This is a genomic window from Roseovarius sp. YIN77 (assembly GCF_057219155.1).
Genome location: NZ_JBXVVI010000008.1, coordinates 55772 through 110576 on the forward strand (window position 1 = coordinate 55772; position 54805 = coordinate 110576).

The 54805-nt window shown below is 56.6% G+C and carries 60 protein-coding genes (2 of these 60 cut by a window edge); 27 read left to right on the forward strand and 33 right to left on the reverse strand.

Features of this window, described 5'->3' with window-relative positions:
• Positions 1–221: the 5' portion of a c-type cytochrome gene (locus AC2D8P_RS09155; protein ID WP_484702155.1), read on the reverse strand. 244 nt of this gene lie to the left of the window's left edge; only the first 221 of its 465 coding nucleotides appear in the window; it begins with the start codon at positions 219–221; its stop codon lies beyond the left edge, outside the window.
• A gap of 139 nt (positions 222–360) precedes the next feature.
• Here AC2D8P_RS09155 and ispH point away from each other — a divergent pair, with 139 nt between their 5' ends.
• From ispH to rnhA, 3 genes are read left to right on the forward strand one after another with little or no spacing between them, the layout of a single operon-like run.
• Positions 361–1311: a 4-hydroxy-3-methylbut-2-enyl diphosphate reductase gene (gene ispH, locus AC2D8P_RS09160; RefSeq protein ID WP_484702156.1), complete on the forward strand. Its 951-nt coding sequence runs from the start codon at positions 361–363 to the stop codon at positions 1309–1311.
• On the forward strand, positions 1308–1901 hold the full coding sequence (locus AC2D8P_RS09165) for a class I SAM-dependent methyltransferase (protein ID WP_484702158.1): 594 nt from the start codon (positions 1308–1310) through the stop codon (positions 1899–1901). The genes ispH and AC2D8P_RS09165 overlap by 4 nt, the downstream gene beginning before the upstream one ends.
• Complete coding sequence (gene rnhA / locus AC2D8P_RS09170) at positions 1894–2361, forward strand: ribonuclease HI (RefSeq protein ID WP_484702159.1); 468 nt, start codon at positions 1894–1896, stop codon at positions 2359–2361. Before AC2D8P_RS09165 ends, rnhA begins: the two co-directional genes overlap by 8 nt.
• Before the next feature lie 112 nt (positions 2362–2473).
• Here the strand turns inward: rnhA and AC2D8P_RS09175 are convergent, their stop codons facing one another.
• From AC2D8P_RS09175 to def (AC2D8P_RS09200), 6 genes are all read right to left on the reverse strand, one after another.
• Complete coding sequence (locus AC2D8P_RS09175; RefSeq protein ID WP_484702160.1) at positions 2474–2713, reverse strand: GlsB/YeaQ/YmgE family stress response membrane protein; 240 nt, start codon at positions 2711–2713, stop codon at positions 2474–2476.
• Positions 2714–2720: 7 nt separating this feature from the next.
• Entirely contained in the window at positions 2721–2957 is a 237-nt protein-coding gene (locus AC2D8P_RS09180) for a hypothetical protein (RefSeq protein ID WP_484702161.1), read from the reverse strand.
• Positions 2958–3037: 80 nt separating this feature from the next.
• Positions 3038–3481, reverse strand: a complete 444-nt coding sequence (locus AC2D8P_RS09185; RefSeq protein WP_484702163.1) for a YybH family protein — start codon at positions 3479–3481, stop codon at positions 3038–3040.
• Positions 3482–3588: 107 nt separating this feature from the next.
• Positions 3589–4491: a methionyl-tRNA formyltransferase gene (gene fmt, locus AC2D8P_RS09190; protein WP_484702164.1), complete on the reverse strand. Its 903-nt coding sequence runs from the start codon at positions 4489–4491 to the stop codon at positions 3589–3591.
• On the reverse strand, positions 4488–4991 hold the full coding sequence (def, locus tag AC2D8P_RS09195) for a peptide deformylase (protein WP_484702165.1): 504 nt from the start codon (positions 4989–4991) through the stop codon (positions 4488–4490). The genes fmt and def (AC2D8P_RS09195) overlap by 4 nt, the downstream gene beginning before the upstream one ends.
• Positions 4988–5509 carry a peptide deformylase gene (gene def, locus AC2D8P_RS09200; RefSeq protein WP_484702167.1) on the reverse strand — a complete coding sequence of 174 codons (522 nt, stop codon included), beginning with the start codon at positions 5507–5509 and terminating at the stop codon, positions 4988–4990. The genes def (AC2D8P_RS09195) and def (AC2D8P_RS09200) overlap by 4 nt, the downstream gene beginning before the upstream one ends.
• Positions 5510–5605: 96 nt before the next feature.
• Between def (AC2D8P_RS09200) and AC2D8P_RS09205 the strand changes: the two genes are divergently transcribed.
• Positions 5606–6778, forward strand: a complete 1173-nt coding sequence (locus AC2D8P_RS09205) for a MalY/PatB family protein (RefSeq protein WP_484702168.1) — start codon at positions 5606–5608, stop codon at positions 6776–6778.
• 11 nt (positions 6779–6789) lie between these two features.
• Here the strand turns inward: AC2D8P_RS09205 and AC2D8P_RS09210 are convergent, their stop codons facing one another.
• A complete protein-coding gene (locus tag AC2D8P_RS09210) occupies positions 6790–7659 on the reverse strand; it encodes a LysR family transcriptional regulator (protein WP_484702170.1) in 870 nt (289 codons plus the stop codon).
• A 133-nt stretch (positions 7660–7792) separates the two neighbouring features.
• On the opposite strand from AC2D8P_RS09210, the gene AC2D8P_RS09215 reads away from it, so the two are divergent.
• Together AC2D8P_RS09215 and AC2D8P_RS09220 are read left to right on the forward strand one after the other, a co-directional pair.
• Positions 7793–8647 (forward strand): HalD/BesD family halogenase, encoded by an 855-nt coding sequence (locus AC2D8P_RS09215; RefSeq protein WP_484702171.1) that lies wholly within the window; start codon positions 7793–7795, stop codon positions 8645–8647.
• 11 nt (positions 8648–8658) lie between these two features.
• On the forward strand, positions 8659–9207 hold the full coding sequence (locus AC2D8P_RS09220; RefSeq protein ID WP_484702173.1) for an isochorismatase family protein: 549 nt from the start codon (positions 8659–8661) through the stop codon (positions 9205–9207).
• A 48-nt stretch (positions 9208–9255) separates the two neighbouring features.
• Here the strand turns inward: AC2D8P_RS09220 and AC2D8P_RS09225 are convergent, their stop codons facing one another.
• Positions 9256–10095 carry a universal stress protein gene (locus AC2D8P_RS09225; RefSeq protein ID WP_484702174.1) on the reverse strand — a complete coding sequence of 280 codons (840 nt, stop codon included), beginning with the start codon at positions 10093–10095 and terminating at the stop codon, positions 9256–9258.
• 202 nt (positions 10096–10297) lie between these two features.
• Here AC2D8P_RS09225 and ccoN point away from each other — a divergent pair, with 202 nt between their 5' ends.
• The 8 genes from ccoN to ccoS all read left to right on the forward strand — a co-directional run bounded on the left by ccoN (position 10298) and on the right by ccoS (position 18184).
• Positions 10298–11896: a cytochrome-c oxidase, cbb3-type subunit I gene (gene ccoN / locus AC2D8P_RS09230; protein ID WP_484702175.1), complete on the forward strand. Its 1599-nt coding sequence runs from the start codon at positions 10298–10300 to the stop codon at positions 11894–11896.
• A 14-nt stretch (positions 11897–11910) separates the two neighbouring features.
• Positions 11911–12636 (forward strand): cytochrome-c oxidase, cbb3-type subunit II, encoded by a 726-nt coding sequence (gene ccoO / locus AC2D8P_RS09235; RefSeq protein ID WP_484702177.1) that lies wholly within the window; start codon positions 11911–11913, stop codon positions 12634–12636.
• A gap of 11 nt (positions 12637–12647) precedes the next feature.
• Complete coding sequence (locus tag AC2D8P_RS09240) at positions 12648–12860, forward strand: cbb3-type cytochrome oxidase subunit 3 (RefSeq protein ID WP_484702179.1); 213 nt, start codon at positions 12648–12650, stop codon at positions 12858–12860.
• A complete protein-coding gene (gene ccoP, locus AC2D8P_RS09245; RefSeq protein WP_484702181.1) occupies positions 12857–13738 on the forward strand; it encodes a cytochrome-c oxidase, cbb3-type subunit III in 882 nt (293 codons plus the stop codon). The genes AC2D8P_RS09240 and ccoP overlap by 4 nt, the downstream gene beginning before the upstream one ends.
• Positions 13739–13958: 220 nt before the next feature.
• The gene (ccoG, locus tag AC2D8P_RS09250) at positions 13959–15386 is read left to right on the forward strand and encodes a cytochrome c oxidase accessory protein CcoG (protein WP_484702183.1); all 1428 of its coding nucleotides are present in this window, start codon (positions 13959–13961) and stop codon (positions 15384–15386) included.
• A complete protein-coding gene (locus tag AC2D8P_RS09255; RefSeq protein WP_484702184.1) occupies positions 15383–15844 on the forward strand; it encodes a FixH family protein in 462 nt (153 codons plus the stop codon). The genes ccoG and AC2D8P_RS09255 overlap by 4 nt, the downstream gene beginning before the upstream one ends.
• Positions 15844–18021 (forward strand): heavy metal translocating P-type ATPase, encoded by a 2178-nt coding sequence (locus tag AC2D8P_RS09260; protein ID WP_484702186.1) that lies wholly within the window; start codon positions 15844–15846, stop codon positions 18019–18021. Before AC2D8P_RS09255 ends, AC2D8P_RS09260 begins: the two co-directional genes overlap by 1 nt.
• A 4-nt stretch (positions 18022–18025) precedes the next feature.
• Positions 18026–18184: a cbb3-type cytochrome oxidase assembly protein CcoS gene (gene ccoS, locus AC2D8P_RS09265; RefSeq protein ID WP_484702187.1), complete on the forward strand. Its 159-nt coding sequence runs from the start codon at positions 18026–18028 to the stop codon at positions 18182–18184.
• Between the two features lie 54 nt (positions 18185–18238).
• Here the strand turns inward: ccoS and AC2D8P_RS09270 are convergent, their stop codons facing one another.
• A complete protein-coding gene (locus AC2D8P_RS09270; RefSeq protein ID WP_484702189.1) occupies positions 18239–18928 on the reverse strand; it encodes a fumarylacetoacetate hydrolase family protein in 690 nt (229 codons plus the stop codon).
• Between the two features lie 57 nt (positions 18929–18985).
• A complete protein-coding gene (locus AC2D8P_RS09275) occupies positions 18986–20407 on the reverse strand; it encodes a D-alanyl-D-alanine carboxypeptidase family protein (RefSeq protein WP_484702190.1) in 1422 nt (473 codons plus the stop codon).
• 427 nt (positions 20408–20834) lie between these two features.
• Between AC2D8P_RS09275 and clpS the strand changes: the two genes are divergently transcribed.
• From clpS to AC2D8P_RS09295, 4 genes are all read left to right on the forward strand, one after another.
• Positions 20835–21155 (forward strand): ATP-dependent Clp protease adapter ClpS, encoded by a 321-nt coding sequence (clpS, locus tag AC2D8P_RS09280; protein ID WP_484702251.1) that lies wholly within the window; start codon positions 20835–20837, stop codon positions 21153–21155.
• A gap of 13 nt (positions 21156–21168) precedes the next feature.
• Entirely contained in the window at positions 21169–22164 is a 996-nt protein-coding gene (locus AC2D8P_RS09285; protein WP_484702191.1) for a class I SAM-dependent methyltransferase, read from the forward strand.
• Positions 22165–22208: 44 nt separating this feature from the next.
• Complete coding sequence (locus AC2D8P_RS09290) at positions 22209–23012, forward strand: SDR family NAD(P)-dependent oxidoreductase (RefSeq protein WP_484702192.1); 804 nt, start codon at positions 22209–22211, stop codon at positions 23010–23012.
• Between the two features lie 83 nt (positions 23013–23095).
• Positions 23096–23458 (forward strand): hypothetical protein, encoded by a 363-nt coding sequence (locus AC2D8P_RS09295; protein WP_484702193.1) that lies wholly within the window; start codon positions 23096–23098, stop codon positions 23456–23458.
• A 7-nt stretch (positions 23459–23465) separates the two neighbouring features.
• Here AC2D8P_RS09295 and AC2D8P_RS09300 read toward each other — a convergent pair whose 3' ends face one another.
• From AC2D8P_RS09300 to AC2D8P_RS09315, 4 genes are read right to left on the reverse strand one after another with little or no spacing between them, the layout of a single operon-like run.
• The gene (locus AC2D8P_RS09300) at positions 23466–24644 is read right to left on the reverse strand and encodes a lytic murein transglycosylase (RefSeq protein WP_484702194.1); all 1179 of its coding nucleotides are present in this window, start codon (positions 24642–24644) and stop codon (positions 23466–23468) included.
• A gap of 57 nt (positions 24645–24701) precedes the next feature.
• Positions 24702–25604 carry an adenosylcobinamide-phosphate synthase CbiB gene (gene cbiB, locus AC2D8P_RS09305; protein WP_484702195.1) on the reverse strand — a complete coding sequence of 301 codons (903 nt, stop codon included), beginning with the start codon at positions 25602–25604 and terminating at the stop codon, positions 24702–24704.
• Positions 25601–26536: a threonine-phosphate decarboxylase gene (locus tag AC2D8P_RS09310; protein ID WP_484702196.1), complete on the reverse strand. Its 936-nt coding sequence runs from the start codon at positions 26534–26536 to the stop codon at positions 25601–25603. Before AC2D8P_RS09310 ends, cbiB begins: the two co-directional genes overlap by 4 nt.
• Entirely contained in the window at positions 26533–26901 is a 369-nt protein-coding gene (locus AC2D8P_RS09315) for a DUF1636 family protein (RefSeq protein WP_484702198.1), read from the reverse strand. Before AC2D8P_RS09315 ends, AC2D8P_RS09310 begins: the two co-directional genes overlap by 4 nt.
• A 236-nt stretch (positions 26902–27137) precedes the next feature.
• Between AC2D8P_RS09315 and AC2D8P_RS09320 the strand changes: the two genes are divergently transcribed.
• Complete coding sequence (locus AC2D8P_RS09320; protein WP_484702199.1) at positions 27138–27485, forward strand: hypothetical protein; 348 nt, start codon at positions 27138–27140, stop codon at positions 27483–27485.
• Positions 27486–27487: 2 nt separating this feature from the next.
• Here the strand turns inward: AC2D8P_RS09320 and hemE are convergent, their stop codons facing one another.
• Positions 27488–28516 (reverse strand): uroporphyrinogen decarboxylase, encoded by a 1029-nt coding sequence (gene hemE / locus AC2D8P_RS09325; RefSeq protein ID WP_484702200.1) that lies wholly within the window; start codon positions 28514–28516, stop codon positions 27488–27490.
• A 99-nt stretch (positions 28517–28615) separates the two neighbouring features.
• Here hemE and hemC point away from each other — a divergent pair, with 99 nt between their 5' ends.
• Positions 28616–29575, forward strand: coding sequence for a hydroxymethylbilane synthase (gene hemC / locus AC2D8P_RS09330; RefSeq protein ID WP_484702201.1), 960 nt, complete (start codon positions 28616–28618; stop codon positions 29573–29575).
• A gap of 17 nt (positions 29576–29592) precedes the next feature.
• Here the strand turns inward: hemC and AC2D8P_RS09335 are convergent, their stop codons facing one another.
• Positions 29593–30549, reverse strand: a complete 957-nt coding sequence (locus AC2D8P_RS09335; protein WP_484702202.1) for a zinc ABC transporter substrate-binding protein — start codon at positions 30547–30549, stop codon at positions 29593–29595.
• A 66-nt stretch (positions 30550–30615) separates the two neighbouring features.
• Here AC2D8P_RS09335 and AC2D8P_RS09340 point away from each other — a divergent pair, with 66 nt between their 5' ends.
• Genes AC2D8P_RS09340 through AC2D8P_RS09350 form a run of 3 tightly spaced genes read left to right on the forward strand, consistent with a single transcriptional unit; the run spans position 30616 to position 32682 of the window.
• Positions 30616–31107 (forward strand): Fur family transcriptional regulator, encoded by a 492-nt coding sequence (locus AC2D8P_RS09340; RefSeq protein WP_484702204.1) that lies wholly within the window; start codon positions 30616–30618, stop codon positions 31105–31107.
• On the forward strand, positions 31104–31889 hold the full coding sequence (locus AC2D8P_RS09345) for an ATP-binding cassette domain-containing protein (protein ID WP_484702205.1): 786 nt from the start codon (positions 31104–31106) through the stop codon (positions 31887–31889). Before AC2D8P_RS09340 ends, AC2D8P_RS09345 begins: the two co-directional genes overlap by 4 nt.
• Positions 31879–32682 (forward strand): metal ABC transporter permease, encoded by an 804-nt coding sequence (locus tag AC2D8P_RS09350; RefSeq protein ID WP_484702206.1) that lies wholly within the window; start codon positions 31879–31881, stop codon positions 32680–32682. The genes AC2D8P_RS09345 and AC2D8P_RS09350 overlap by 11 nt, the downstream gene beginning before the upstream one ends.
• A 4-nt stretch (positions 32683–32686) precedes the next feature.
• Here AC2D8P_RS09350 and AC2D8P_RS09355 read toward each other — a convergent pair whose 3' ends face one another.
• The 6 genes from AC2D8P_RS09355 to pdxR form a co-directional block, all read right to left on the reverse strand.
• Positions 32687–33562 carry a dimethyl sulfoxide reductase anchor subunit family protein gene (locus AC2D8P_RS09355; protein ID WP_484702207.1) on the reverse strand — a complete coding sequence of 292 codons (876 nt, stop codon included), beginning with the start codon at positions 33560–33562 and terminating at the stop codon, positions 32687–32689.
• Positions 33562–34323, reverse strand: a complete 762-nt coding sequence (locus AC2D8P_RS09360; protein WP_484702208.1) for a 4Fe-4S dicluster domain-containing protein — start codon at positions 34321–34323, stop codon at positions 33562–33564. The genes AC2D8P_RS09355 and AC2D8P_RS09360 overlap by 1 nt, the downstream gene beginning before the upstream one ends.
• A gap of 139 nt (positions 34324–34462) precedes the next feature.
• Positions 34463–37258 (reverse strand): molybdopterin oxidoreductase family protein, encoded by a 2796-nt coding sequence (locus AC2D8P_RS09365; protein ID WP_484702209.1) that lies wholly within the window; start codon positions 37256–37258, stop codon positions 34463–34465.
• 102 nt (positions 37259–37360) lie between these two features.
• Complete coding sequence (gene pta / locus AC2D8P_RS09370) at positions 37361–38368, reverse strand: phosphate acetyltransferase (RefSeq protein ID WP_484702210.1); 1008 nt, start codon at positions 38366–38368, stop codon at positions 37361–37363.
• Between the two features lie 21 nt (positions 38369–38389).
• Positions 38390–40168 carry a sulfoacetaldehyde acetyltransferase gene (xsc, locus tag AC2D8P_RS09375; RefSeq protein WP_484702212.1) on the reverse strand — a complete coding sequence of 593 codons (1779 nt, stop codon included), beginning with the start codon at positions 40166–40168 and terminating at the stop codon, positions 38390–38392.
• A gap of 142 nt (positions 40169–40310) precedes the next feature.
• Positions 40311–41768, reverse strand: coding sequence for a MocR-like pyridoxine biosynthesis transcription factor PdxR (gene pdxR / locus AC2D8P_RS09380; RefSeq protein ID WP_484702213.1), 1458 nt, complete (start codon positions 41766–41768; stop codon positions 40311–40313).
• A gap of 176 nt (positions 41769–41944) precedes the next feature.
• Between pdxR and AC2D8P_RS09385 the strand changes: the two genes are divergently transcribed.
• On the forward strand, positions 41945–43246 hold the full coding sequence (locus AC2D8P_RS09385) for an ATP-grasp domain-containing protein (RefSeq protein ID WP_484702214.1): 1302 nt from the start codon (positions 41945–41947) through the stop codon (positions 43244–43246).
• A 49-nt stretch (positions 43247–43295) separates the two neighbouring features.
• On the opposite strand, the gene AC2D8P_RS09390 is transcribed toward AC2D8P_RS09385, so the two are convergent.
• Both AC2D8P_RS09390 and AC2D8P_RS09395 read right to left on the reverse strand, forming a co-directional pair.
• Positions 43296–43490, reverse strand: coding sequence for a DUF1059 domain-containing protein (locus tag AC2D8P_RS09390; protein ID WP_484702216.1), 195 nt, complete (start codon positions 43488–43490; stop codon positions 43296–43298).
• Between the two features lie 2 nt (positions 43491–43492).
• The gene (locus AC2D8P_RS09395; protein WP_484702217.1) at positions 43493–43903 is read right to left on the reverse strand and encodes a GFA family protein; all 411 of its coding nucleotides are present in this window, start codon (positions 43901–43903) and stop codon (positions 43493–43495) included.
• An 86-nt stretch (positions 43904–43989) separates the two neighbouring features.
• Here AC2D8P_RS09395 and AC2D8P_RS09400 point away from each other — a divergent pair, with 86 nt between their 5' ends.
• Entirely contained in the window at positions 43990–44856 is an 867-nt protein-coding gene (locus AC2D8P_RS09400) for a LysR substrate-binding domain-containing protein (RefSeq protein WP_484702218.1), read from the forward strand.
• Positions 44857–44899: 43 nt separating this feature from the next.
• Here the strand turns inward: AC2D8P_RS09400 and AC2D8P_RS09405 are convergent, their stop codons facing one another.
• Positions 44900–45172, reverse strand: a complete 273-nt coding sequence (locus AC2D8P_RS09405) for a DUF4242 domain-containing protein (protein WP_484702220.1) — start codon at positions 45170–45172, stop codon at positions 44900–44902.
• 169 nt (positions 45173–45341) lie between these two features.
• Here AC2D8P_RS09405 and AC2D8P_RS09410 point away from each other — a divergent pair, with 169 nt between their 5' ends.
• Complete coding sequence (locus tag AC2D8P_RS09410) at positions 45342–46055, forward strand: winged helix-turn-helix transcriptional regulator (RefSeq protein WP_484702222.1); 714 nt, start codon at positions 45342–45344, stop codon at positions 46053–46055.
• Between the two features lie 54 nt (positions 46056–46109).
• Here the strand turns inward: AC2D8P_RS09410 and AC2D8P_RS09415 are convergent, their stop codons facing one another.
• Positions 46110–47507, reverse strand: coding sequence for an aminotransferase family protein (locus AC2D8P_RS09415; protein ID WP_484702223.1), 1398 nt, complete (start codon positions 47505–47507; stop codon positions 46110–46112).
• A 259-nt stretch (positions 47508–47766) separates the two neighbouring features.
• Here AC2D8P_RS09415 and AC2D8P_RS09420 point away from each other — a divergent pair, with 259 nt between their 5' ends.
• Positions 47767–48813: a Hint domain-containing protein gene (locus AC2D8P_RS09420; RefSeq protein WP_484702224.1), complete on the forward strand. Its 1047-nt coding sequence runs from the start codon at positions 47767–47769 to the stop codon at positions 48811–48813.
• On the opposite strand, the gene AC2D8P_RS09425 is transcribed toward AC2D8P_RS09420, so the two are convergent.
• From AC2D8P_RS09425 to AC2D8P_RS09450, 6 genes are all read right to left on the reverse strand, one after another.
• On the reverse strand, positions 48810–50048 hold the full coding sequence (locus AC2D8P_RS09425) for a mandelate racemase/muconate lactonizing enzyme family protein (protein ID WP_484702226.1): 1239 nt from the start codon (positions 50046–50048) through the stop codon (positions 48810–48812). The genes AC2D8P_RS09420 and AC2D8P_RS09425 overlap by 4 nt on opposite strands.
• A 132-nt stretch (positions 50049–50180) precedes the next feature.
• Positions 50181–51395, reverse strand: a complete 1215-nt coding sequence (locus tag AC2D8P_RS09430; protein WP_484702228.1) for a TCR/Tet family MFS transporter — start codon at positions 51393–51395, stop codon at positions 50181–50183.
• Positions 51396–51551: 156 nt separating this feature from the next.
• Complete coding sequence (locus tag AC2D8P_RS09435; RefSeq protein WP_484702230.1) at positions 51552–52751, reverse strand: endonuclease/exonuclease/phosphatase family protein; 1200 nt, start codon at positions 52749–52751, stop codon at positions 51552–51554.
• On the reverse strand, positions 52748–53728 hold the full coding sequence (locus tag AC2D8P_RS09440) for a threonine ammonia-lyase (RefSeq protein WP_484702233.1): 981 nt from the start codon (positions 53726–53728) through the stop codon (positions 52748–52750). The genes AC2D8P_RS09435 and AC2D8P_RS09440 overlap by 4 nt, the downstream gene beginning before the upstream one ends.
• Positions 53725–54546 (reverse strand): alpha/beta fold hydrolase, encoded by an 822-nt coding sequence (locus AC2D8P_RS09445; RefSeq protein ID WP_484702235.1) that lies wholly within the window; start codon positions 54544–54546, stop codon positions 53725–53727. Before AC2D8P_RS09445 ends, AC2D8P_RS09440 begins: the two co-directional genes overlap by 4 nt.
• Before the next feature lie 4 nt (positions 54547–54550).
• Positions 54551–54805, reverse strand: partial view of a haloacid dehalogenase type II gene (locus AC2D8P_RS09450; RefSeq protein ID WP_484702236.1) — the 3' portion only. 432 nt of this gene lie beyond the right edge of the window; the window shows 255 of its 687 coding nt (coding positions 433–687); its start codon lies beyond the right edge, outside the window; its stop codon occupies positions 54551–54553.

Consider the following 54805-nt stretch of genomic DNA (forward strand, 5'->3'; position numbering starts at 1 on the left):
CGGCCCTCATCCGTGGGGGTGCGCCAGTTTTCCTGACCTTCCAAATCGCCCCCATGACACGCGGCGCAGTTTTCGGCATACAACTCTTTGCCCTGGGCAACCGCTTGGGAGTTGTCATAGGGCACCAACCCCTGGGTCTCTGGGCTTGACTGGTTCATCGCGATCACTGCGCCTGCGATCAGGACAGATAAGGCGCCGATGACAAGATAGATGCGTTTCATTGCTTTCCCCGTGTTTCGGGCTGTATCAGAGATTCCAGTGCTGGAAGGTCAAGAACCAAATTAAGTTTTGATGATCAAGCAGGATGGACCTGACGAAGTGTGCAGGCTACATCATCTGCAATTGAAATGAGGTGAACCCGTGACCAAACCCCCGCTTACCCTTTACCTGGCCGCCCCGCGCGGGTTTTGTGCAGGCGTCGTGCGGGCGATCAAGATCGTTGAAATGGCGCTGGAAAAATGGGGGGCACCGGTTTTCGTGCGCCACGAGATCGTGCATAACAAGTTCGTTGTCGACGGGTTGCGGGATAAGGGCGCGGTCTTTGTCGAGGAACTGGATGACTGCCCGGACGACCGGCCGGTGATCTTTTCCGCCCATGGCGTTCCCAAGGCCGTTCCGGCAGAGGCCGCCCGGCGTGAGATGGTCTATGTCGATGCGACTTGCCCGCTGGTCAGTAAGGTTCATATCGAGGCCGAGCGTCATTCGCAAAACGGATTGCAGATGGTGATGATCGGTCATGCTGGTCACCCGGAAACAGTGGGCACGATGGGGCAATTGCCAGAGGGCGAGGTGCTGCTGGTTGAAACAGTGGATGATGTTGCCACATTGGATGTGCGCGATCCAGACCAGCTGGCCTACATCACCCAGACGACCCTTTCGATTGATGATACGGCGGATATCGTCGCGGCGCTGAAGGCGCGGTTTTCGGCCATCGTCGGGCCGCATAAGGAAGATATCTGTTACGCCACCACAAATCGCCAACATGCGGTCAAGGCGATGGCGCCGAAGGCCGATGCCATTCTGGTGATCGGGGCGCCAAACTCTTCAAATTCCAAACGATTGGTAGAGGTCGGGTCTGCTGCCGGATGCAGCTATTCCCAATTGGTGCAGCGCGCCCGTGATATTGATTGGCGCGCGTTGGAAGGTATCCGTTCCGTGGGGGTCACGGCGGGGGCTTCGGCGCCAGAGGTTTTGATTGAAGAGGTGATCGACGCCTTTCGCGCCCGGTTTGATGTAACCGTTGAACAAGTGGAAACCGCCCAGGAAAACGTCGAGTTTAAAGTGCCTCGTGTGTTGAGAGACCCGGTATGACCGACGCCCGAACTATCGCGGTCTACAACCGCCAAAGCGATGATTATGCGGCGATGATGGATCGCGAGGCTCAGCAGGACCCGATGATTGGTCGGTTCATCGCGGCCTGTCCCGAAGGCGGGCACGTGCTGGATCTGGGATGTGGTAGTGGCCATTACACGCGCCGAATGGCAGAAGCTGGGTTGCAGGTATCAGCGTTGGATGCGTCAGAGGCCATGGTCGAAATGACATCGCAAATCCCGGGAGTGACGGTGCGACTGGGCCAGTTTGATGATCTGATCGACGAAAATGCCTTTGATGGGATCTGGGCCTATTTCAGTCTGTTGCACGCGCCTCGCGCAGATCTTCCCGGTCATCTGGCCCGGATTGCAAAGGCGCTGCGCCCCGGTGGCGTCTTTTTCATGGGGATGAAACGCGGCAGCGGATATGAACGCGACACGCTGGACAGATTTTACGAATATTATGAACGAGAAGAGTTGGAAAAGTTGTTGTCTGCTGCGGACCTAACCCCGGTTGAACATTGGTATGGCAAGGGCGCGGGCCTGTCGGGCCATGTCGCGGGCTGGGTGGTGATCCAGGCCCATGGCTGATTTGTTTGCCTATACTGACGGCGCCTGTTCCGGCAATCCCGGCCCGGGAGGTTGGGGCGTGCTGCTGCGTGCGATGGATGGTGACGTGGTTGCAAAAGAACGCGAATTGTCAGGTGGGGAGCCCGAGACCACCAATAATCGCATGGAACTGATGGCTGCGATCTCTGCGCTGGAAGTTCTGGATCGACCCAGCAAAATCACTGTGGTGACGGACAGTTCCTATGTCAAAGATGGGATCACCAAATGGATCCATAACTGGAAGCGTAACGGGTGGAAGAAAAAGGGCGGCCTGAAAAATGCTGAGCTTTGGCAGCGACTGGATGCGGCGCAAGCCCGCCATGACGTGACTTGGGAATGGGTCAAGGGTCACGCGGGGCATCCGGAAAACGAACGCGCTGATGAATTGGCCCGCGCTGGGATGGCCCCGTTTAAGCCTAAGTCAGAAACCGACGCCGGATAGGTAAGTTCAAGCGGGTGCTGGATATTCCTGCCCCTGATAAGCCTTCCTTTCGCCAAAAATACCTCGGGGTGAATGCGGCCCAGGCCGCAGAGGGGCAGTGCCCCTAAACAGATCAGCGCCCGGAAAAATAGCGCTGATAAATCCAGATCAGCGCCATTGCCCCCAGCACCGCGCCGACAAAGCCCGACATCCAGCCCATCATGGACAGTAGCGCACGCAGGACAAGCCCGCCCACCAGCGCGCCCATTACACCGATGGCGACGGTAAGGATCAGATTGGTTTCGACCTTCATCAGGCGCGTGGCAATCAGGCCTGCTGCGGCGCCGATTATAATGAGCAAAATTGGAGTCATGGATATCCTATTTTTTCCAATGAGTTGGAACGATGATCAGCGCCCCGATTGACGAGACTATGGCATTCATTCCGGGGCTGCCAAATCCGATCCCGAACATGATGCGGATAAAATAGGCCAGAAATGCCCCGCCGACGCAAATGATGATCGACGGGATCACGCCGTTATGGGTAAATCCTGATTTTTCGCAGGCATAGCCCACGATGCCGGCAATGACCACCGTGCCAAAGAGAGTCAGAAACACCGCAAGCTCCGTCCAATATGCGTGCGGTTACCCTGCGCCCAATTTGGGCGTGGGATCAAGTGTTGTGTTCGCAGATCGCGTTATTGACCCATATTCCAGATATCCCAGTTCAAGAGCAGGCTACCGTCCTCGGCGCGTTGATAAACCACGAGATACTTTCCACCGACTGTTACCGTGCCGCCAGAGCCGTCTGGTGCCTCAAGGGTGAAAGTCCCCATTTCATTGACGGTGTCGCCAAAATCCATGATGCCGGTTGTGGTCAGATCGGCATTTTTGATGCCGGCATCCATGAGCGATTGCCATAAAGCCTGCGCCGCTTCGCGTCCTTGAACGACCCCTGCGTCGGGTGGTAGCAGAATGGCATTTTCGGTATAAAGCATGGCATGCGTAGCGGAATCGCCTGCGTTAAACGCCTCTTCCCATGCGATTTGTGCAGCAAGCACTTCATCAGCTATGTCGGCCATCGCAATGGTGGTCGAACTCATTAGCAATGCAGCGGCAACAGTATACAAATTACGTGTCATCTTGGTCCCTCCGGTTACAATGATTTGTACGGCCAGAAGGTTCCTTGCCTTAAACGTAAGCTATCATGAAATGTCTAAATCGCAATGCGTTAACGCAGATATGGCGATCATTGCAGCCGTTTGGGAAGCTCAAACCCACGGATGAGGTCCGAGGCATTCATCGGCCCTTTGCCGGCGCGCTGGGCGCGGGTGATCTCGACCGCGCCGGTCCCGCAGGCAACGAACAAAGGGGGTTCGATGATCGTGCCCGGTTCCCCAGACCCATCCATCATGCGGGAATGCAGAAGTTTCAGGCGTTCACCACCGGCATCGCACCATGCACCGGGGAAGGGGGAGAGGCCGCGGATTTTTCGATCAACCTCGGCGGCAGACAGAGCCCAATCAATCCGCGCCTCTGCCTTGTCGATTTTTTCGGCATAGGTCACGCCGTCGACAGGTTGGGGCGCTGGGGTAAGCGTGTCGAGTTTCGACAGCGTATCGGTGATGGCCTGACCGCCCAGAACGGCCAGACGATCATGTAATTGGGCAGTGGTTTCTTCGGCTTTGATGTCTGTTTCGCGGGTTAACAAAACCGGGCCAGTGTCCAGTCCGGCCTCCATTTGCATGATGCTGATACCGGTTTTGGCATCGCCTGCCATGATCGCCCGGTGGATCGGGGCTGCGCCGCGCCAACGCGGCAACAAAGAGGCGTGGATGTTCAGACATCCCTTGGCCGGGGCATCAAGAATGGGCTGTGGCAAAATCAGCCCATAGGCGACCACAACGGCCAGATCAGCGTCGAGTGCGGCGAATTCGGCCAATGCCTCCGGCGTTTTCAGGCTGGTCGGGTGGCGTACAGACAATTCCAGATCAGCGGCGCGCTGGTGGACCGGGGTGGGGCGGTCCTTCTTGCCACGGCCTGCCGGGCGGGGAGGTTGCGTATAGACACAGGCAATCTCATGCCCGGCATCGATCAGCGCATCCAGTGCGGTGACCGAAAACTCCGGCGTGCCCATGAAGATCAATCTCATCCCTGTCTCCGCAGTTTTTCAGCCTTTTTCAACAGCATCTGGCGTTTCACGGGCTTCAGATGACCAAAATACATCTTGCCGTTCAGGTGATCGATCTGGTGCTGGACGGATGTGGCCCAAAGGCTGACAAAATCGCGTTCCTCGACCTCTCCGGCCTCGTTCAGAAATCGCACGGTCACGGCACGGGGGCGTTCGATCTTGGCCCAGACGCCGGGTAGATTTGGACTGGCCTCATCATGAGAGCGCAGCTTGACAGAGCTATGAAGGATTTCGGGATTGGCGAGCTTGACGACCTGACCGCGTTCTTCCGAACAATCGACCACGGCTAGACGTAACATCACCCCGATTTGCGGGGCGCCAAGGCCCAGCCCCGGCATCGCCTCCATCGTGTCGACCATATCTGTCCAAATCTGGCGAATGTCATCGGTGATGGCTTCCACCGGTTCGGCAACGCTGCGCAGCCGTTTGTCAGGCCATGGGACAAAGGGGCGAACCGTCATCCGCGTGCCATTTCGCGTTTCAGTTTCTGCATCTTGCGGGTGATCATCTGACGGCGCAGGGGTTTGAGATAGTCGATAAACAGCTTGCCGTTCAGGTGATCTATTTCGTGCTGAATGCAGGTCGCCCACAGCCCGTCGAAATCTTGTTGGAGTTCCTCGCCATCCAGACCCAGCCAACGCACCGTCACCTCTGCCGGGCGTTCGACATCGGCGAATTGTTCAGGGATGGACAGGCAACCTTCCTCATAGACATTCAGATCGCTGGACGATGCGATGACTTCTGGGTTGACCAGCACCATGGGTTGGGGCGCGGCCTCTTCCTCTTTGATGCAATCCATCACGATGATCCGGTCCAGAATGCCGATCTGGGGCGCAGCAAGGCCAATGCCTGGTGCGTCATACATGGTTTCCAGCATGTCGTTGGCCAGCGCCCGCACCTCGTCTGAAATATCGGGCAGAGGTTGGCAGACCTTCTTCAGGCGCGGGTCGGGATGGATCAGGATCGTACGCTTTGTCATGGGGCTGATTTAGGCGATGAAAGCGGCGGGTGCAACGGCCCTTGCACCTGCGATGAAAGCGGTTAGCTTGTCGCGGAACTGTTGCAGGGGATGACCATGAGTTTTGATGAGGTGATGGATCGGTTCGGCAAAGGAACCGCCAAATGGGACGGAATGAAGATGGTCACCGGGGTGGATGCGCCGGGTGGTCTGCCCATGTGGATCGCCGATATGGATTTCGCCCCGGCTGATATTTTGCAGCGCACGGTTCAGAATCTGCACGACGCCGCGGCCTATGGGTATTTCGTGGGGCAGGGTGACTACCACAAATCCGTCGCCTGGTGGATGAAAGAACGCCATGGATGGGAGGTCGCTATGCCGTCGATCCTGTCGACCTATGGTTTGGGCAATGCAATCGCGCTGTGTCTTCATGCCTATACCGAACCCGGTGATGAGGTGATCATTTTCACCCCGGTCTATCACGAGTTTGCGCAGAATATCATGCGGGGCGGGCGCGTGGTGCGTGAAAGCCCCTTGGTGGTTCAGGATGGTGTATATCGGATGGATCTGGAGGCGTTGGAGGCCAGTTTGTCGGGACGTGAAAAGGCCGTTTTGTTCTGTTCGCCGCATAACCCGGCAGGCCGGGTCTGGAGCGTTGAAGAGCAAAAAGAACTGGCAGCCTTCTGCGCGCGTCATGATCTGTTGCTGATCGTTGATGAGATTCATCATGATCTGGTCTATTCGGGACATAAACACGTGCCTCTTGCCGTGGCCGCCCCGGAGGCCGAGGATCGGCTTGTCGCCCTGACTGCGGCGTCCAAGACATTCAACATCGCGGGCACGCGGATCGGCAATGTGATCATTCCCAATGGTGATTTGCGCGCGCCCTTTGAAAACTTGTTGAAGGCGTTGGACCTCAAGCCCAATCTGTTCGGCCTGAAAATGGCACAAGCGGTGTATTCCCCTGAAGGGGCAGCGTGGGCTGATGAGCTGATTGCGTATGTCGAAGAAAACTATCGGGTTTTGCGGGACGGCTTGTCACAAATCCCCGGTGTGCAGGTGATGCCGATGCAGGCGACCTATCTGTCTTGGGTCGATTTCACCAATACCGGGATGGAGATGTCGGAGGTAATTCGTCGCGTGAAGGGCGATGCCAAGATCGCACCGAGTGTTGGCGCGGATTTCGGCACCGGCGGCGCGCCCTATCTGCGGTTTAATATCGGGACACAGCGGGCACGGGTAGAAGATGCGGTCACCCGTTTGCAGACGGCGTTTTCTGATCTGCAGTAACGACCCAGGCCTTAGAACTGTAGCCGGAGCCATGCCTCAAACGCATCCACGTCAGGATGCCGGTTGGCCTGAGTTTCTGTTCGCGCGATATAGTGAGATTGCCCCAGTGCAACCGGTTTGCCTGCGATATGAAGGGGGCGACCCGCCTCGATCGCTTGATGTGCAAAGCGTTCAATGACGATGGCGCATCCCAGATTGGCGGCGACCATTTCCATTGCTGCTACTGACGTATCAGACATTAGGCGCATTGTCGGCATCTGTGGGACCAAGCCAAAGGCGGTCAGGTAACGGGCCCAATGATCGTCAAACCCCAAAATATGGATCGGTCGTTGTGACAGCAGATCCTCTGGTCGTTTGATATCGCGATGGTTGGTTTCGCTGATGACCGGAACAATGAATTCGTCTGACAGCTTGATCAGATGGGGTTTGGCAAATTCTTGCGAAGACAAAACGATATCGATGTCAACAGGTTGTTGATCGGCCTGGCTTTTCCACAGTGACGTTACCAGTTTGATCGCCACATCTGGATGATTTTTCTGAAAACTTCCTAGTTTGGGTGACAGCCAAACAATAAACGCCATGGACGCGCGGATAACGATGGTATTGGTTTGCCTTGGTCCAAACAGGCCCGTGGTCGACATTTCAATCGTTTCTAGGGCGGCTCGAATTGAAACAAGATAAGCCTTGCCCATTTCTGTTAACTGCAGGCTTTTGGCGCGGCGGATGAACAGCTTGTCACCCAGTTGGGATTCTAAGGCTTTGATATGTTGGCTGACCGCGGTTTGTGTGATGCCGGTTTCAATACCCGCAGCTGTAAAGCTTAGCAGCCTTGCTGCGGCCTCAAAGCTGCGTAGCCAGTTCAGGTTAAGATTGCGCGACATTTGTCATAAGTAATTTATGTTCATGGATACGTTTTATTTCGTTTTATCTGGTTATGGCAATTGCGCATAGTGGCAAAGAACAAAAGAACGCTCGGTATCTACGTTGCCGGGCTGGATTGAAAGGAGGTTCATGATGAATAGCAATCCCGTGATCGATATTGCCTTGGAACTTGTTGATCTTGATCGGTATCCGATTGCGGATTTGGATCATGGGCCCGGGGCGGATTTTCTGGCGGAATGTCAGCGCAATATGGAGGTGCAGGGTTGGTGTAATCTCGATGGCTTTATTCGCCCAGAGGCGTTGGCGCGGCTGAAGCAAGAGGCCAATGATCTGCTGCCAACAGCCGAAGTTTTGCACGTGAAACGTAACATTTATCAGGGCGCGATTGACCCGTCTTTGCCCGCAGATGATCCGCGACGGATGGAGTTTACGCATATCGCATCTCAGCTTGCTGACGACCAAATCCCGGTTAGCAGTCAGATCAAGCAGCTTTATAAATCAGATATCCTGACGGAGTTTGTGCGTCGCGCGCAGGGCAAGGATCAGCTGTATCGTTGTGCGGATGAGTTTCAGGCACTTAACGTTGTGGCCCTGCACCCGGGCAGTTGGCACGCCTGGCATTATGATACGACGGAGTGCACGGTCACATTGTTGTTGCAGGCCGCGGATGAGGGGGGTGAATTTACCTTCCTGCCCAATTCGCGCACGGATGAGAGCGAAGATCGCGAGGCGGTAGACCGTCTGTTGGCCGGGGACATGTCGCAAGCACAGACATTTTCGCGTGGGGCCGGGGCATTTACACTGTTTCGGGGCGGCTATTCCCTGCATGGAGTTACAGAAGTCAAAGGTGAGCAGCCGCGCATTTCGGCCATCTTGACCTATGACGAGCAACCCGGCCGGGTGATTGATGACGACATCAATGTGCGTATATACGGCAAGCGCGTGGAAAATATTTTGGCGCAACGCCGCGAAGGGGCTTCGGTTTAATGGGTGAAAAGATGAAAACGGCGTTGCTGGTGATCGACGTGCAAATGGCGCTGGCCCACGAAGACAGCACAGGGGCTGAACGATCCTGTCCAGAGGCGGAAGGAAATATCGCCGCCTTGCTGAAGGCCTTTCGGTCGTCCGGTGATTGCGTGGTTCACATCCATCATCATGGAACCGATCCCGATGATCCGTTTCACCCTGATGCGCCCGGTTCTGCGGTTCAACCCGTTGCGGCACCGGTCGATGCTGAGCCCGTGATCGCCAAGACAGGCAGTAGCGGGTTTATGGGAACCGATCTGGATAAGACGCTGCAAGGGGCCGGAATCGAGCGTGTCATCTTATGCGGCGCGACGGCCAATCATTGTGTGGAATCGACCACGCGCAGCGCGGCGGATCTTGGGTATCGTCCCATCTATGCGGCGGATGCGGTTTGGACTTATCCAATTGTCGGGCCGGATGGGTCAACACATAGCGCGGACACCATCCATTCGGTCAGCATGGCCACATTGGAAGGCGAGATCGCCACCGTGATGAAGACCAGCGACATATTGTCGATGTGAGATAGACAGGAATTGCGGCGCGCCCACCAGCGGGCCGCAATCCTTGTGTTAATGGGCCATCAAGACCGGAACTTCTGCCTGTTTCAGCATGTCGTGGGTGGCACCGCCAAGAATGGCCTCCCGGAACCGGGAATGACCGTAGGCCCCCATCACCAGCAATTGCGCGTCAATATCGCGGATATGGCGGGTCAGGACATCTGCGACACTCGGCAGGGTTTTCGCAAGGATAGAGATATCTGCCCGCACGCCGTGGCGGGCCAGCATCTGTGACAGCGCCCCACCCGGGTCAGAGCGGTGCAGACCATGTTCGGGTGGATCGATGATCGCGATGTTCACGGACTCTGCTGCCTTCAGAATCGGCAATGCCGCTCTGATCGCGCTCAGCGCTTCTGAGCTTTGGTTCCAGGCCACAACAACGCGTTGCGGTGACTCTCTGGGCGAAGATCCTTCCGGGATCACAAGAACCGGCGCCTTTCCTTCGAACAGCGAAGCCTCAAGGATGGATTCGTCTTCGGCACCGCGCCCGTCGGTATATGGTTTTGGCAGCACCACCAGATCCGCAAAACGCGCATGGCGCGAGACGGCAGAGGTGACGCCGGCGATCTGAGCCACCAGAGGAAAGCAGCTCCAGCTGATTTGTTGACCATCCAAGGCGGATTTGATCGCTTGTTCAGCGGCATCCGCACGCTCTGCGGCCCGGTTCAGGCTGTCTTGCTGTAACAAGACATTGGCGCCGCCGTAGTAATATCCGGCCTGAACCGCATCGACGCCCAGACACATTACTTCGAGATGTCCGTCATTGTGCCGGGTGATTGAGGTTGCATGTTCCAGGGTCGATGCAAAGTTTTCCGCTTCGCATGCGATGGTTAGAATGGATTTATACCCCATCGTGTTATCCGTTTTCTAGATCGGCGGCGTTCGGTGCCCGCCGATACAGTGGTGGCGCGTATCCCCCTACGAAACAGCAGTTCATCAGAAAAAACTTTGACATGGATCAATGTGATCCGTCCCGCGCCCCGGCAAAAAGAGGTGTGTCGAAGTCACCCGCGTCATCGGGTGAGTCGGTGTTGATGACGAAGGGACGTTTCTTATGTGGGATTACATCAAGCTTATCCTGTTGGGCGTAATCACGTTATTGGCGGCAATTGCGGCCAACTATGCGCGTGATCTGGCCTATCAGGTTCATGCGGTGATCGTGATGTTGGTATCGGGTGGCGTGTTTCTGTGGGTTTTGCGCCGCACAGATGAGCCTAAACCAGCCACGCCAGCGGGATATATGGATAATGTGGTTCGGGCAGGGGCTATCGCCACGGCCTTTTGGGGGGTGATCGGTTTTGCTGCCGGGACATTTATCGCCTTTCAGCTGGCTTTCCCCGTTTTGAATTTTGAATGGGCCGAAGGGTTTGCGAATTTTGGTCGGTTGCGCCCCTTGCATACTTCGGCTGTGATTTTTGCCTTTGGCGGAAACGCCTTGATTTGTACGTCCTTCTATATCGTGCAGCGGACCTCTGCTGCGCGGCTTTGGGGTGGAAACCTCGCCTGGTTCGTCTTTTGGGGTTATCAGTTGTTCATCATTCTGGCGGCGACCGGTTACTTGCTGGGCGGTACGCAATCCAAGGAATATGCCGAACCTGAATGGTATGTTGATCTGTGGTTGACCATCGTCTGGGTTGCCTATCTGGCCGTCTTTCTGGGCACGATCATTCGCCGCAAAGAGCCCCATATCTATGTCGCCAACTGGTTCTTCCTGAGCTTTATCGTCACCGTGGCCATGCTGCACGTGGTCAATAACCTGTCGATCCCTGTGTCAATTTTTGGGTCGAAATCCGTGCAGGTCTTTGCCGGTGTACAGGATGCGATGACACAGTGGTGGTATGGCCACAATGCTGTGGGTTTCTTCCTGACAGCAGGTTTTCTGGGCATGATGTATTACTTCGTGCCGAAACAGGCCGAACGTCCGGTATTCAGCTACAAGCTGTCGATCATTCACTTTTGGGCGCTGATCTTTCTTTATATCTGGGCCGGCCCACACCACTTGCATTACACCGCGCTGCCAGATTGGGCCTCGACGCTGGGCATGGTGTTTTCTGTCATCCTGTGGATGCCAAGCTGGGGCGGTATGATCAACGGGTTGATGACCCTGTCTGGTGCCTGGGACAAGCTGCGCACCGATCCGATCATCCGGATGATGGTGGTGTCTATCGGGTTTTACGGCATGTCGACATTTGAGGGTCCGATGATGTCGATCCGGGCGGTGAACTCTCTGTCCCACTACACAGATTGGACCATTGGGCACGTGCATTCCGGTGCGCTGGGCTGGAACGGCATGATTACCTTTGGCGCGCTTTACTTCCTGTTCCCGCGCCTGTGGGGGAAATCGGGGCTGTACAGCCTGCGCCTGGTCAACTGGCACTTCTGGCTCGCGACGATCGGCATCGTTCTATACGCCGCGTCGATGTGGGTGACCGGTATCATGGAAGGCCTGATGTGGCGCGAAGTGGATGCCAACGGGTTCCTGGTGAATGCATTTGCTGACACCGTTGTCGCCAAATATCCGATGTATGTGGTCCGTGGGCTGGGTGGGGTTCTGTTCCTGCTGGGGTCTCTGATCATGGCCTATAACCTGTGGATGACCGTCGTGCGGGGCGAGGACAAAGCGCCTGACGCCGCCGCGGTTCCGGCTGAATAAGGAGGGTCGGACAGATGGCTATTCTTGATAAACATAAAATCCTGGAAAAGAACGCGACGCTATTGCTGGTCTTTTCCTTCCTCGTGGTGACCATCGGGGGCATCGTGGAAATCGCGCCGCTCTTCTATCTAGAAAACACGATCGAAGAGGTCGAAGGGGTCAGACCCTATTCACCGCTCGAACTGGAAGGGCGCAATGTCTACATCCGCGAGGGCTGTTATGTCTGCCACAGTCAGATGATCCGCCCAATGCGCGATGAGGTAGAACGTTACGGACACTACTCGCTGGCCGCGGAATCCATGTATGACCGCCCGTTCCAGTGGGGGTCGAAACGCACCGGGCCTGATCTGGCACGGGTTGGTGGGCGCTATTCCGACGAATGGCATATCGACCACCTGCGTGACCCGCAGGCGGTGGTGCCGGAATCGGTGATGCCGAAATATGGCTTCCTCGAAGATCGCATGGTCGATGGCACATATATCGGTGAGGAAATGGCCGTCCATAAGTTCTTGGGTGTGCCTTACTCTGACGAGATGATCGCCAGCGCACAGGCGGATTTCCAGGCCCAGGCTGATCCTGACAGTGATTGGGATGACATGCTGGCACGCTATCCGAATGCGCAGATCCGTAACTTTGATGGGCAACCCGGAATTTCCGAGGCTGACGCGCTGGTCGCTTATCTGCAGATGTTGGGCACATTGGTCGATTTCTCGACCTTTGAACCTGACGCGAACCGCTGAGGGAGGTGGATATGGAAACTTATTCCTTGCTCCGCGAATTTGCAGACAGCTGGATGCTACTCTTCTTGTTCGTCTTCTTTGTCGGTTGCGCCCTGTGGGTGTTTCGCCCAGGTGCAGGCAAGACCTATCGCGACACGGCAGACATACCGTTTCGTCATGAAGACCGCCCCTTGGCAGAAGAGCCGTCTGATCCCAACGCGCAAACCAAGGAGGCGCGGACATGAGCACCGATAACAATCAAGAAAAGCGGAACGAACATGGGTTCGGCACAACCGGGCATTCCTGGGATGGTATCGAGGAGTGGAACAACCCGATGCCACGCTGGTGGGTCTGGACCTTCTACGCCACGATCATCTGGGGGATCGGATATTGTATCGCCTATCCGGCCTGGCCTTTGATTTCAGAGGCAACACCGGGCCTGTTGAAATATTCGACACGCGGCGAAGTCGCGGCAGAGATTGACCGCTTTGAACAAGCAAACGCGCCGATCAATGCAAAATTGGCAGCGACCGAACTGGATGAAATCCGGAATGATGTCGAATTGCAAACCTATGCGGTTCAGGCGGGCGGCGCGGTCTTTCGCACCTGGTGTGCGCAATGTCATGGCGCGGGTGCCGCTGGGGCCAAAGGTTATCCCAACCTGTTGGATGATGACTGGCTGTGGGGCGGATCCATTGAGGATATCCACCTGACCATCAAGCACGGCATTCGTACCGAAGAAGATGACGATACGCGGTTTTCGCAGATGCCAGCCTTTGGCGATTTCCTGAGCGAAGCGGAAATCAGCCAGGTCGTTCACCATGTCATGGCGATCTCTGGTCAGGAACATGATGGCAGTCTGGCAGCCTCGGGTGCGGCCGTCTTTGCCGATAACTGTGCCTCTTGCCACATGGATGATGGGACAGGAGATCGGACGCAAGGCGCGCCTGACCTGACCGATGCGATTTGGCTTTATGGTGGTGATGCGAACGCGTTGACCCAAACAGTCAGCAACGCGCGCTACGGTGTCATGCCTGCATGGGCGAACCGTTTGAGCGATGCCGAAGTGCGTGCTGTCACAGCCTATGTGCACCAGCTTGGAGGTGGCGAAGCCTCTGAATAGCTGAACGAAATACCCCGACACCGAGGTCGTGTTGGGGGATAGGCGCCGGTCCCCGTCCTGTTCGCGCGTTTCCTGGGGGCCGGCGCCGCATAACTTACTCTTTGTATTTTGACAGAGTTCTGATGCACAGGTCACCAAAATATTGATTCAGGTCAAAGCGCAGTGGCCAAAATACGATAGTTAATAAACCCCGCGCACAGGATAATAACGGAGCCGTTCCGTGACTGAACAGACCCCCCCGCAGCTTTATGCCGCCCGCGAACCGATCTTTCCGCGTCGTGTTTCCGGCAAATTTCGGAACCTGAAATGGGTGATTATGATTGTCACCCTTGGGATTTACTATCTAACGCCCTGGATCAGATGGGACCGTGGGCCCAGCCTGCCGGATCAGGCGGTGCTGGTGGATATGGCAAATCGCCGGTTTTTCTTTTTCTGGATCGAGATCTGGCCGCATGAGTTTTACTTCATTGCTGGACTGCTGATCATGGCGGGTTTGGGCCTGTTTCTGTTCACATCGGCATTGGGGCGGGTGTGGTGCGGCTACACCTGCCCACAAACGGTCTGGACGGATCTGTTTATCCTAGTGGAGCGCTGGATCGAAGGGGACCGCAATGCGCGCTTGCGCCTGCATCGTCAGAAAAAGTGGGATCTGCGCAAATGGCGGCTCAGGATCACCAAATGGATCAGCTGGATCCTGATCGCGATGGCAACAGGCGGGGCCTGGGTGTTTTACTTTGCCGATGCACCGATGCTGTTGGTTGATCTGTTTACACTGAACGCGTACCCGATTGCCTATACGACGGTTGCGATTTTGACGGCGACGACATTCCTGTTTGGCGGGCTCGCGCGTGAACAGGTCTGTATCTACATGTGCCCCTGGCCACGCATTCAGGCCGCGATGATGGATGAGGATACCCTGACCGTCGGTTATCGCGATTGGCGGGGGGAGCCGCGGGGCAAACACCGTAAAGCCGAAGGCGCCGACCAGCTGGGTGACTGTATCGATTGCATGGCCTGTGTGAATGTCTGCCCGATGGGGATCGATATTCGTGATGGCCAACAAATGGAATGCATAACCTGCGCCCTGTGCATCGATGCCTGTGATGACATCATGACCAAGATTGGCAAGCCAAGAGGCCTGATCGACTATCTGGCCCTGTCTGATGAGGCCGGAGAAAGGGCGGGAAAACCGCCAAAACCGATCTGGAAGCATGTGCTGCGCCCGCGCACCATTCTATACACGAGCTTATGGTCTGCAGTCGGGATTGGGTTGTTGATTGCACTCTTTATCCGCTCGGAAATCGAAATCAGTGCGCAGCCAATACGCAACCCACAATTTGTCACACTTTCAGATGGATCAATCCGTAATACATATGACGTAAGACTGCGCAACAAACATGGGGAAGAACGTGAGTTTCACATCTCCCTGACGTCAGAGGAACCGTTGCACATTGGATTGGAAGGAACTGAAGCGTTGGCAGTGATCGTGCCTGCAGATAGCCAAAAGTTGCAACGGGTGTATATTACCGCGGAGCCCGGTACGGCTGCATCCGCCCAAAAAACAACCGATGTACGTTTGTGGGTGGAGGATGCAGCGGATGAGGCACGTGCCTATGTCGACACGATTTTCAATGGGAGAGGGCAATGACTGCGAAACCTCTGACCGGCCGTAAAGTTTTTGCCATAACCGCCAGCGCCTTTGCGGTGATCATTGGCGTCAACGTGTTTATGGCTTGGAGTGCCATTCGGACCTTCCCCGGGCTGGAAGTGAAAAACTCTTATGTAGCAAGCCAGTCTTTCGATACGCAACGGGCGGCACAGCAAGCCTTGGGCTGGTCGGCAGAGGCGACGCTTGATGGTAATGAACTTGTGTTGTCCTTGCTCACGGATGATGGTCTGCCTGCACCGACCTTATCGGTGCAGGCGGTGTTGGGGCGCCCGACACATGTCCGCGATGATATGACGCCAGAATTTGTGCGGATGGCAGGGTCCTACCGAACCGAGGTCGATCTGGCACCGGGTAGCTGGGATTTGCATGTTGTCGCACTGGCTGCAGACGGAACAGAGTTTCGCCAACGCTTGCCGTTATATGTAAAGGCTGATTGATGTCAGAGGCCGCAACCATTTCGGCCTGTCCGGCCTGTTCAGGGGCGAGGCCCGATGTTTCTTTGGCCCTGTCAGAGGGCGAAGGGCGTATCTTGCTGTCGCTGCCGGGCATTCACTGTGCCGGGTGTATCTCGGGTGTGGAAAAACAGCTGTTGGCGCGGCCCGAGGTGCGGACTGCTCGCGTGAATTTGACGTTGAAACGGGTGAGCGTCGAGGTCGGAGCAGCAACCGAACCCGCCGATTTGATCGCGGTATTGGCAGATGCCGGCTACGAGGCACATGAACTGGATTCAGGCGCGTTGAGCGCAACCGCCACAGACAAAGCCGGGCGTGATCTGTTGATGCGGCTGGGTGTGTCCGGATTTGCCATGATGAATGTCATGCTGTTATCCGTTTCGGTCTGGTCGGGGGCAGAGGCGGCCACACGGGACCTGTTTCACTGGATTTCAGCAGGGATCGCGCTGCCGACCATTGTGTTTTCGGCGCAGCCCTTCTTTCGCAATGCGTGGGGCGCGTTGTCCGGGCGCCGCCTGAATATGGATGTTCCGATCTCGTTGGCAATTTTGCTTGCCGCTGGAATGTCGCTTTATGAAACGGCCCATTCGGGTGCGCATGCCTATTTTGATGCGGCATTGTCCTTGACGTTCTTCCTGCTCGCGGGGCGGTATCTGGATCACCGAACCCGTGCCGTCGCACGCTCTGCTGCAGAAGAGCTTGCCGCGTTGGAGGTTCCGCGCGCCACGCGTCTTTTGGACGGCGTCGAAGAAACGGTACCGATTTCGACCCTTGCTGTCGGCGATCATGTTTTGGTGCGTCCGGGCGGCCGGATGCCTGTGGACGGGCAGATTATCAGCGGGCAAAGCGAAGTTGACCGATCCTTGCTGACCGGAGAGTCAGTTCCGGTTTTCGCCGGTCGTGGTGATCAGGTTAGCGCCGGAGAGGTCAATTTGACCGGTCCGCTGACCGTGCGGGTCAGTTCTGCCGGCGAAGACACATCCTTGCACCGCATGGCGGATTTGGTCGCAATGGCCGAAGCCGGGCGCAATAAATACACGTCTTTGGCGGATCGTGCCGCAGCCATCTACGCGCCGGGCGTACATTTGTTGGCGTTGTTTGCGTTTATTGGCTGGCTTTGGGGGACGGGTGGTGATGTCCGTCTGTCCCTGAATATCGCGGTTGCGGTTCTGATTATCACCTGTCCCTGTGCGTTGGGGCTGGCGGTGCCTGCGGTGACGACTGCGGCCTCTGGCCGATTGTTTCGCGATGGAATGCTGATCAAGCACACCACGGCAATGGAACGATTGGCAGAAGTGGATACCGTCGTCTTTGACAAAACCGGAACGTTGACCGAAGGCCGCCCCGAACCCGTGAATTTGGCGGAGCTGTCAGAAGAGCAGTTGGGCGTTGCCTTGGCCCTGGGGGGGGCGTCCTCCCATCCTTTGGCGCAGGCGTTGGTGCGCGGTACTGCGGGCCGCGATGTTCGGCCAGAGACGGTTTTAGATATCCAGGAAAACCCAGGCTTCGGCATAGAGGGCAAATGGAATGGGCAAGTGGTTCGTCTGGGTCGTGCAGAATGGCTCAATGCGGATCCAGTGCCGTCCATGGCAACCTATTTGCGTATAGGGGACGCTACCCCGGTCGCGATCCGGTTTGCCGATGGGTTGCGCGCCGGGGCTGCAGAGTTGGTTTCCGCGCTTCAGGCGCGCAATATTCAGGTTTCGCTGATTTCAGGTGATGAAGACTATCCGGTCAAGGAACTGGCCGATCGATTGGGAATATCCCAGTGGCAATCGAGGGTGCGCCCCGAAGGCAAAGCGGCAGAGATTACGCGCCTGTCTGAGGCGGGAGCCAAAGTTCTGATGATCGGTGATGGATTGAATGATACGGCAGCTTTGACAGCGGCGCATGTTTCAATTTCACCAGCTTCTGCGTTGGATGCGGCGCGTGTGGCCTCTGACATTGTACTGTTGGGATCTGATTTGTCACCGATTTCGGGTGCATTGATCACTGCACAGAAAGCCACCCGTCGGATCATCGAAAACTTTGCCATTGCGGCGGGGTACAACATGATCGCAATTCCGATTGCATTGGCAGGGTTCGCGACCCCGCTGGCGGCGGCACTGGCAATGTCACTGTCATCAATCACCGTTTCGGTGAATGCATTGCGGCTGAGGTAAAGTCATGGAGATGCTTGTATACCTGATCCCCATTTCCCTGTTTCTGGGGATATTGGGCTTGGTCGCGTTTTGGTGGAGCCTGCGCAGCAATCAATACGACGACCCGGAAGGCGACAGTCGCAGAATCCTGTCAGATGATTGGGATGACAAACCCAAATCGTGACTTGGATTGTTCTTTTTTTATAGTGCCCGTCGGGCAAACCAAAGGTTTGGAACGTCAGGCAATGTCGATGCGAACAGAACCCAGCCCATTGATTTCAACACGGCAATGATCACCGGGGGATAGCGGTCCAACCCCGGCAGGTGTACCGGTGAAAATCAAATCCCCCGGGGCAAGCGCAACCAATTGCGATAAATGGCAGATGATATCAGGAACCGGCCAGATCATCTGGGCGATATCGCTGTCTTGCCGGGTCTCGCCATTTACAACGCAAGTGATGCGGGCGATGTCCGGGTGCCCGATCTGGTCAACCGGGGAGAGCGCACCACAAACCGCTGAGTTGTCAAATCCTTTGGCCATGTCCCAGGGTCTGCCCTTGGCTTTGGCGGCGGCCTGTACATCACGCCGGGTCAGGTCGTTTCCGGGACCATATCCCCAGATATGTGACTGTGCATCAGTCAACGAGATATCCTGCCCGCCCACCCCGATGGCCACGACAAGTTCGGCCTCGTGGTGCAGGTTCTCAGTGCCAGGAGGGTAGGGAACTGCCGCCCCATCAGGGACAAGTGCGCTGGCAGGTTTTGAAAAGAAAAACGGCGCCTCGCGCCCGGGGTCATGGCCCATTTCCCGCGCATGTTCAGCGTAGTTTTGGCCGACACAGTAAATCCGTCGAACAGGGAACCGCATATCGCTGTTGGCGATCGCGACAGAGGCTTGTTCAGGTGGGGTAATGGCAAATTCGGGCATAGGACTCTCCGGCTGATGCGGACAGGCTTGCTCATTTTTTTGGGCTTTACAAGTCGCTCAGGACGGGCCGATTGTTCTGCATTCGATTTGTTGTGCCTGCAGTCGGCGACAGGCGAGTTCAGCACTGTCTTGCGACAGACCCATGAAATTAGCCTCAAACGCACCAGCGCGCGGAACGACCCGGCGCAGGGTTCCATCCAGTGTTGCCATTTCCTGAAGCGCGGTGCGCAGCAACACCCGTTCTGCCTGATAACGCGTATTGTAGCGTCCGACATTCACGCCCCAGTGACGCTCTCCAGAGGTTGAAACCCGCGTGACGACAATGGGCTCAGAGGGTTGGGCGATCTCTTCGGGGATGATTTCGGTGACGATTGTCGGGGCTTGTGGTTCGGTGGCGGGGTCTGATACCTCGGAAATTGCCTGTGACACTGCGATATCGACATTCGCATCATCACCGGTTTCGGCTTTCTGGGCTTCTTGAAGCGCATCCAAAATGCCGCCTTCCATCGCGATCAAGATGTCCTCTGGTGGTGCGGCTGTTGTGGCAACGCGAATGGGTCGTGGAACCGGGCGCAGGCTGCGGGTAACTGCCTGTGCAACGCGTGTTGAACCATATCCGGCGTAGGATGGGCGTGTCGGCGCCCGCACCGAAGCGTGACGCGGCGCACGTTGAAAGCCCATATCCAAAAGCTCTGCTACACGGGCGTTGCGCGTGGCAGAGGAGCGCCCACCAAAGACGGTTGCGATGATCCGGGTGTTGCCACGTTCGGCGGAGGCGACAAGGTTGAAGCCCGCAGCGCGTGTGTAGCCGGTTTTGATCCCGTCAGCCCCGCGATAGGACGACAGCAGGCGTCGGTTGGTATTGCGGACTTGTGCAATGCCAGCATCTGCACGCTGACGCGAGAACAGGTTGTAGTAATCGGGGTAATGGTAAAACAAGCGGCGTCCCAAGTTTGTCATGTCACGGGCGGTGGACATATGACCGGATTCTGTCAGGCCATGGGCGTTTTTGAATGTAGTCCGGCTCATCCCCAAGGCGCGTGCCGTGCGGTTCATCCGGCGGGCAAAGGCGGCCTCTGACCCTGAAATGGCCTCTCCCAACGCGGTGGCGGCATCATTGGCAGATTTGACCGCTGCAGCACGGATCAGATAGCGAAGGCGAATTTTCTGTCCTGAACGCAGGCCGATTTTCGAGGGCGGTTCAGATGCAGCATTTCGAGAGATCGTCACCTGAGTATCCAGCGAGATTTCACCGTTTTCGACGGCCTCGAACACCACGTAAAGGGTCATCATTTTGGTCAGGGAAGCCGGATGCAATCGGGTGTCGGCATTGCGGGAATGCAGCACCTCGCCGGTGCGGGCGTCCATTACCATTGCTGCATAGGGCGCAGCCGCAACACGGGATGCGATCAGTGCTACCGCACAGACCAACACAGATACACATAGCCCAAGACGGACGAACTGCCCAAGACGTGCCATCACGTCGCCTACCTTCTCTGCCTCTCGCCGCCGGTTTTCCGGTCAGCATTATTAATTGCCAGAATGGTATCATAAGCTGGATTCGCGGAAAATACCCAAATTTCAATTAGTTTTGCGATTTTGTGTGACTGCCAGATGGCCGAATTCGGTATGCCCATATTGTGCGTAACTCAATTGATGGCACTATATGTTGAAGGCCCCGGGCTGAACCACGTTGTGCGAAGGCGACACTTGTGTACCTCATCACATCGATTTGAATTTGAATGATTTGTGAAAATCAGCGGGCCTTGTCGGCCTGATTGAAATATCGGGGCTTTTCATGAGGGATTAGGAGATTATATAGTCCTTGCCTGTTCAATTGGGCAATCTTCGAATCCGCCGGGTCAGGAAAATGGTGCCATATACGCCAGAAACGATGACGATTGTCATGTCAGACAGCGACAATCCCGGTGACTCTGATACCGGGACGATGACCAAAACGCGCACCCGAACTGCGCGCCCGCCCCTGTACAAAGTGCTGTTGTTGAATGATGATTTCACCCCGATGGAATTCGTCGTGCATGTGCTGGAACGGTTCTTTGGCTTGAACCACGCACAAGCGTTTGAAATTATGCTGACGGTGCACAAGAAAGGGTTGGCCGTGGTGGGGGTGTTCAGCCACGAGATTGCCGAAACCAAAGTCACCCAAGTGATGGATTTTGCCCGCCAACATCAGCACCCTTTGCAGTGCACTATGGAACGGGAATAGTCAGATTTTAGCGATGCGTACATCCAGGCTGTCCATTGCGTTGGATAGCGGGGCATTGGAACTGCCACCGGCTGGTGACATTCTGGTCTGGCGACCAAATGCTGAGCAAAATTTGACTGATCTGCCCAAGGATCGGGTCCGTATCATTCAGGGGTTCAAACCGGACCACGACGTCTGGGAAGAACGCGGATACCGGGTCGAACCCGCAATCGATAATGCGACCGCCGCAATGTCAGTTGTATGTTTGCCGCGCGCCAAGGCCCATACTTTATCTCTGATCGCGTCCGCCGCTGCGTGTTCCAGCGGGCCAATTCTGGTGGATGGCCAAAAGACCGACGGAATCGACAGCGTTTTGAAGCTGTGCCGGAAACGGGCAACCGTAGGCGAGGTGATTTCCAAAGCGCATGGCAAGGCCTTTGTAATTGAGGCGCATGACGGGTTTGAGGATTGGGCAGACAAACCGAAGTCTGGGCCCGATGGTTTTATAACATCTGCTGGGGTGTTTTCGGCGGACAGGGTTGATCATGGATCACGGTTGCTGGGTCAAGCTTTGCCGGAAAAAATGGGCCCGAGCGTTGCTGATCTTGGGGGCGGGTGGGGATATCTGTCGGCAGCGATCCTGCGCCGATCCACTGTTGATGCGCTGTATCTGGTTGAGGCCGAAACTGATGCGTTGAACTGCGCCCGCTTGAACATCAAAGACGCGCGCGCGCAGTTTCATTGGGCGGATGCGACCAAGTTTGATTTGGGATACAAGGTCGATACCGTTGTGATGAATCCCCCGTTTCACACCGGGCGGGCCGCGGAACCAGATCTTGGGCGTGCTTTTGTCACGACGGCGGCGCGTGTTTTAAAGCCACGAGGTACGTTATGGATGGTCGCAAATCGCCATTTGCCTTACGAATCTACACTCTCTGTCCTGTTTGCAGAAGTTCAGGAAATCGGTGGTGATGGCGGCTTTAAACTGCTCAAAGCATCGGCGCCCCGGCTGCATGCTCGTACCGGTTGATGAAATCACATAACCTATCAGGGAATCAGAGGGGCCGATCCATCATGACATTTTCAATTGCAGGCAAGACGGCGATTGTTACAGGTGCCGCGAACGGAGTTGGTTTGGCAATCGGTCAGCATTTTCTGGACTGCGGGGCGAATGTTGTATTCGCTGATATGGATGACGAAGGACTGTCTGAACAGTTTGGTGAAACGTCGGAAGGCAGCAACTATCGCTACTTTGCCGGTGATCTGCGCGAAAAATTGACAATTGCCAATTTGCTGTCGACAACCATAGATGCGTTTGAACGGATTGATATCCTAGTCAACGCAAGCCGACAGATTCTGACCACCGATCCGACATCTGCGGAGGATCAATCGGTGCGCACGATGCTGGATCAAAACCTGATGACCGGGTTACGCCTGTCGCAAGCAGTTGCGCGGAGGATGATTCAGCAGGCAGAGGAAGACGGTTTGGAAGGAGAGGCAGGCTCTATCGTCAACCTGTCAAACATCGCTGCTAAGCGATGCCATGGTGATTTACTGGGCTACTCCATAAGCATTGCGGCGCTAAATCAAATGACCCGCTCTTTGGCAGTATCGCTTGCCCAATCGCGGGTCCGGGTAAACGCAGTTGCCTTTGGAAGTGTGCTGAGCGCGAGTTTGCAGGCACAATTGAAAGAAAACCCCGACGCACGGGAAGAAATTGTTTCAAAAACCCCGATCGGGCGCATCGCAAACCCGGATGAACTGGTGGAAACCGTGCAGTTTCTGGCCTCTGAAGCGTCGGGTTTCATGACCGGGCAAATTTTGACTGTTGATGGGGGGCGCAGCCTGATGGATCCGGTGCACGCCCCGATCCACTGACCTCCGGATCTGGTCATGAAATTGTGAACGCGTTCCAGGCAGGTATCGTGCAAGACTGCGGCAGTTTCATTGAGAGGTTCGATGTGAAGTTTTTGATCGCTATCGCTATGCTATTTATGATCGCACCGCCCGTGTTGGCACAGGATTGGGCCTTGCGTGGTGGTGATGAGTTGTTTTCAGCCGAAGCTCTGCACACTCGGTTAGCCGGTCAAACATTGATTTTTTACGATGATGGTCAGTCACAATTTGGCCCAAACGGTGGATATTCTTATACCTATGATTTTGGCGGAACGGCCTATGGGATTTATGAGATACAAGAGGGCAGCACTGTCTGTATTCAGTTTCAAAACGGGGCGTCTCGTTGTGACATGTATGTGGTGAATGCCGCGCGCCTGGTCGTATTGACAGAAGATGGTCAGCGTTTTCCGGTGCGCCCAGCCTCCTGAATTTTTATCAAAGACGATTGAGCAGATCCAATGTCGGCCAGGCATCCGCAGGCAGGCCCAGGCGCTGTTGTTCACGCTGTATCGCTGCTCGGGTTTTTGCACCCAGAATACCGTCAATTCCACCCACGTCGTGGCCGCGTTGTTCCAGTTTGCGCTGCAGGCGCTGCATGTTTTCGCCGCTCAGCGCGGGGGATGGGTTTCGCGCATCATAGATTGGCCCGCCTTCCAGTCGCGTTGCAAAATATGCGGCGGTGGCGACATAGACAAAGCTTTGATTCCATTCAAAATAGACGCGGAAATTGGGATAGGTGATAAAGGCGGGCCCGTTGCGGCCCATCGGCAGCAGAATGGAAGATTGAAGGTTTCCAGAGACCAAAGATCCGTTGCGGGCACGAATGCCCAACCGCTGCCACTCGCTAACCTTCATGACCGTATCCAGCCCGGTTTTGGACCAGTCGAAGTCACGGGGCAGGGTGATTTCCTGCAGCCAAGGCTCATTCGGCCGCCAACCCAGATCGCGCAGCATATTGGCCCCTGACATCAGTGCATCAGGTGGGGATCGTTTCAGATCGACACGGCCGTCGCCATCGCCGTCCACGCCGTTATGCAAAATATCCTCTGGCAGCATTTGGACCATGCCGATTTCACCGGCCCATGCGCCAGTTGTATTGACGGGGTCAAATCCACCCTTTTTATAAAGTTCAAACGCCGCAAAAACCTGAGGCCGGAACAGTTCTGGCCGACGACAATCATGGGCCAGCGTTACCAGCGAATTCAGCGTGTTGAAATCGCCCTGAAAGGCCCCGTAATCCGTTTCTAACGCCCAAAAGGCCAGCAAAACCCCGCGTGATACGCCATATTGCCGTTCGATCTGATCAAATACAGTACGATACCGTTCCGCATTGCGGCGGCCATGATCGATCCGGTTTTTGCTGATCAATGCGCGGGAAAATTCGATGAAATCTTTTTGGAATATTCCTTGCGCCCGGTCAGCGCGTAGTGTGCGATTGTCTTGTTGGACACCGGCAAAAAACTGATCGACAGAAGCACGGCTGTGGCCGCGCTGGAGGACCTCTGCTTTCAGGTCATTGACGAAACTTTGAAAGCTGCCTCCGCATGGAGTGGCGAGGGCGGGGGTCACACTGCAAGCAATCGCAAAGAACCAAGAGACCAGAAAACGTTGCATCATTTACCTCACACCAGTTGGGCAGAGCCTAGCGGCAGTGAGAATGGGTTGCAATGTTCAGGCTAATGGCGACAACAGCGCGATGACCAGCAGCACCATCCAACCGCGCCAAAGCAGTTTGATGGCCGCGTCAATTTCTGCAGGACCCGGGTCCTGCTTTCCGGCGGGGTGCACAAAGGGGAACTCTTGCATTTCACCGGTATAGCTTCGTGGCCCGGCAAGGGCGACATTCAGGGAAACCGCCATCGCTGCCTCCGGCCAACCGGCATTTGGTGATCGGTGCAGTTTGGCGTCGCGCCAAATCACTTGCGCCGAAGACCATGCTCCACCGCAGGCCATCAGGATCAGGGCGGTCAGTCGGGCAGGTACCCAGTTCAGGATATCGTCCAATCTGGCCGAGGCCCAGCCAAACTCCTGATGGCGCGGGGTGCGATATCCGATCATGGAATCAGCTGTGTTGATGGCCTTGTAGATCAGAATGCCGGGCAGGCCCAAAAGCAGATACCAAAAGACTGGCGCAACGATCCCGTCAGAGAAATTTTCAGCGGCACTCTCAATCGCCGCACGTGCAACGGCGGGGCCATCCATGTCGGTTGTGTCGCGTCCGACTATGCGCGCAACCGTCAGCCGACCATCACCCACCGACAAGCGTAGGGCGTCAGCAACCGCTTGAACGTGATCGATCAGGCTGCGTTGGGCAAGCAAAATGGCAACGATAAGCAGTTCAAGAACCCAGCCAATGGGGAGTTCAGAGATGATGATGCCTACAACGGCGCCCCCTGCGACCAGAGACGCACATAGCAACACGCCATTTGGTCGTTGCGCGCCCTCATAATTGAACCTCTCATCCGCCCAGCCGATCAGGTGGCCGATGGCAACGGCGGGGTGCCAGATGCGCGACCAAAGCCAGCGCGGCTCACCCAATGCAGCGTCCAGTAGGAGTGCCAAAAACAAAATCATAACGATGCCTCCAGTCGTGACCATTGATCAGGGCCAGGCAGGCCAAAACGAATCCATGTTCGACTATAAGGGAAAATCCGGGTCAAAATATGGTGTGAGGCCAATTTCTGCTGCCAACGGACCGCATCGTCAACCTCGTACAGGCGAAACAACGTCGTGCCACCGACCAGCCGGGCGTCGTATCCAGCAAGAAGAGCATCCAGACGATCGGTATCTTGTTGGAGCCGCTCACGGCTTTCTTCAGCCCAACGGTGATCCGAAAGGGCCCGGGCGGCAATTTCCAGAGCAGGCCCAGAAACCGCCCATGGGCCCAGCATGGCGCGCAGCTGGGCGATTAAGTCGGGCGCACCTATGACAAACCCCAAACGCAATCCCGCGAGCCCCCAGAACTTGCCGAAACTTTTTAACACCAGTGTGCCCGGTTTTGCAGTGCGTGCGATATACGATTGATCGGGCGTGACGTCACAAAAGCTCTCATCAATGATGGTCAGTTTATCGGCGCTTTCGCTGCCATCCCACAACGCACCGGTCGGGTTGTTTGGATGCACGATCACACGCGCCTTTGCCAGTTTTGCATCAACGGCCCATCCGGCGGCGTCGAATGCGGCAGCGTGTTCGTTATAGGTTGGGCCATCAATGCGGACCCGCCCGGGTGAGAGTAGATGCGGGATCCGGGCGATAGCGGCAGATGCCCCATGTACGGGCAGAACTGCGGCATCATCGGGAATGTTCCAGAAAACCCGCGCGGCCCCAACCAGCCGTCCCTCTGCCCCCCGATCCGGGAGCGCCGTCCACGCCTCGGACGAAATCTTTCCGAGCGCATAGGGGACGGGATTGATGCCGGTTGACAGGTCCAGCCAATCCGCGCGTTGACCGCCATAGGTGGCGATCGCTGCGTCAAGCGCGCCGCCGTGATCACGTGTTTCGGTCATTCGTTATCCGGCAATGGCGGGTGACGGGTGACGAAATGCCCCTTGATCGGCTGCGGCCATTGTCGGAACGGAACCTGCCCGGTTTCGCTTTCGCTGTGCAGGGTCGCATAGTCGACAATGCCTTGTGCGGCCTCTTCGGTCGCCTCGAACCGTCCGAGCGTGTAGTTGAGCTTGCCCGCCCCTTGAATGGCCACATTGCAGCTGTGTGAACAGCCCATCAGACAGGAAACGCGTCGGGTGCGGACGGTGCCGTTGGCCTTTGCCTCAATCAGATCGGCAAGCCGTTCGCCATCTGTGGGCTGACCGGACGTGGCGTCCCAGTCATCTCGTTTGCAGGTGTCGCAGACAGTTATCCAGGTGGTCATGGTTTCATCCCGTTAATCCGTCGACCATCAAACGGATTCGAATGGGACTTTCAAGCGAGCATTCATCAAGAAGGCTTGATCGCAGAAAACAATGGCAGATTTTGCTCATGCATGACGGGGTCTTTGTTAACAAATCAGAAACAAAAGTAATAATATTTCACTGTCATGAAAAATTTACTTGACCGAAACAGAATCTATGCAAAGCTCATTAGTGGTTTTCTGTGGGGGAAAGCGTCATGAGCACATATTTACCGAAAGAGGTTCAGGAAGGTCTGGATCAGGCACGCAAGCGGGACCTGCAACGCAAAAGCCGGTTGCGGGTACATGTTGGGGACGAAATTTATACTGTCCTGCGCTTTTGGGATGATGGGTTTTCTTTGGATGTCGAAGACGCACCGCATTTGCGCGGGTTAGTAGATCTATATGACGGGTCCCGACATTTGTATCAGTGTCTGATCGTCGCCTCTGAAGAGGAAATGGGCGAGATGCGCTATGATTTCAAACGCAGCACAGCTGCCGTGGATCGTGCGCCCCTGGATTTCGTGCGCGACGAAAACGCACCCATCGCGCTCTTGGGGACATGATCTCAGGCGCTGCGGATCGCCTCTAACATCAGATGAACATTTTCAGGGTCGGCATCAGGCGTGATGCCGTGGCCCAGATTGAAGATGTGCGGGCCGCCGCGGAATGCGCGAACGATGGCTTGGGTTTCATCGACCAATTCTTGACCGCCGGTCACCATGTGGCGGGACGCAAGGTTGCCCTGCACACATCCATCCACCTGTACATGTTGGGCGGCCCATTCTGGCGATACAGAATTGTCCAAAGCCACGCAATCGGCGCCAGTTGCATTGCCAAACCCGATGTATTTATCGCCAGCCTCTCGTGGGAAGGCGATGACCGGCGTGTTTGGGTGGCGCAGTTTCAAGGCGGTAATGATCCGTTTGGTTGGTTCCAATGCGAAATCGGTGAAATCCTGCCCCTTAAGCGATCCGGCCCAGCTGTCGAAGATTTTGACAACTTCGGCGCCCGCGTCGATCTGGGCTGACAGGTATTCGATCGTGGCATCGGTGATCCGGTCGATCAATGCCTGAAATGACGTCCGATCCTGATCTTTTAGCGCATGGGCCGGTCCTTGATCGGGCGTGCCGCGTCCGGCAATCATATAAGTAGCCACGGTCCATGGAGCACCGGCAAACCCGATCAGTGTGGTTTCGGCGGGCAATTCCCGGGACAGAATGCGCACGGTTTCGCAAATTGGTGACAGGGTATCATGAATGGCGTCGGTCGGTTTCAGGGCTGCGACCTCTGCCGCACTGGTAATCGTTGATAGGCGTGGTCCCTCGCCGGTGACAAACCACAAATCAGCCCCCAAGGCCTGTGGGATCAGCAAGATGTCAGCAAAGAGGATCGCGGCATCAAATCCATATCGGCGGATGGGTTGTAGCGTGACCTCTGCCGCCAATTCAGGATGATAGCACAGCGACAGGAAATTCCCCGCTTGGGCCCGTGTCGCGCGGTATTCGGGCAGATAGCGGCCCGCCTGACGCATCATCCAGACCGGGGGTGTGTGTTGCGCCTCTCCTGCCAGCGCGCGTAGCAGCTTCTTTGTCATGCCAGATATCCTTTGCCTGCGGCACCTCGTCTCGCGCCTTGAGCCGCTTGTCAAGCCAATGGGCGTTGCCATGGCATTTTGCCGCGATTAAAGGGGGGTATGACTTTGACATTGCCCTCCCCCGCTGCGCCCCTGAAGATCGGAACCCGTGGATCACCGTTGGCGCTCGCTCAAGCGTATGAAACGCGCGACCGTCTGACAGAGGCGTTCGATCTGCCCGTCGAAGCATTCGACGTTGTGGTGATCAAGACCACAGGCGACAATGCCCGTCTGATCGCCGAGGACCGCCCGCTGAAAGAGCTGGGTGGCAAGGGGCTTTTCACCAAAGAGATCGAAGAGGCGCTGTTGTCGGGTGGGATCGACATTGCAGTTCATTCGATGAAAGACATGCCGGTTTTACAACCCGCCGGTCTGGTTCTGGATTGTTACCTGCCGCGCGAGGATGTGCGTGACGCGTTTGTATCGCCCCATGCAGCGGGGATTGCCGAATTGGCTGAGGGCGCAATTGTCGGCACCTCCAGCCTGCGGCGCCGGGCGCAGCTGTTGAATCGGCGGCCTGACCTGAACGTGGTTGAATTTCGCGGCAATGTTCAGACGCGGCTACGCAAACTGAATGATGGGGTGGCCGTTGCGACCTTTCTGGCTATGGCTGGACTCAACCGTCTGAACATGCCTGACGTTCCAAAGGCGCCGATTGAGGTTGATGATCTGCTGCCCGCCGTTGCGCAAGGTGCGATCGGGATCGAACGACGGCAGTCCGATAGCCGGGTTGGCGAAATGCTCGAAGCCATCCACCACATTCCGACCGGTCAGCAACTGGCGGCGGAACGGGCCTATCTGGCGGCACTGGATGGATCCTGTGAGACGCCCATTGCAGGTTTGGCGACACTGGATGGGGGGCAAGTCCACCTAAGGGGGGAAATTTTGCGCCCGGATGGATCGGAAAGCCAGTCTGATGCAGGCTCTGCCCCGATTGAAGACGCGGCAGAGCTGGGCCGATCTGTCGCCCAGGCCCTGCTGTCGCGGGCGCCAGCCGGTTTTTTTGACTGGCGCCATTGAATGAATTTGCGCCCTGTTTAGTGGTCAGCGCAGGTCATGAAACTTGCCGCCAGATTTTCCAACAAGGTCACATACAGCTCTGCGCCGGGTTCCAGTGACGCGCCAATTGGGTCGACCACGCGGATTTCCAACCCTGACTGATTGGCCAGTTCCTGCATGGCGCCCGGATCATGGGATGATTCTGTAAAGATACATTCGATCGCCCCGGATTGATTAAGGGTTTGCAGTTCTGCCACTCGAGCGGCGCTTGGCGCATTGGCGTCACTGTCTTTCAGATGCCCCACAATCGTGACTCCAAAGCGATCTTCGAAATGACCGTAGGCGTCGTGCAGGGTGATGGCCGGTATGGTTTCGATATTGGCCAGTTGGTCCTGAATTTGATGGCTCAGAGCCATCAATTCCGCATGGGCACGATCTGCATTTGCGTGATATTCATCGGCGAATTCGGGATCCAGATCGGACAGCGCCTCTGCAATATGTTCGAGCCACTGAGAGGCAGTATCCGGGTTCAGCCAGACATGGGGATCCGTGCCGTGATGATGCCCATCGGAATGTGTGTCTGCGTGGCCGTTATGTTCGTCCTCCGGTGCATGTTCATCCTCGTGCTCGTGATCGTGCTCATCTTCATGATTTCCATGGTCGTCGCCATCGTCTTCCTCCAGATGCAACAGTTCCAGCTGAGGAATGTTCGCCGCGTTGGCCTCCAGCGTTTGGTCCAGCCACGGGGTCATTTCCTCGCCCACCCAGACGATCAGGTCAGCACTAGTGATGCCGCGAATCTGGCTAGGGCGCAGTTGAAAATGGTGCGGGTCTTCCTGCCCGGTCACCAATAAATCAGCGGTTCCACGGTTGCCCAGAACCTTGGAAACCAATGAATGGACGGGGGCAATGTCCGTTACGACATTTGGGGCGTCGGCGGATGCCGGAAGGCTAAGCGCGAATAGTGCAGCCACTGCGGCAATCGATCTGTTCATGTGTCTTGTCTCTGTTAGTGTTATGATATATCATTAACGTAATAGTATAACATTTCAGGTAAGGCAATGGCCAATTCAACGACTCCGCTTGCGTTCCATCCGCATGACCATGACCATTGCAGTTCTGATGCTCTGGCACGTGCCGAAACACACGCCCGGCAGACAGGGCTGCGTCTGACGCCGGTCAGGCGCCGGACGCTGGAGATTTTGCTGGAGGCTCACCGCGCCATGGGGGCGTATGAAGTGTTGGAACGCCTATCTGCGGATGGATTTGGCAGCCAGCCGCCCGTCGTTTACCGGGCGCTGGATTTTCTGGTGGAACACGGATTGGCCCACCGCATCCGACGTCTGAATGCCTTTGCCGCCTGTACGCACCCGGAAACCGGGCACCGACCGATGTTTCTGATCTGCGATTCCTGTTCGGCAATTGCAGAGCTGGATGCAGAGCCGGTTCAAGCAGAGATACATAGCGCAGCGACGGCGCTGGGCTTTACGGTTGAGCGAATGAATTTGGAAGTTGTGGGCCAATGTCCTGGCTGCGCGGGGGCTGCGGCATGAGCCTGATTTCTGCGCAAAACCTGAGCGTCGGCTACGGCGCGGCCTATGTTCTGAGCCATGTTACCCTGTCGATCGAACCAGGTGAGATTGTTACCGTGGTTGGCCCGAACGGGTCAGGCAAATCGACGTTGATCAAAACCTTGTTGGGCGTGGTCGAGCCGCGCGAAGGGGCTGTGTCTGCCGCGCGTAATCTCAGGGTCGGGTATGTGCCACAACGGATGGGGGTTGAAAGCACAATGCCCATCACCGTGGCACGTTTTCTGTCCTTACCGCAAAAACAAACCGCCGCCAGACAGGCCAAGGCGTTGAACCAGGTCGGTGTTCCGGGGGTTGAAAAGATGCAGATGTCTGCCCTGTCTGGCGGACAGTTTCAACGCGTTTTGCTGGCGCGCGCTTTGCTGACGGATCCGCAAATTCTGATCTTGGATGAGCCGACGCAAGGGATGGATCAGCCGGGAATTGCCAGTTTTTACAGGCTAATAGAAGACGTGCGCCGTGAAACCGGCTGCGCAGTTCTGCTGGTCAGCCATGATCTGCATGTTGTGATGAGCGCATCCGATAGGGTGATCTGCCTGAACGGTCATGTCTGTTGCGAAGGCACACCCACCGTTGTGTCTGCTGCACCGGAATACAGGGCGTTGTTCGGGCAGGGAACGGGCGGTGCGTTGGCGCTTTATCAACATGAACATGATCACAGTCACGATGATGGCTGCGGGCATGATCATTCCCACGATCACGCCCATGCGCATGCCGAGGAAAAGGACCACGCCCATGCTGGATGACTTTCTGATCCGCGCGGCGCTTGCCGGGATCGGTGTGGCGCTGGCCGCCGGGCCTTTGGGCTGTTTCGTGGTCTGGCGGCGCATGGCCTATATCGGAGATGCCTCTGCCCATGCGGCAGTGTTGGGGGTGGCGCTGGCGTTTGGTTTTTCCATTTCTGTTTTCGCCGGCGTTCTGGTCACGGCATTGGCGATGGCGGTGCTAGTCTCAATCCTGTCCCATCGGGGGCATGCGTTGGATACGGTGTTGGGGGTTCTGGCCCATTCGGCACTGGCGGTGGGGCTGGTCGCCATCAGTTTTCTGAACACTGTGCGGATCGATCTGAACGCCTATCTATTTGGGGATATTCTGGCGGTCAGTCGCGGCGATATCGCCCTGATCTGGGGGGGTGCAGCCATCGTTCTGGCGCTGCTATGGTGGCGTTGGGGAGCGTTGCTGACCACATCGATGAGTCAGGAACTGGCCCGGGCGGCGGGGTTCAACCCACGCCGGGAGGAGCTGATCCTGACGATTGCGCTGGCTCTTGTGGTGGCCGTGGCGATTAAGATTGTGGGCGCTTTGCTGATCGCGGCGATGCTGATCATACCAGCCGCAGCGGCGCGCGGGCTGTCAGATACGCCGGAAAAGATGGCGATGATGGCCGCTGGGCTGGCCAGTGCGTCGGTTCTGGGCGGGCTTTGGATGTCGCTTGGATATGACACGCCTGCCGGTCCCAGCATCGTGGTGGTTGCGGTGGTATGGTTTGTGCTGTCGCTGGTTGTCGGGGGGGCGCTGCGGGGCAGGTTACCCCGCTGACGCCTTAGCGTTTGTCGTAGTAAAGCCCGACCACGTGTTCAGCCTCTGCAAAGAACAACCAGCGCGATGCCATAGTGCCACCTAGGTGCAGGATCACGGCCAAGAGCGCCACAAAATGCCCCGAAGGCAGAGCAAGAAGCAAGAGCGCGGGCAGGATGCTCATCGTGGTCAACGCGATCATTCGCAGTTTTTCGGCGTGTTTGCGTCCGACGACAAAGACAAATTCCTGTAGCAGATAGTTGGTGCCGGAATGTGGGCCCTCGAACAGGCGGACCTTGCCCATATTGCCCAGGCCGGTCGCCGTTTCAATCGTGTGGCCGCGTTCGGTAAAACGTGTATCCCCGGATTTCCACGTCAGAAACTGCACGGCCCCCGCCACAAGCAACAGGATGCCAGACAGTTTCGCCTGGCCAGATAAAAGCGCCCCGCCTGCAATGGACAGGGACAGGAAATAGGCGGATGTCAGCGGATGGTTCCAGCGCGGGATAGTCTTCAACTGCGCATAAATCATTGAGGTCGCGTAGACCGTCGCGATGCTGAGTGCCGCACCAATCCAGCCGATAAGCGACAGGCGCGTGCCAAGGAAGATCACGCCAATCGCGTAAATTCCTATAAGAACAAGGGCTGCGACGGCCAGTACTCCTTCGCGGCTCAGCCAACTGGTGCGCCATTGGCTAAACGCTTTCATCGCGCGTTCGGGATGGCCCAGATGAAATGTAGAGGCCAAAAGCCCACCGACCGCCAGGGCAAAGGCAATGCCGAACATGACAAAGGCTACACCACCGGTGACCGCAGGAATGCCCAGCCCCAGAAAGGCCAGCATGCCAAAGCCTGCGCCGGATAGAACAGTAAAGAGGATGACAGAAGGTGCGGGATGCATCAGGCGGATCCTCCGGGCAGTTTGTCGAGGGCCTTGTCGAGCCAGCCCAAGAACCCTTTGGGGTCTTCGCTGACGGGGGCGAGAAGAGGCGCAAGGATATCGATTTCTTCCATCGTGTCCTTGGGCCGGGGTGGCAGATATTTGTTGACGGGCTTGGTGCCTTGTTCGGGCATCAGATCCATGCCGCCGCGTTCAGCCGTTAATTTGCTGACATTTGAATTGGGATCCGCAAAATCGCCGAAGTGCCGGGCGCCGGCGGGGCAGGTGCGGACGCAGGATGGGATCTGGTCGACTTCGGGCAGGTTGTCGTTATAGATGCGATCCACGCAAAGGGTGCATTTTTTCATCACACCCTCGACCTGATCCAGTTCCCGCGCGCCGTAAGGACAGGCCCAGGCGCAGAGGCCGCAGCCGATGCAGCTGTCCTCGTTCACCAGAACGATGCCGTCCTCGACCCGTTTATAGCTGGCGCCTGTGGGGCAGACGGTGACGCAGGGGGCATCTTCGCAATGCAGGCAGGATTTTGGAAAGTGCACGGTCTGGGCCGGACCAATTTCTGGTTTGACTTCAAAGGCATGGACGCGATTGAGGAAAGTGCCCATGGGCTCTGACCCATAGGCGTCTTTGTCACTGAGCGGCGCGCCGTAGTTTTCAGTGTTCCAGCCTTTGCAGGAAATCACGCAGGCATGACAGCCGACGCAGGTATCGAGATCGATAACCAGGCCGAGTTTTTTCATCGTGGTGGATGGGAGGTCGGTCATGAGAGAGCCTCGCATGATTTTGATAGGTCGGACCGGGGCGCTGCCCCGGACCCCGAGGTATTTTGGGCGAAAGGAAGCGGACAAAATCCGGAGGCTGTATCACGTCGGTGTTGCGTCGGTATTGCGACGGTGCGAAATGTCATTTTCCCACCTTCCATGCCAGATCCTGAGGCCCACGCCCGACGGGAGACTTGATCGGCTCAAAGGCCGGATCACATTCTGCGGGTGCCGCAACCTTTTCGATCTTCACGCGCAGATCGAACCACGCGGCCTGCCCGGTGATCGGGTCGGAATTGGACCAGCGCAACCCATCGCCCTTGGGCGGTTGCAGCTCGTGGATTAGGTGGTTCAGAAGAAAGCCTTTGGTTGCCTCTGGCGCATCTTCGGACAGGGCCCAGGTGCCCTTACGCTTGCCAATGGCGTTCCAGGTCCAGATCGTGTTTTCATTCAGGCCGCCATGATGGGCCACCGGCACGGTGATCGATCCGTGGGCCGAGGTCACTTGTGCCCAATCGCCGTCGCTGAACCCGTGCTCTTCCCACAGTTTTGTCGGCACATAAAGCGGGTTCACGCCATGGATCTGACGTAGCCAGGCGTTTTGCGTGCCCCAACTGTGATACATGGCCATCGGCCGCTGGGTGAGCGCGTGAATTGGAAACTCGTCGTCATCGACATTGTTGTCTTCAAACGGCGCGTACCAGATCGGGAACGGATCCATGGTGGATTTCACACGTTCGCGCAGATGTTCGGGAGGCTGGCGATCACCGTGCCCCTCTGCCGCGCGTTGAAACTTGCGCATCGGTTCGACGTATAGCTGGAACAGATAGGGCTGCGGGCTGTCATAGATCCCTATCGACACGGCCCAATCCTGATAGGCCACGTTCCAGGGTTTGTAATAGTCCGCTCCCGCCGGAATGTGTTCGACGAAAAAGCCACCATTTTCGATGTAGCGGTTCAATTGCTCTGGATTGACCTCTCCGCGTCCGACTTTGTCGCCATTTTCACCGCGGAAGCCTGCCAAGGGGCCAATGCCCGGCCTGCGCTCGTGATTAACGATGTAATCGGCGTAGTCTTTCCATTTCTGGGTGCCGTCCTCGTTCAGGAAACCGGGCAGGCCGATGCGGGCGCCAAGCTCAATCAGAACGGATTGGAAGCCGCGCACATCGCGATCAGGCTCAATCACCGGCCAGCGGATCGCATCGGCGGCGGCGTCGGCCTCGCAAATCGGGCGATCCAGAAGGCTGATGCAATCGTGGCGTTCCAGATAGGTGGTGTCTGGCAGGATCAGATCGGCATAGGCCACCATTTCCGAGGAATAGGCATCAGAATAGATGATGCGCGGAATGCGGTAGCCGCCGTCATCATTGCGATCGGTCAGCATTTTCATCACGCCCGAGGTGTTCATGCTGGAATTCCATGACATGTTGGCCATGTACATAAAGAGCGTGTCGATGGGGTACGGATCCTGCGCATGGGCGTTGGAAATGACCATATGCATCAGCCCATGGGCCGACATCGGGTTTTCCCAGGAAAACGCCTTGTCGATGCGGGTCGGCACATCGTTTTCATCCAGCTGCAGATCCTCTGGCCCGCGGGGGAAGCCCAAATGCGGCCCATTCAGGGGGCGACCGGGACGGCCATGGCCGTGCGGGGTGGGGTGCGCCTCAACCGGTTTCGGATAGGGTGGTTTGAAGCGGAAGCCACCCGGAACCTCGACCGTGCCCAGGATGATTTGCAGGACATGCAGGGCGCGGCAGGTCTGAAACCCGTTGGAATGGGCCGACACCCCACGCATGGAGTGCATCGAAACCGGGCGCCCGATCATTTTGGTGTGCTTTTCGCCGCGGAAATCCGTCCATTCCTGTTCGATCTCGAACGCCTCGTCAAAGGCGACTCGGGCCAGCTCGGCAGCGATGGCACGGATGCGGCCTGCGGAAATCCCGCAGCGTTCGGCGACGGCCTCTGGCGCGTATTCCTCTGACAGGTATTTTTCCGCCATCATCTGAAACACGGTGCGGTTGCCCTCATGCGTGGCGCCGATGTCGGGGAAGATGCCGGGCGTGTCAAAGGCGCAGAGCTGGCCGGACTTGCGGTCAATGACAAGTGGCTTGTTGTTGTCATCGCGCATGAACATCCCGTCTGCATCCAGCAAAACCGGGGCGTTGGTATAGCGCGACAGGTAATCAAGATCGATTTTACCGGCCTTCATCAGGCAGTGGACCATGGACAGAATGAACAGCCCATCGGTGCCAGGGGTGATGCCCACCCATTCATCGGCGACCGCGTTGTAGCCAGACCGGATCGGGTTGACGCCAATGATTTTGGCGCCCTTTGCCTTGATTTTGCCAATGCCGATCTTGATCGGGTTGCTGTCATGGTCTTCGGCAACGCCAAACAGCATGAAAAGCTTGGTATGTTCCCAATCGGGTTGGCCAAATTCCCAAAACGCGCCACCCATCGTATAGATGCCGCCTGCTGCCATATTGACAGAGCAGAAGCCGCCATGGGCCGCATAGTTGGGCGTACCGAAATGCTGTGCCCAGAATGAGGTGAAGGATTGTGACTGGTCGCGTCCGGTGAAAAAGGCCAGCTTATGCGGTGCAGTTTCATGAAGCTCTGTCAACCAGCCGACGGCGGTGTTCATCGCCTCTTCCCAGCTGATCTCTTCAAACTCGCCCGATCCGCGTGGGCCGGTGCGACGCAAAGGTTTCTTCAGGCGCGAGGGGGCGTTGACCTGCATGATGCCCGCACTGCCCTTGGCACACAGGACGCCCTTGTTGACCGGGTGGTCGCGGTTGCCCTCTATATAGGCGACCTTGCCGTCCTTCATATGCACGTTGATGCCGCATCGGCAGGCGCACATGTAACAGGTGGTTTTGCGGACCTCGTCAGAGACCTTGGGCGACGTGTCGATTTGGGGCTGCTGAAAGGTCATTGTTTTTCCTGTTGGCTGTTTCCCGCGACAATGGCGCGGTTGAGCGTTGATTTGAAGTCCGATTTTCCAATTTCTATGGATTACCGGGGAAATTTACATTTTTCATGATGCTGGCGGGGCGACTTGGGCTTGAAGGGCCGTGACAGCGATCATCTGTGTCACATCCTCGGCCACGCATCCACGCGACAGATCATTGGCCGGTTTGGACAGCCCCTGCATGATCGGGCCGATGGCGGCGTAACCGCCCAGGCGCTGGGTGATCTTGTAGCCGATATTGCCGGCGTCCAGATTTGGAAAGATCATCACATTGGCCTGCCCGGCGACTGTGGATCCAGGGGATTTCTTGGCCCCGATTTCCGGCACAAAGGCCGCGTCGAACTGCAGTTCACCATCAACATTCAAATCTGGATGCTGATCGTGAAGAATCTGCGTCGCCTCAGAAACCTTGCTGACGGCGGGGTGGCGGGCGCTGCCCTTGGTGGAAAAGGACAGCATGGCGATCTGTGGTTCGACCCGCATCAGGGCGCGGCAGGATTTGGCAGAGGCTGCGGCGATGGCGGCGAGTTCTTCTGCGGACGGGTCTATCACCAGTCCGCAATCGGAATAGAGCATGGCGCGGCCACCTTCGGGGGGCAGCATCAGAAAGAACGACGATACCATTGCGGCATCCGGGGCCTTGCCGATGACCTGAATGGCGGTGCGCACAACATCAGATGTCGTGTGAACCGCGCCGCCAACGGTGCCGGTGGCGTGGCCCTCGCGCACGAGCATGGCGGCATAGGCCAGTGGGGTGGCGACGGCGGCGCGGGCTTTGGCCTCATCCACGCCCTTATGACGGCGAAGTTCATGAAATGCTTGTGTGAAATCGTCGATCAAGGGTGAGGTCGCAGGATCGTGCACCTCTACCCCACTGCCGGGGGCGGCACCTTGGCTGGCCAGTTCGGCCCGAATTTCTGCGGCGTTGCCAACCAGTATGATATTGGCAATTCCGGCTTTTTGGGCGGCCAGCGCCCCCGCGACAATGCGGGGATCGCTGCCTTCACTTAGGGAAATAACAGGGCGTTGGGCCGGTGCATCAGACAGCAACAGTTCCAGAGGTGTCTTTGTCATCGTGTCCGGCCCGATCCTGTCTTATGCGCCTTTTTGTGGGCGCATGTCGTCTTTGCTGATGCCAGCCACAGCAACCGGGGCTTTCATCGCGTCGCGACGGAAGGGCTCACCCAGTTCCTGGTTGATCAGGGCCTCGATAAAGGTGGTTTTACCTTCGTTCATCTGCGCCTTGACCGCAGTATCCAGCGCATCGGTCAGCTCGTCCATGGTTTTGGCCTGAACGCCGACCAGACCACAGGCCTGAGCGATTGCAGCGTAGGAGACGTTTTCATCCAGCTCAGTGCCGACGAAGTTGTCGCTGTACCACAGGGTGGTGTTACGCTTTTCAGCGCCCCATTGGTAGTTGCGGAAGACAACCATGGTGATCGCAGGCCAGTCGCCACGGCCAACAGCGGTCATTTCGTTCATCGAGATGCCGAAAGCACCGTCGCCTGCGAAACCGACAACCGGAACGCCAGGGCAAGCAATTTTTGCGCCGGTGATGGATGGGAAGCCATATCCGCAAGGACCAAACAGGCCCGGCGCAAGGTATTTGCGGCCATCTTCAAATGACGGATAGGCGTTGCCGATGGCACAGTTGTTGCCGATGTCCGAAGAGATGATCGCGTTTTTCGGTAGGGCGGATTGAATGGCACGCCATGCTTTGCGCGGGGACAGCCAATCTGGTTTCGCGTTGCGGGCGCGTTCGTTCCAGGTGGTGCCCGGATCGTCATCCTCGTGATCCATGGAGGTCAGTTCCTGCGCCCATGCCGATTTGCGCTTGGAAATCTCTGCCTTGCGCTCATCACGGTTTGTGTCGCCCGCGGTGTCGGACAGTTGCGCCAGGATCGATGTGGCAACTTTTTTCGCGTCGCCGATGATGCCCACGGTCACTTTCTTGGTCAGGCCAATGCGGTCTGGGTTGATGTCGACCTGAATGATCTTGGCGTCTTTGGGCCAGTAGTCCATGCCGTAGCCCGGCAGTGTGGAGAACGGGTTCAAACGGGTGCCAAGTGCCAGGACCACGTCGGCCTGTGCGATCAGCTCCATACCAGCCTTGGAGCCGTTATAGCCAAGCGGACCTGCGTGCAGAGGGTGGGAACCGGGGAATGCGTCATTGTGCTGGTAGCCACAGCAAACGGGTGCGTCCAGACGTTCGGCCAGAGCTTGGGAGGCCGGGATCGCGCCGCCGATAACAACACCAGCGCCGTTCAGGATGACCGGGAATTTTGCGTCAGACAGCAGTTCAGCCGCTTGTGCGATCGCCTCTTCACCGCCGCCGGGGCGTTCGAATTCGACGATGGCAGGCAGATCAACGTCGATGACCTGGGTCCAGTAGTCACGCGGGATGTTGATTTGTGCGGGGGCAGAGGCGCGTTTTGCCTTCAGGATAACGCGGTTCAGAACCTCTGGAATACGGGACGGATCGCGAACCTCTTCCTGATAGGCGACCATGTCCTTGAAGGTGTTCATCTGTTCAACTTCCTGGAAGCCGCCCTGACCCATGGTCTTGTTGGCAGCTTGCGGGGTGACCAGCAACAATGGGGTGTGGTTCCAGTAGGCGGTTTTGACCGGGGTGACAAAGTTGGTGATGCCGGGGCCGTTTTGGGCGATCATCATCGACATTTTGCCGGACGAGCGGGTGAAGCCATCGGCCATCATGCCGGCGTTAACTTCGTGCGCGCAATCCCAGAAGGTGATGCCAGCGGCGGGGAACAGATCGGAAATCGGCATCATGGCGGAACCGATGATCCCGAAACCATGTTCAATGCCATGCATTTGCAGGACTTTTACAAAGGCTTCTTCGGTCGTCATTTTCATGGGGTGTTTCCTTATGTTTGGTCGGTGCGCAGGTGAGTCCGCGCAAAAATTTTCCTCTGGCACCATAAGGCCAGAGCATGATCAGGATTAGGGCCAGTTTCAACCCTCTGATAGGTCCAAATTCACAGCCTCCGTTGTTTGGTCAAGGCTTTTGCATTTCCTCGGCGAGAATCTCTATCCCCTTTGGGATGCGATCGGCCGGAATTGACGAATAGGCCAGACGGAAATGGCGCTGGCCATCCTCTGGATTATCAAAGAAGGGAAGACCCGGTTCGATCAGAACGCTGCGCTTGCGCAAGCGTTGGGACAGATCCTCGACGCGCACGCCCTTGGGGGTGGTCATCCAAAACGAAGATCCGCCAAACATGGCGCGGCCAGAAATGTGGATGTCGTGTTGTCGCAATGCCTTATCCATCACCTGTTGGCGTCGGTGATAGGCGGCGCGCAGTTTGCGCACCAGCGCGTCATAGTGACCGCGCGACAGAAAGAATGCGGCGGTGCGCTGAATGTGGCCGGGCAGATGGCGCATCAGGATCGAACGCAGGGCGCGGGCCTCTCGGATAAAGGGTTCAGAGCCCACCAGATATCCCAGCCGCAAACCCGGGAAGAGCGATTTCGAGAAGGAGCCGACATAAACAACCCTGCCATCCTCATCCAATGACTTCAGCGCAGGCAGGGGCGCGGTGAGAAAGGACATTTCGAATTCATAGTCATCCTCGATGATGATGAAATCATCGCGGTGCGCACGTTCCAAAAGCGCGGTACGCCGGTCCAGTGACATCGTTGCGGTTGTTGGGCATTGATGGCTGGGTGTGATGAACAAGGCGTCCGTGGATTGCGGAATGATGTCTGGGTCCAGGCCGTCCTGATCCACTGGCAGCGGTTTCAGGTGACAGCGCGCCTGGGTCAGGATTTCACGCAGGCCCGGGTAACAAGGCGTTTCATGGGCGGCGGTACGGCGCTGGGTCAGCAGGATCTGCGCTGCCAGCCACAAGGCATTTTGCGCACCGGCGGTGATCAGGATTTCCTCAGGTCGGGCCAGAATCCCGCGACGAGGCAGGGTATGGCGCAAGATAAATTCAATCAGCTTGGGATCGTCGCGATCCTGATAATCCCCGGTCAGCGACGAAAACTCCTTGCGGCCCAAAGCCTGCAGCGCGCATAGGCGCCAGTTCTGCTGATCAAACAGGCTGGGATCGGCCTGCCCGTAGACAAACGGGAATTTATACGCCTCCCAGCCGGGCAGTTTTTCAACCGACTGCCCGCCGGAATAGCGTTGACCAATCGCCCGACCCCAATCGACCAGATCGCGCGACCTGCCTGCCGGGACCTCTGGCGGGGGTGGCGCGGTTTCGGAGACATAAAACCCAGAGCGCCCCGCAGAGCGCAGATAATCATCGGCAATCAATTCGGTATAGGCCAGTGTCACCGTCAGCCGGCTGATCCCCAGATGCTTGGCCAGTTTTCGGGTCGATGGCATCTTTTCCCCGGGACGCAGGCGGCCCGACAGTATGCCCTCTGCCACCATCTGCTGAATCTGGCTTTGCAGGGTGCCTTCTGAGCGGCTGCCCAGGAAAAATGTTTCTTCGGAAATGGCCATTTCGAAACCATAGTCTGGTCTGATATCGTTGGCAATCTGGACTTAAGGACTTTTCCATGTCGATGGCGTCCGGGTTTGCGGGGTAAAATCGCAAATCCTCGGAAACAGGTCGTATCTGTCAGAACAGGGATCAATTTTTGTGCAAGATTGCGGGCTGTTTTTTGGAGGGAAATAACATGGACGACGCCAGAAAAGTGGTGGGATTTTTAAACCCGCAAGCCTATATGGCGGACGCCATTGAGGATATGAAATCCCGGGTTGATGTTCGTATTTTGTCGCCAAAAACATGGGTCCCGGCCGAAATTGATGCCATCGCCCAAGACTGCCGGGATGTGGGCATTCAGACGGTTGCGGGATTTGCGCAAAAGGACGCGTTTCACCATATCCTGATCAACGAAAAACTGGGCAATCCAACAGTATCGCGGTTGGCGTTTTTGTACTGCATGAACAAATACCTGATGCGCACGCTAGAGTCAGATCCCTTTTGGTTCGCCCCGATTGATCCCATGGCGGAGAGCGATGAGCAGATCATCGCAAAGATCGCCGAATGGCCGTTTATGCTAAAAAACACCTCCCTATCTCTGGGTCGGGGGATATTCAAAATCAAGACGCCGGATGATCTGCGGGCGGTGCTGGCGGATTACCGATCCGATACAGAACTGCAGGACCTGATCGCCTTTCAGAACGAAAATTTTTCTAAGGACATTCCTAGCGATCAGATGCCCGATGTCGTTCCGCCGTTTCTGGCCGAACATCTGGTCGATATGAACGCAGCAATTGAATATTGCTATGAGGGCTACATCACTGCTGATGGCGAGGTTGTTCATTATGCGCTGACCGAAGAGGTCTATTTTTCAAACCATCAGGCGCTGGGCTATCTGACCCCGCCCTTGTCGCTATCGTCTGAGCAGACCGAACAAATCGAGGCATGGGTCAATGATTATATGGGCCGGATGTCGGAACTGGGCTATCGCAACCAGTTCTTCAATCTGGAGTTTTGGATCATGCCGGATGGATCCATCGCCTTGACAGAAATTAACCCTCGTGCGGCGCACAGCTATCACTATAATTACCTGTATTCCTTTGGCGCGTCCTTGTTCGAGGACAATCTGACCTTGGTGTCCAGCGGGCAGAAACTGCCTGACACGCCGTGGCGAAAGTGGCGCGATGGCGAGGATCACAATCACACCCTGATCGTCCTGATCACTGCAACCCAGTTGGGGCGTGTGGATGAGGTATTGGATTACAATTATGTCGATCATCTGGAACAGGACGAGGGTATTTTGATCCGTCACACTCGGGCGCGCGACGATGTCCTGACAGAGGGCGACATGACCGCGGCCGGCGTGATGTTGCAGCAAATGTGGATCAGCGGCGAAACTCCGCAGGAACTGATCGCCAAGGAACATGAGATCAGGTCAAAGATTTATCTGCAGCCGCAAGAGGGTAACGACTACCCCGATTACTGGACAGCATAGGGCCGGGCGTTTTTGCCCGGCCCTTCGCCCCGTGTGAGTGTCGGTGCGTTCAACTGGTTTTGATCAGCGTCCCCAAAAACTGTTTGTCCTCGGTGCTCCACTCATCAGGGTTTTCGCCGTGGGCGGCACGCGCGTGCAGTTCCATCTGCTGCCAGACCTCGCCCTCGGTCGCTGTCGTGACGTTAAACGGGCAGTCTTCCATCCCCGGATAGTCTGCGCATTTGTAGGAATGTGTGTCTGACATGTTCAGCCTTCCCATGGGAATTGTTTGAATTGTTTCAGGGCCGGATCGATTGGGGCCCAGTGTTGCTGGTGGTTCAGATAGACGTTGGATGTTGGTTTGGCGGCTGACGGGTCATCCAATGTGGCCGACAGAAACGCCACATCTGTCCAATCATCGCCGGTATAGGTCAGCGATGTTCCACATTGATTGCAGAACCCGCGTTGGACGCCGGGGGAGGAGTTGTAGATCGCAATCTCCCCTTTGGTCACAGTGAAGTCTTCCGGCGCGCAGGCTGACCACGTGGCATATCCGGCACCAATGGCGCGTTGGCAGGACCGGCAATGGCAATGGGCGGAATAGGTGAAATCGCCCTGAATGTGGTAGCGAACCGCGCCGCACATGCAGCCCCCAGTATGTTCTGTTATATCGCCCATTTTCAATCCTCCTGTATGGCCATCATGCTGCGCTCTCTTGTGTGAGGCAACTTAACAATCTATCCTGAGTGTAAGGAAAACTTACGATGCGATGGTCAAAAATTCCCCCGTTGAATGCATTGCGTGCGTTTCATTGCTTGGCTGAAACGCGCAGCTTTACCCGTGCCGGGGCTGAATTGAATGTTACACATGCCGCGATCAGTCAACAGATGCGGGCCCTGGAAAAATGGTTTGGGACAGCGCTGGTTCTAAGATCGGGGCGCAAAATCGAACTGACCGAGACAGGGCGGGTTTTGGCACGGGAACTGGCGCAGGGGTTTGAACACATCCAGCGCGGCGTTTCTGAGGTCGCGGAGGATCAGGGCGAACGCCCGGTGCAGATCACCATGTCACCCGCCTTTGCCGTCAAATGGCTGATGCCGCGCCTGTCGGAGTTTCAGCGCGAGCACCCGGATATCTCTTTGTCGTTTCAGCCGACCTCCAAGCTGATCGAGCTTAGGCCGGGTGGAGTTGATGTGGCGATCCGCTATGGCGACGCCCGCCGAATGACGCAGGAGGTCACGCCGGTGTTGGTTGCGGATATGGCGGCGGTTGCCTCGCCGAAACTGATCGGAAACACGGCAATTTCTGAACCTGCACAGTTGTTGAATTATCCATGGCTGCAGGAATTGGGGACAGAGGAAGTGGCCTATTGGTTCGGCCTGCATGGGCTGGTGGGCAAGGTCCCGACCACGGTGTCGCATATGCCTGGCAACCTGATTGTCGATGCGATCAAACGCGGCGATGCGGTATCTTTCACAGCCATGCCCTTTTTCGAAGAGGAGTTGGCAAAGGGAGAGCTGCAGGCATTTTTCCCGTTGAGTGGATTTGGCATTTATTACCTGGAATGGAATACCCATGCCGCGCGGCCCGCCGTTAAAACCGTTGTAAACTGGTTGTTGCGGCAGGGGTGAAAAAGACCGGCGACCACAGTTGCCGCCGGTGAGTGGGAGAGGCCTAATTCGCAGTTGTCGGATCGATGATCGATGATATCGGGGTGATCTTGTTGGCGGGAAATCCGCTGAGTTTGGAATGGTCGTATATCGCGGCTTCATCTTCAGCCAGATAGACACAAAAGGTCTTGTTGTCTGCCACGTAGGAATGTTCCCACTGAACACGCGGGGCGAGCTGGCTCAGCGCGTCGTTGGATGTGGCAGAGGCGCCTTTTAACTGTTCACGGTCGAAATTGCCGACTTCGGGAATGTCGCGTTCGATGACAAATCGTTTCATATTATGTCTCCTCGTTGGTGCGGCCAGTAGGTGGTTCTGGCGATGAACTGATACTGTCAAAGAACCGGATCGAACGGCTAGTTCAGATTGTGAACTGCACCCGGTACAGATTGTGAACTAGTCTTGTGCCCCAGATATCGCGTAGCATTGGTTCTGGAGAGGAGTGAAGATGAGCGCACAACCTTACGGACTGATTTGCCCCATTACCCATGCCTGCGAAGTGTTGGAGCCGCGCTGGACAATCCCGATCCTGACGGAAATGTGGAACGGGACATCCAAGTTCAATGAAATACGTCGCAGCGTTGGGAATATATCCCCGGCATTGCTGTCAAAGCGACTGAAAGAGTTGGAAGAACATGGATTGGTGGAACGGGTCGCAGACCCGGCGACAGGGCAGGTGGATTATCTGCGCACCCAAGCGGCAATCGACATGGAACCGGCTCTGGATGCGCTGGCCAAATGGGCGCAACGCAACATCAAGGCACGAACGGCTTTGGAAAACATCAATGTCTCGAAGCTGATGTTTTATATGCGCCATCTGATCTATCCCGAACATCTGCCAAATCGGCAGATTGTGATCCAGATACGGTTCAGCGACCCGGGACTTAAATATGATACCTATTGGATCGTGACCCGGCCAGCTGCGCCGGTCGAAGTTTGTTCCGTCATTCCTGGGTTTGACGTGGATTTGTATATTGAAACGGATCGGGTGTCCTTCAGCTCGATGCTATTAAACCGCACGACCACTGCACGAGAACTGGAAGAAGGGCGGCTTTACATGAGTGGGGACGCGCTTTTGATCCGAACAATCGACACATGGATGTATCGGCGAACCAAGGAAAACGCCGAAGAAATTCTGCAGCTTGACCTTGAAAACACCTGAAACAAAAACCGGCCACCTTTCGGCGACCGGTTTGATAAGTTTTGAATAGCCAGATTAGCCGAAGACTTTGGTCAGGGCATTATCAACCGCATTGGTGATCTGGTCGATATCATCGGCTGTGGCAATCAGCGCGGGGCTGAAGCACAGGGTGTTGTTGCGGTTCGGGATCGAGCGATTGGTGACGCCGATGATCACGCCTTGCGCGCCACATTCTGCGGCGACCTGTGCTGCCAGTTTTTCGTCAACCGGCTCTTTGCTGGTGCGATCTGCGACCAGTTCGGCACCCAGGAACAGGCCCTTGCCGCGCACATCGCCGATGACTTTGTGCTTTTCCATCAACTCTTGCAGGTTGCCCATCATCCGGTCGCCCATTGCATCGCAATTGGTCAGCAGATTTTCATCCTCGATGATGCGCATGTTTTCCAGCGCCGCTGCCGGGCCAGCCGTGCAGCCACCAAAGGTAGAGATGTCGCGGAAATAGTTCAGGTGGTCATCGGTGTTGTCCTTGAACATATCAAAGACTTTTTCGGTGGTGGTCATGCAGGCAATCGCTGCGTATCCCGATGCCACACCTTTGGCCATGGTCACGAAATCAGGCTGGATGCCGTATTGCTGATAGCCAAACCAGGTGCCGGTCCGGCCAACGCCGCAGACAACCTCGTCGATGTGCAGCAGCACTTCGTATTTCGCGCAGATCTCTTGAACGCGTTCCCAATACCCCGCCGGGGCCTCGATCACGCCGCCACCTGCGGTGACAGGTTCCAGACACAGCAGGCCAACGGTTTCGGGGCCTTCGCGCAGGATCACATCCTCAATGGCTTGGGCGCATGCAGCACCGAACGCCTCGCCAGACAGATCTTCCATGCCCAGTTCGTGCTTGCGGTATTCCATGCAATGCGGAACGCGGACGAAATCTGGGGCGAAGGGGCCGTATTGTGCAGTACGCTCATCCTGACCGCCGGCCGACATGGTGGCCAGGGTAGACCCGTGATAATCGCGGTCGCGGTAAAGGATCTTTGTCTTCTTGCCGTTGTAGCGTTTATGGGCGATCTGGCGCACCATTTTGAAGACTTTTTCATTCGCTTCAGAGCCGGAGTTGGTGTAGTAAACGCGGCTCATTCCGGGCATTTTGCTGATCAGCTTTTCCGCGAACTGTGCGCCAGGGATCGAGCCTGCAGTCTGGGCGAAATAGCAGAGTTTCATCAGCTGGTCATAGACGGCCTTGGCGATGGATTCACGGCCATAGCCAACGTTAACAGTCCAGACGCCGCCGGACACCGCATCAAGCAGTTCTTTGCCGTTTTGATCCCAGACGCGCATGCCTTTGCCCTCGACAATGATGCGGGGGTCGTTGGTTTCAAATGGCTTGTGTTGGATCAGGTGGTGCCAAACATGGGCCTTGTCGGCCTCGACAACAGCGGACAGATCGTTCTGAGAAAAACTTGCATCCATGGCGGTGACCTTTCAGATGTAACGTGGAATCAAGGGAGGGGAGTCGCCCCTTTTATCAAGGTGATATTGCGCTGTTTCAATGACTTTAGTTAGCGCCAGATGAAATTGAATTTAAGACCAGAAGGCGCGATTAATCGCTCTCTCCGCGGAGAATTGAGGTCGAATTAATTTCTTGGTTGCGCTGTGTTTCGATAATCGTTGGCATATCTTTTTGTTTCTGCCAATTTAACTGACGTGGGGATGGAAAGGATTAATAGGCGTGGTTGACTATTCTGCCATAAGTTTGGGCATATTTGGCGATCTTGATCGCAGTGATGGTGGCAATACGAAATCCGAAAAAGCCAGCGATCTGGTTGGACTGACCTTCGGTAGCGAGTCCGATCCATTATATGATCAACAAGTGAGTCTGACTTTTGGCGACACAGATGGCAACAAAACGGTAGAAGAGGACCTGGGCGCGACAGAAACCGTCACCGGTCCGAGTGGCATCAGCCAACTGGACTCTACAATCCAATATTCTGTGACAATCACCTATGCCACCTCGAATGGGATGGTGACTCAATCAGGTGTGATCGTCACGATTATTCAAGATGCTGATGGAAACCTGTATCTTGTCGGGGATGGCAACCCGGTACTTGAAGCCGGTGGAATTGTCAGCATCACCTTTGATGCGATTATTGAAGACGATAATCCGGGGTTTGAGATCGGAGATGGTCGCACCGATTTTCTTTGTTTTGCGTCGGGCACGCTGATTGAAACTCCGGGCGGCCCGATCGCGGTGGAGCATCTGTCGGTCGGTGATCTGGTTCTGACCCATGATAACGGCGCGCAGCCGTTGGTTTGGGTGGGGTCATTTAAAACCAAGGCAAAGGCCGATCTGGCACCAATTGTCATCTCGGCAGGTGCGCTCGGCAATCCGGCCGATCTGGTGGTGTCGCCGCAACATCGGGTGCTGGTCGGCGGCCCGCAGGTCGAACTGATGTTCGGGGTCGATCAGGCGCTGATCCCGGCGGTGTCATTGGCCAATGGCGATACGATTTATCGGCGTCCGGGCGGCACCATCTCCTATCACCACGTCATGTGCGCCGGGCATGAGATCTTGCAGGCGCATGGTATCTGGGCGGAAAGCCTGTTCATCGGGCCGCAGTCGCTGAACACGTTGTCCCCGGCCCAATTTGATGAAATCGCCGCGATGTTTCCGGAATTGCTGAACGGCAACGCCGTCGAGGCCACGCAGATGCAACCCGCCCGCCCGATGCTAAAGCGGTGGGAGGGCACGCTGCTAAGGCAGATTGATCCGGATTAATCCTCTTTAACCGGCGCGCCGCCGCGAAAATCGTTCCCGTCCTTGTAGTTACAGGGGGCGTCCTGCATTTCCAGATGCAGGCCCGTGTCGGTATAGGGATGCGCGCGGGCGAGATCCTCGTCAAATTCAATCCCCAGCCCCGGCGCGGTTGGAACTTTGATATAGCCGTCTTCCCACTCGATCGAATGTTTGATCAGCGGCAGGTGGAAATCACCCCCTGTGCCGATGGTTTCAGCCATCAGGATGTTCGGGATATTGGCGGCAAGCTGCACATTCGCCGCCCATTCCACAGGGCCCGCATAAAGGTGCGGCGCGACTTGTGCATTGTACGCCTCTGCGAGCGCGGCAATTTTTTTGGTTTCAAGTATGCCGCCGGATCGGCCCAAAGCGGGCTGCAGGATTGTTGCCGCGCCGGATCGCAGGATCGGCGCAAATTCGGCCTTGGTGGTCAGGCGTTCGCCAGTTGCAACAGGGATCGATGTGGCGCGCGCCACCTTGGCCATCTCTTCGATATTGTCTGGAGGGATGGGTTCCTCATACCACAGGGGATTGTAGGGTTCGATGGCTTTCGCCAACCGGATTGCACCTGCGGTGGTGAACTGGCCGTGGGTGCCAAACAGTAAGTCGGCCTTGTCACCGACGGCTTCGCGAATGGCTTTGCAGAAGGCAGCGGATTTGCAGATGTCGTTCATCGCGGGCATGTGGCCACCGCGCATCGTATAGGGACCGGCGGGGTCAAATTTCACGGCGGTAAACCCAAGCCGGACCATTTCTGCCGCCGATTCCGCCGCCATATCAGGCGAGTTCCAGAACGCACCGATGTCATGATGGGGCAGGGGGTAGAGATATGTGTAGGAACGGATGCGTTCATTCATCACCCCGCCCAGCAGCGCATAGACCGGCCGGTCAAGCGCTTTGCCAAGTATGTCCCAACAGGCGATTTCCATCCCTGAAAACGCCCCCATGACCGTCAAGTCAGGTCGTTGGGTGAAGCCAGAGGAATAGGCGCGGCGGAACATCCGTTCGATGTTTTCTGGGTTTTCACCCAGCATGTGGCGATCAAAGACATCGCGAATGATCGCCTCCATCGCTTGCGGTCCGACCGAGGTTGCATAGCATTCGCCGTAACCGGTGATACCATTGTCGGTGGTCAGCTTGACAAAGATCCAATAGCGCCCGCCCCACCCTGGCGGTGGGGGGGCAACGGTGAAGATTTCTAGATCACGTAGTTTCATGATGTGTCCCGTCCGGTGGGAGTGCATGGTAATGGTCCGACGTACATTCGCACAACCGACCCGGTTTCGGGCAATAGACTGCGGCGAGGGGAATCAACTTGCAAGTCAGTTCCGCGACAAAGTAGGTCGCGTTCAGGTAATCGCGATCGTGACCCGGCGAAAAATTATCATATACACTGCCAACGCGACGGCCATCATCAGCATAGAGACCAAAAATGGCGCGCCGGGCAGGTAAATCGAGGCCCCTCCGCCGCTGAAATAGGCGAAAACCTGGGTCATCAGCAGCGGTGACAGAATCATTGCCAGTGCCGTGATGCTGGCCAGAACCCCCTGTAGCTCACCTTGTTGGTTGTCCTCGGCGGCGCGTGACATGATCCCCTGCAACGCGGGTGTCGCCATCGCACCAATGGCCGAGATCGGCGCCAGCCCCATGACGATCCAGCCATTGGTCAACAGGCCGGTCAGGGCAAAGGCAAAGATATCAAGGCTGAACCCTATGATGACGGTTTTTCGCTCCCCCAGTTTTGGGATCACAATGCGGATCAGAAATCCCTGCGAAATGGCCATGGAAATGCCGAAAACCGCCAATGAATAGCCGACGATCTGCGGGGTCCAGCCAAAACGTTCCTGCGTGAAAAAAGACCAGACAGACGGGTAAACATAAAAAGCCATTTGATAGAGGAAATAGACAAACATCAGGGCGCGAAGCCCGGGCAGGCGCGCCACGGCGAGCAAGGCCCCAAACGGGTTGGCACGACGCCAGGTGAACGGGCGCCTGATGCGGTCAGTGACCGTTTCCGTGAGCGCAAAATATCCGAGTAAAAAGTTCAGACCGGCCAGCACTGCCGCGGCAATAAAGGGCGCGCGGGGACCAAACGTCGACAGCAACCCCCCGATCAGTGGCCCCAGCACAAAGCCGACGCCAAAGGCGGCAGATACAAGCCCGAAATTTTGCGCTTTTTCCTCTGGCTTTGAGATATCTGCCATATAGGCCGCGGCCGTCGAATGCGTGGCGGCGGTCAGCCCGCCAAAGACACGTCCGGCCAACAACAGCCAGATTGATCCGGCAACCGCCATGATCAGATAATCAACTGCCATCGCAAAAAGTGAGACCAATAAAACTGGACGGCGCCCGAACCGGTCTGACAGGCTGCCTAACATTGGCCCGAACAGAAACTGCATGATGGCAAATGCAAAAGACAGAATGCCACCCCAGATCGCAGCATCGGCCAGCGATGCGCCCTGAACCTCGCGGATCAGATCCGGCATGACCGGCATGATCAGTCCGATGCCCATCGCATCGATGATCATGGTCAGCACAATGAAAAGGACAGGCAGGCGCGGCATGAAGGCTCCGGTCAAGAACGGAGAATAAATAAACTGTTCAGTTCAGAATGCAATGGCGCAAAGAAGTGTGGCGACGGGCATGAAACGCCCGGCATCTTCCTTTCGCCAAAAATACTTCGGGGTGAATGTGGCGTCAGCCGCAGAGGGGCAGCACCCCTATTTCAATCGCATATGGGCAATGATCTGACCATGATCAGAGGCAAGCTTGTTATAGGGGGCCTCTGGATGGCTGCCGTCGGTCAGATGATCATTCAGAACGCTGAAATATTCCATCTCGCCAATCCGATCGGCAAAGTCGGGATGGAAATGCCGCGACAGATAGATCTGATCGATGGATTCAAAGGCACCACCAAAGGCTGACGTATAGACCATGTCGCGCAAACTTTTGCGCACAAACAGTTTTTCGGCAGAGTGCAGGCGTTGGGCCTCCACATTTTCGGTGATTTGCTGATGCTCTTCAGCACTGTAGCGGTCGTTATAGTCCTTGGCGTCATGACGCAGCATCCAGCCGTAATTCTTGAACGGCGCTTCGCCGGTGATGATTTCTGAGCTGACTGCATCTTCGCCATCGTTGAAATCACCCGTAACCACAACCGGGTGGCCCTTGCGGATCTCGCTGACAATTTCGCGGCGTAACACCCAGGCCTCTGCCATTCGGCGCAGGGCTGCGCGCAGGCTGCCCAGGGACCGACCCACCGGATCATACCGGGTTAGGTCAGCTTCTGGCGCAAATCCTGCGCCATCGGGGGTGATGAATTCACCGAGCTTTGATTTCAGGTGGCAGGTAAAGACCGTGATGGGCTGGCCCTCCACCGGCACGCGAACCTTCAGGATCGGCCGTGACAGCCGACGAAGCCGGAAAAACCCGGCATCCTGATCGCCGTCCAGCCCGCGCAACGGGGAGAAAGGAATATCCAGCGGTTCGGGCAGGTCCTGAATGACCTTTGGCGGGCCTTCAAACCCAAAACGCGACAGGATGGCGACGCCGGGGCGACGTTGGCCGGGGCCCGCATCAGCGCTATTGGCGGCAAAGGCGATCGCCGCGTCATCATACCCCGTCACCGCCAGTCTACGAAAGATCGCCTTGCGGTGATAGCGTTTGGACTTATCGGGGATGGCGGCGTCATTTAACAGGCGGGCCCGCTGGTTTGCCTCTTTCACTACCGACCGCAACGCTGCCTCTTCGAATATCTCCTGAAAGCCGACGATATCGGCATCCATGGAAAACAACTGTTCGGCCAGCCAATCCTCTTTCCAGGCGTATTCCTCGGGCGTGTAGGTTTGGAACTTGTAGTATTCCTTGTCCGCACCGATCAGATTTTTGACGTTGAAAGAGGCAATCGTGAAACGAGTCATAGGGCACCATAGTTGCTGAGAGCGGTTTGAAAGATATCCGGGTCCACATTGCCGCCGGTGGCAACGCAGATCACGGTGTCAGAATCGAGCTGATCCGGGTGAAAGAGAGCCGCCGCCAGCGAACACGCCCCCCCGGGTTCCAGTGTGATTTTCAGACGCAGAAAGGCCTGCGCCATGGCGTGCATACAGTCCTGATCCGGTACGGCGATGCCTGCCCCACACAGGCGCTGCATGATCGGGAAGGTCAACTGCCCCGGTGTTGGCGTGACGATGGCATCGCACAGGCTGCCGGACATGCGCAGATTGCGTTCATGTTTGCCCGATCGCAGCGAACGGGCAACATCGTCAAAGCCCTCGGGCTCAACCGTCCGGGCGCGCATTCCGGGGGCCTTCGCCTCTAGCGCCAGCGCGATGCCGGATGTCAGGCCGCCGCCGCCGCAATTGATCAGAACCTCGGCTTTGTCGATCCCCAATTCGGCTGCCTGCTCGGCAATCTCCAACCCGGTCGTGCCTTGCCCGGCAATGACCAGTGGTTCGTCAAAGGGGCGGATCAGGGTCAGACCACGCTCGGCAGAGAGGCGTTCGCCGATCTCATCTCTGTCCTCCCGGTCGCGGTCATAGAGCACCACCTCGGCGCCCAAGGCGCGGGTGTTGTCGATCTTTAACCGTGGCGCATCGGCGGGCATGATGATGACCGAAAGAATGCCATGAAGCTGCGCCGCATAGGCCACGCCCTGTGCGTGGTTGCCAGAGGAAAAGGCGATAACGCCCTTTGCCCGCGTATCCGTATCCAGGGCCGATATTGCCGACCACGCACCACGAAATTTGAAACTGCCAGTGTGTTGCAGACATTCCGGTTTCACAAATACACGCCGCCCAGCGATCTGATCCAAAAACGGCGATGACAGCAAAGGGGTGCGGCGGGCGTGCCCCTTCAACCGTTCTGCCGCGGCGGTGATCATGGTAAAATCTGTCATGCGATGCGATCCAGGAATTTGGTTAAAATATCAAGGCTTTCAGGCTCATCCAGGAAGGGCACATGCCCCCGATCTGGAACATTGGCAAAAAGCATGTCGGGGCGGCGGTGTTTCATCTTTTCCGCCACTTGCAGGGGCAGAAGGTCAGATCCCGCCCCGCGGATCAGGGCCAAGGGCAGGTCGGCAAAGCAATCAAACAGGGGCCACAGGTCAGGGGTTTCCTGTCTGGCCTGTTCGGCCACGGCCTTCCTGAGCGCCGGGTCATAGTCGATCCCCAGGCCGCGTTCGGTTTTGGGGTAAAAGCGTTCGACCTCTTCCATCCACCGGCTCTTGGGGACGTTGGCAAATCCGGTCATATATTGCGCGCGCGCGTTGGCGGCATCCTCGTGGGTTTTCTGGGATGGTCGGCGGCCCAGATAAGTCATAATGAATTTCAGGCCATCGGGGTCCAGTTCTGGCCCGATGTCGTTCAGGCATACACCAGAAAGCCGCGATTTGGCCGTTGCCGCCAGTATCATCGCCACCAACCCGCCGCGTGACGTTCCCAAAATCGCAGTGCGTTCCAGCCCCAGATGATCCAGCAGCTCAACCACATCCTGCGCCTCGCGCATGACCGTGTAGGTGCGATAGTCGGCCCAGTCAGACCGTCCCCGCCCGCGATAATCCAGCCGGATTAACCGAAGCCCGGTCAGGTGTGGCGCGACATAATCGAAATCAGTGCTGTTGCGGGTTAGTCCTGACAGGCAGAGGAGCGATGGGCCGGCACCTTCATCCCTGAAGGCCAGTTTGATGCCATCCGATGTGGTGAAATACGCCATATCCTCACCCCGCGCCGATCAGATCAGGAATGGCGGACAGGTCGGTCAAGATATGCTGAGGGTGCCATGGCAGGCGATCCATAGGATCACCGGACCGGTTGACCCAAACGGTTTCAAATCCGTAGCCCGAAGCCCCCGCCGCGTCCCAGCCGTTGGAAGAGATAAATAACACCTCCTCAGTCCGGCTGCCAAACCGCTCGCCAACCAGATCGTAAACCTTAGACGCGGGTTTAAAGACGCCGACCTGCTCGACCGACAG

Excerpts from the sequence above, each read along its gene's own strand:
- AC2D8P_RS09290 (WP_484702192.1), top strand. The coding sequence starts at position 22,209 with ATGACATTTTCAATTGCAGGCAAGACGGCGATTGTTACAGGTGCCGCG.
- AC2D8P_RS09395 (WP_484702217.1), bottom strand. The coding sequence starts at position 43,903 with ATGGGCGATATAACAGAACATACTGGGGGCTGCATGTGCGGCGCGGTT.
- AC2D8P_RS09335 (WP_484702202.1), bottom strand. The coding sequence starts at position 30,549 with ATGAACAGATCGATTGCCGCAGTGGCTGCACTATTCGCGCTTAGCCTT.
- AC2D8P_RS09340 (WP_484702204.1), top strand. The coding sequence starts at position 30,616 with ATGGCCAATTCAACGACTCCGCTTGCGTTCCATCCGCATGACCATGAC.
- AC2D8P_RS09260 (WP_484702186.1), top strand. The coding sequence starts at position 15,844 with ATGTCAGAGGCCGCAACCATTTCGGCCTGTCCGGCCTGTTCAGGGGCG.
- AC2D8P_RS09430 (WP_484702228.1), bottom strand. The coding sequence starts at position 51,395 with ATGCCGCGCCTGCCTGTCCTTTTCATTGTGCTGACCATGATCATCGAT.
- AC2D8P_RS09350 (WP_484702206.1), top strand. The coding sequence starts at position 31,879 with ATGCTGGATGACTTTCTGATCCGCGCGGCGCTTGCCGGGATCGGTGTG.
- fmt (WP_484702164.1), bottom strand. The coding sequence starts at position 4,491 with ATGAGATTGATCTTCATGGGCACGCCGGAGTTTTCGGTCACCGCACTG.
- AC2D8P_RS09410 (WP_484702222.1), top strand. The coding sequence starts at position 45,342 with ATGAGCGCACAACCTTACGGACTGATTTGCCCCATTACCCATGCCTGC.
- AC2D8P_RS09425 (WP_484702226.1), bottom strand. The coding sequence starts at position 50,048 with ATGAAACTACGTGATCTAGAAATCTTCACCGTTGCCCCCCCACCGCCA.
- AC2D8P_RS09390 (WP_484702216.1), bottom strand. The coding sequence starts at position 43,490 with ATGTCAGACACACATTCCTACAAATGCGCAGACTATCCGGGGATGGAA.
- AC2D8P_RS09275 (WP_484702190.1), bottom strand. The coding sequence starts at position 20,407 with ATGGCACGTCTTGGGCAGTTCGTCCGTCTTGGGCTATGTGTATCTGTG.
- AC2D8P_RS09185 (WP_484702163.1), bottom strand. The coding sequence starts at position 3,481 with ATGACACGTAATTTGTATACTGTTGCCGCTGCATTGCTAATGAGTTCG.
- AC2D8P_RS09320 (WP_484702199.1), top strand. The coding sequence starts at position 27,138 with ATGAGCACATATTTACCGAAAGAGGTTCAGGAAGGTCTGGATCAGGCA.
- AC2D8P_RS09445 (WP_484702235.1), bottom strand. The coding sequence starts at position 54,546 with ATGGCGTATTTCACCACATCGGATGGCATCAAACTGGCCTTCAGGGAT.
- AC2D8P_RS09220 (WP_484702173.1), top strand. The coding sequence starts at position 8,659 with ATGAAAACGGCGTTGCTGGTGATCGACGTGCAAATGGCGCTGGCCCAC.
- pdxR (WP_484702213.1), bottom strand. The coding sequence starts at position 41,768 with ATGGCCATTTCCGAAGAAACATTTTTCCTGGGCAGCCGCTCAGAAGGC.
- AC2D8P_RS09300 (WP_484702194.1), bottom strand. The coding sequence starts at position 24,644 with ATGCAACGTTTTCTGGTCTCTTGGTTCTTTGCGATTGCTTGCAGTGTG.
- AC2D8P_RS09310 (WP_484702196.1), bottom strand. The coding sequence starts at position 26,536 with ATGACCGAAACACGTGATCACGGCGGCGCGCTTGACGCAGCGATCGCC.
- AC2D8P_RS09385 (WP_484702214.1), top strand. The coding sequence starts at position 41,945 with ATGGACGACGCCAGAAAAGTGGTGGGATTTTTAAACCCGCAAGCCTAT.
- AC2D8P_RS09205 (WP_484702168.1), top strand. The coding sequence starts at position 5,606 with ATGAGTTTTGATGAGGTGATGGATCGGTTCGGCAAAGGAACCGCCAAA.
- AC2D8P_RS09165 (WP_484702158.1), top strand. The coding sequence starts at position 1,308 with ATGACCGACGCCCGAACTATCGCGGTCTACAACCGCCAAAGCGATGAT.
- AC2D8P_RS09435 (WP_484702230.1), bottom strand. The coding sequence starts at position 52,751 with ATGACTCGTTTCACGATTGCCTCTTTCAACGTCAAAAATCTGATCGGT.
- AC2D8P_RS09440 (WP_484702233.1), bottom strand. The coding sequence starts at position 53,728 with ATGACAGATTTTACCATGATCACCGCCGCGGCAGAACGGTTGAAGGGG.
- xsc (WP_484702212.1), bottom strand. The coding sequence starts at position 40,168 with ATGAAAATGACGACCGAAGAAGCCTTTGTAAAAGTCCTGCAAATGCAT.
- def (WP_484702165.1), bottom strand. The coding sequence starts at position 4,991 with ATGACGGTTCGCCCCTTTGTCCCATGGCCTGACAAACGGCTGCGCAGC.
- def (WP_484702167.1), bottom strand. The coding sequence starts at position 5,509 with ATGACAAAGCGTACGATCCTGATCCATCCCGACCCGCGCCTGAAGAAG.
- cbiB (WP_484702195.1), bottom strand. The coding sequence starts at position 25,604 with ATGATTTTGTTTTTGGCACTCCTACTGGACGCTGCATTGGGTGAGCCG.
- AC2D8P_RS09345 (WP_484702205.1), top strand. The coding sequence starts at position 31,104 with ATGAGCCTGATTTCTGCGCAAAACCTGAGCGTCGGCTACGGCGCGGCC.
- ccoO (WP_484702177.1), top strand. The coding sequence starts at position 11,911 with ATGGCTATTCTTGATAAACATAAAATCCTGGAAAAGAACGCGACGCTA.
- ccoS (WP_484702187.1), top strand. The coding sequence starts at position 18,026 with ATGGAGATGCTTGTATACCTGATCCCCATTTCCCTGTTTCTGGGGATA.
- ccoP (WP_484702181.1), top strand. The coding sequence starts at position 12,857 with ATGAGCACCGATAACAATCAAGAAAAGCGGAACGAACATGGGTTCGGC.
- hemE (WP_484702200.1), bottom strand. The coding sequence starts at position 28,516 with ATGACAAAGAAGCTGCTACGCGCGCTGGCAGGAGAGGCGCAACACACA.
- AC2D8P_RS09405 (WP_484702220.1), bottom strand. The coding sequence starts at position 45,172 with ATGAAACGATTTGTCATCGAACGCGACATTCCCGAAGTCGGCAATTTC.
- AC2D8P_RS09270 (WP_484702189.1), bottom strand. The coding sequence starts at position 18,928 with ATGCCCGAATTTGCCATTACCCCACCTGAACAAGCCTCTGTCGCGATC.
- AC2D8P_RS09175 (WP_484702160.1), bottom strand. The coding sequence starts at position 2,713 with ATGACTCCAATTTTGCTCATTATAATCGGCGCCGCAGCAGGCCTGATT.
- ccoN (WP_484702175.1), top strand. The coding sequence starts at position 10,298 with ATGTGGGATTACATCAAGCTTATCCTGTTGGGCGTAATCACGTTATTG.
- AC2D8P_RS09365 (WP_484702209.1), bottom strand. The coding sequence starts at position 37,258 with ATGACCTTTCAGCAGCCCCAAATCGACACGTCGCCCAAGGTCTCTGAC.
- AC2D8P_RS09215 (WP_484702171.1), top strand. The coding sequence starts at position 7,793 with ATGAATAGCAATCCCGTGATCGATATTGCCTTGGAACTTGTTGATCTT.
- AC2D8P_RS09415 (WP_484702223.1), bottom strand. The coding sequence starts at position 47,507 with ATGGATGCAAGTTTTTCTCAGAACGATCTGTCCGCTGTTGTCGAGGCC.
- pta (WP_484702210.1), bottom strand. The coding sequence starts at position 38,368 with ATGACAAAGACACCTCTGGAACTGTTGCTGTCTGATGCACCGGCCCAA.
- AC2D8P_RS09240 (WP_484702179.1), top strand. The coding sequence starts at position 12,648 with ATGGAAACTTATTCCTTGCTCCGCGAATTTGCAGACAGCTGGATGCTA.
- AC2D8P_RS09210 (WP_484702170.1), bottom strand. The coding sequence starts at position 7,659 with ATGTCGCGCAATCTTAACCTGAACTGGCTACGCAGCTTTGAGGCCGCA.
- AC2D8P_RS09225 (WP_484702174.1), bottom strand. The coding sequence starts at position 10,095 with ATGGGGTATAAATCCATTCTAACCATCGCATGCGAAGCGGAAAACTTT.
- AC2D8P_RS09355 (WP_484702207.1), bottom strand. The coding sequence starts at position 33,562 with ATGCATCCCGCACCTTCTGTCATCCTCTTTACTGTTCTATCCGGCGCA.
- AC2D8P_RS09400 (WP_484702218.1), top strand. The coding sequence starts at position 43,990 with ATGCGATGGTCAAAAATTCCCCCGTTGAATGCATTGCGTGCGTTTCAT.
- AC2D8P_RS09315 (WP_484702198.1), bottom strand. The coding sequence starts at position 26,901 with ATGACCACCTGGATAACTGTCTGCGACACCTGCAAACGAGATGACTGG.
- AC2D8P_RS09360 (WP_484702208.1), bottom strand. The coding sequence starts at position 34,323 with ATGACCGACCTCCCATCCACCACGATGAAAAAACTCGGCCTGGTTATC.
- clpS (WP_484702251.1), top strand. The coding sequence starts at position 20,835 with ATGTCAGACAGCGACAATCCCGGTGACTCTGATACCGGGACGATGACC.
- AC2D8P_RS09285 (WP_484702191.1), top strand. The coding sequence starts at position 21,169 with ATGCGTACATCCAGGCTGTCCATTGCGTTGGATAGCGGGGCATTGGAA.
- rnhA (WP_484702159.1), top strand. The coding sequence starts at position 1,894 with ATGGCTGATTTGTTTGCCTATACTGACGGCGCCTGTTCCGGCAATCCC.
- hemC (WP_484702201.1), top strand. The coding sequence starts at position 28,616 with ATGACTTTGACATTGCCCTCCCCCGCTGCGCCCCTGAAGATCGGAACC.
- AC2D8P_RS09255 (WP_484702184.1), top strand. The coding sequence starts at position 15,383 with ATGACTGCGAAACCTCTGACCGGCCGTAAAGTTTTTGCCATAACCGCC.